The 57538-nt window shown below is 47.2% G+C and carries 55 protein-coding genes and 3 tRNA genes (2 of these 58 only partly in view); 50 read left to right on the forward strand and 8 right to left on the reverse strand.

The window, feature by feature from the left end; translation table 11 throughout:
* Positions 1–1013, forward strand: partial view of a carbamoyl phosphate synthase small subunit gene (locus ACYVD3_RS06245; protein ID WP_460641651.1) — the 3' portion only. 61 nt of this gene lie to the left of the window's left edge; the window shows 1013 of its 1074 coding nt (coding positions 62–1074); the start codon falls outside the window, past its left edge; it ends in the stop codon at positions 1011–1013.
* On the forward strand, positions 1013–4216 hold the full coding sequence (gene carB / locus ACYVD3_RS06250; RefSeq protein ID WP_460641652.1) for a carbamoyl-phosphate synthase large subunit: 3204 nt from the start codon (positions 1013–1015) through the stop codon (positions 4214–4216). Before ACYVD3_RS06245 ends, carB begins: the two co-directional genes overlap by 1 nt.
* Before the next feature lie 44 nt (positions 4217–4260).
* Here the strand turns inward: carB and ACYVD3_RS06255 are convergent, their stop codons facing one another.
* The 3 genes from ACYVD3_RS06255 to ACYVD3_RS06265 are packed head-to-tail and all read right to left on the reverse strand — an operon-like array spanning position 4261 to position 5374.
* On the reverse strand, positions 4261–4881 hold the full coding sequence (locus ACYVD3_RS06255) for a manganese catalase family protein (RefSeq protein ID WP_460641653.1): 621 nt from the start codon (positions 4879–4881) through the stop codon (positions 4261–4263).
* Complete coding sequence (locus ACYVD3_RS06260; RefSeq protein WP_460641654.1) at positions 4881–5177, reverse strand: spore coat protein CotJB; 297 nt, start codon at positions 5175–5177, stop codon at positions 4881–4883. Before ACYVD3_RS06260 ends, ACYVD3_RS06255 begins: the two co-directional genes overlap by 1 nt.
* On the reverse strand, positions 5177–5374 hold the full coding sequence (locus ACYVD3_RS06265) for a spore coat associated protein CotJA (protein ID WP_460641655.1): 198 nt from the start codon (positions 5372–5374) through the stop codon (positions 5177–5179). Before ACYVD3_RS06265 ends, ACYVD3_RS06260 begins: the two co-directional genes overlap by 1 nt.
* A gap of 193 nt (positions 5375–5567) precedes the next feature.
* On the opposite strand from ACYVD3_RS06265, the gene ACYVD3_RS06270 reads away from it, so the two are divergent.
* On the forward strand, positions 5568–6491 hold the full coding sequence (locus tag ACYVD3_RS06270) for an NYN domain-containing protein (RefSeq protein WP_460641656.1): 924 nt from the start codon (positions 5568–5570) through the stop codon (positions 6489–6491).
* Positions 6492–6584: 93 nt separating this feature from the next.
* Here the strand turns inward: ACYVD3_RS06270 and ACYVD3_RS06275 are convergent, their stop codons facing one another.
* Positions 6585–7583 carry a YeiH family protein gene (locus ACYVD3_RS06275; protein WP_460641657.1) on the reverse strand — a complete coding sequence of 333 codons (999 nt, stop codon included), beginning with the start codon at positions 7581–7583 and terminating at the stop codon, positions 6585–6587.
* Positions 7584–7713: 130 nt separating this feature from the next.
* Between ACYVD3_RS06275 and ACYVD3_RS06280 the strand changes: the two genes are divergently transcribed.
* The 8 genes from ACYVD3_RS06280 to ACYVD3_RS06315 all read left to right on the forward strand — a co-directional run bounded on the left by ACYVD3_RS06280 (position 7714) and on the right by ACYVD3_RS06315 (position 14330).
* Positions 7714–8595 carry a LysR substrate-binding domain-containing protein gene (locus ACYVD3_RS06280; RefSeq protein ID WP_460641658.1) on the forward strand — a complete coding sequence of 294 codons (882 nt, stop codon included), beginning with the start codon at positions 7714–7716 and terminating at the stop codon, positions 8593–8595.
* Between the two features lie 203 nt (positions 8596–8798).
* Positions 8799–8871, forward strand: a tRNA-Val gene (locus ACYVD3_RS06285).
* A 37-nt stretch (positions 8872–8908) separates the two neighbouring features.
* A tRNA-Met gene (locus ACYVD3_RS06290) sits at positions 8909–8982 on the forward strand.
* A gap of 415 nt (positions 8983–9397) precedes the next feature.
* Positions 9398–10357: a uroporphyrinogen decarboxylase family protein gene (locus ACYVD3_RS06295; RefSeq protein ID WP_460641659.1), complete on the forward strand. Its 960-nt coding sequence runs from the start codon at positions 9398–9400 to the stop codon at positions 10355–10357.
* Positions 10358–10371: 14 nt separating this feature from the next.
* A complete protein-coding gene (locus ACYVD3_RS06300; RefSeq protein ID WP_460641660.1) occupies positions 10372–11790 on the forward strand; it encodes an ABC transporter substrate-binding protein in 1419 nt (472 codons plus the stop codon).
* A 160-nt stretch (positions 11791–11950) separates the two neighbouring features.
* Entirely contained in the window at positions 11951–12820 is an 870-nt protein-coding gene (locus ACYVD3_RS06305; protein WP_460641661.1) for a carbohydrate ABC transporter permease, read from the forward strand.
* 11 nt (positions 12821–12831) lie between these two features.
* On the forward strand, positions 12832–13671 hold the full coding sequence (locus tag ACYVD3_RS06310) for a carbohydrate ABC transporter permease (RefSeq protein WP_460641662.1): 840 nt from the start codon (positions 12832–12834) through the stop codon (positions 13669–13671).
* Between the two features lie 23 nt (positions 13672–13694).
* Complete coding sequence (locus tag ACYVD3_RS06315) at positions 13695–14330, forward strand: GntR family transcriptional regulator (RefSeq protein ID WP_460641663.1); 636 nt, start codon at positions 13695–13697, stop codon at positions 14328–14330.
* Here ACYVD3_RS06315 and ACYVD3_RS06320 read toward each other — a convergent pair.
* Positions 14325–14459, reverse strand: coding sequence for a hypothetical protein (locus ACYVD3_RS06320; RefSeq protein WP_460641664.1), 135 nt, complete (start codon positions 14457–14459; stop codon positions 14325–14327). The genes ACYVD3_RS06315 and ACYVD3_RS06320 overlap by 6 nt on opposite strands.
* A gap of 50 nt (positions 14460–14509) precedes the next feature.
* On the opposite strand from ACYVD3_RS06320, the gene ACYVD3_RS06325 reads away from it, so the two are divergent.
* The 23 genes from ACYVD3_RS06325 to ACYVD3_RS06435 all read left to right on the forward strand — a co-directional run bounded on the left by ACYVD3_RS06325 (position 14510) and on the right by ACYVD3_RS06435 (position 36173).
* Positions 14510–15436, forward strand: coding sequence for a diacylglycerol/lipid kinase family protein (locus tag ACYVD3_RS06325; protein ID WP_460641665.1), 927 nt, complete (start codon positions 14510–14512; stop codon positions 15434–15436).
* A 158-nt stretch (positions 15437–15594) separates the two neighbouring features.
* Positions 15595–16137, forward strand: coding sequence for a 2-C-methyl-D-erythritol 2,4-cyclodiphosphate synthase (gene ispF, locus ACYVD3_RS06330; protein WP_460641666.1), 543 nt, complete (start codon positions 15595–15597; stop codon positions 16135–16137).
* Between the two features lie 49 nt (positions 16138–16186).
* Entirely contained in the window at positions 16187–17590 is a 1404-nt protein-coding gene (gene cysS, locus ACYVD3_RS06335; RefSeq protein ID WP_460641667.1) for a cysteine--tRNA ligase, read from the forward strand.
* Positions 17575–18033, forward strand: a complete 459-nt coding sequence (locus ACYVD3_RS06340) for a Mini-ribonuclease 3 (protein ID WP_460641668.1) — start codon at positions 17575–17577, stop codon at positions 18031–18033. Before cysS ends, ACYVD3_RS06340 begins: the two co-directional genes overlap by 16 nt.
* Positions 18030–18770, forward strand: a complete 741-nt coding sequence (gene rlmB / locus ACYVD3_RS06345) for a 23S rRNA (guanosine(2251)-2'-O)-methyltransferase RlmB (protein ID WP_460641669.1) — start codon at positions 18030–18032, stop codon at positions 18768–18770. Before ACYVD3_RS06340 ends, rlmB begins: the two co-directional genes overlap by 4 nt.
* Before the next feature lie 16 nt (positions 18771–18786).
* Entirely contained in the window at positions 18787–19770 is a 984-nt protein-coding gene (locus ACYVD3_RS06350; protein WP_460641670.1) for a transglutaminase-like domain-containing protein, read from the forward strand.
* Positions 19771–19801: 31 nt separating this feature from the next.
* Entirely contained in the window at positions 19802–20854 is a 1053-nt protein-coding gene (locus ACYVD3_RS06355; RefSeq protein WP_460641671.1) for a type II secretion system F family protein, read from the forward strand.
* Between the two features lie 12 nt (positions 20855–20866).
* Positions 20867–21190, forward strand: a complete 324-nt coding sequence (locus ACYVD3_RS06360; protein WP_460641672.1) for a hypothetical protein — start codon at positions 20867–20869, stop codon at positions 21188–21190.
* Positions 21191–21205: 15 nt separating this feature from the next.
* Positions 21206–21697, forward strand: a complete 492-nt coding sequence (locus tag ACYVD3_RS06365) for a DUF4860 domain-containing protein (RefSeq protein WP_460641673.1) — start codon at positions 21206–21208, stop codon at positions 21695–21697.
* Positions 21690–22100, forward strand: coding sequence for a hypothetical protein (locus ACYVD3_RS06370; RefSeq protein ID WP_460641674.1), 411 nt, complete (start codon positions 21690–21692; stop codon positions 22098–22100). Before ACYVD3_RS06365 ends, ACYVD3_RS06370 begins: the two co-directional genes overlap by 8 nt.
* Positions 22101–22113: 13 nt before the next feature.
* The gene (locus ACYVD3_RS06375) at positions 22114–22608 is read left to right on the forward strand and encodes a short-chain dehydrogenase (protein WP_460641675.1); all 495 of its coding nucleotides are present in this window, start codon (positions 22114–22116) and stop codon (positions 22606–22608) included.
* Positions 22605–23672: a type IV pilus twitching motility protein PilT gene (locus tag ACYVD3_RS06380; protein ID WP_460641676.1), complete on the forward strand. Its 1068-nt coding sequence runs from the start codon at positions 22605–22607 to the stop codon at positions 23670–23672. The genes ACYVD3_RS06375 and ACYVD3_RS06380 overlap by 4 nt, the downstream gene beginning before the upstream one ends.
* Positions 23673–23736: 64 nt before the next feature.
* The gene (locus ACYVD3_RS06385) at positions 23737–24684 is read left to right on the forward strand and encodes an L-lactate dehydrogenase (protein ID WP_460641677.1); all 948 of its coding nucleotides are present in this window, start codon (positions 23737–23739) and stop codon (positions 24682–24684) included.
* 200 nt (positions 24685–24884) lie between these two features.
* Positions 24885–24957: transfer RNA gene (locus tag ACYVD3_RS06390), tRNA-Thr, on the forward strand.
* A 166-nt stretch (positions 24958–25123) separates the two neighbouring features.
* Complete coding sequence (locus ACYVD3_RS06395; protein WP_460641678.1) at positions 25124–27676, forward strand: transglycosylase domain-containing protein; 2553 nt, start codon at positions 25124–25126, stop codon at positions 27674–27676.
* 350 nt (positions 27677–28026) lie between these two features.
* Positions 28027–29376 (forward strand): magnesium transporter, encoded by a 1350-nt coding sequence (mgtE, locus tag ACYVD3_RS06400; protein ID WP_460641679.1) that lies wholly within the window; start codon positions 28027–28029, stop codon positions 29374–29376.
* 127 nt (positions 29377–29503) lie between these two features.
* Positions 29504–30964, forward strand: a complete 1461-nt coding sequence (gene gltX / locus ACYVD3_RS06405) for a glutamate--tRNA ligase (RefSeq protein ID WP_460641680.1) — start codon at positions 29504–29506, stop codon at positions 30962–30964.
* 291 nt (positions 30965–31255) lie between these two features.
* Positions 31256–33100, forward strand: coding sequence for an ATP-dependent helicase (locus ACYVD3_RS06410; protein WP_460641681.1), 1845 nt, complete (start codon positions 31256–31258; stop codon positions 33098–33100).
* 218 nt (positions 33101–33318) lie between these two features.
* On the forward strand, positions 33319–33843 hold the full coding sequence (locus ACYVD3_RS06415; protein ID WP_460641682.1) for a cob(I)yrinic acid a,c-diamide adenosyltransferase: 525 nt from the start codon (positions 33319–33321) through the stop codon (positions 33841–33843).
* A 101-nt stretch (positions 33844–33944) separates the two neighbouring features.
* Positions 33945–34289, forward strand: a complete 345-nt coding sequence (locus ACYVD3_RS06420; RefSeq protein WP_460641683.1) for a DUF1292 domain-containing protein — start codon at positions 33945–33947, stop codon at positions 34287–34289.
* Positions 34290–34634: 345 nt separating this feature from the next.
* Positions 34635–35021 (forward strand): helix-turn-helix domain-containing protein, encoded by a 387-nt coding sequence (locus ACYVD3_RS06425; protein WP_460641684.1) that lies wholly within the window; start codon positions 34635–34637, stop codon positions 35019–35021.
* Entirely contained in the window at positions 35005–35619 is a 615-nt protein-coding gene (gene yedF / locus ACYVD3_RS06430; RefSeq protein ID WP_460641685.1) for a sulfurtransferase-like selenium metabolism protein YedF, read from the forward strand. The genes ACYVD3_RS06425 and yedF overlap by 17 nt, the downstream gene beginning before the upstream one ends.
* A gap of 149 nt (positions 35620–35768) precedes the next feature.
* Entirely contained in the window at positions 35769–36173 is a 405-nt protein-coding gene (locus ACYVD3_RS06435; protein WP_460641686.1) for a DUF6465 family protein, read from the forward strand.
* 120 nt (positions 36174–36293) lie between these two features.
* Here ACYVD3_RS06435 and ACYVD3_RS06440 read toward each other — a convergent pair whose 3' ends face one another.
* Positions 36294–36857: a hypothetical protein gene (locus ACYVD3_RS06440; RefSeq protein WP_460641687.1), complete on the reverse strand. Its 564-nt coding sequence runs from the start codon at positions 36855–36857 to the stop codon at positions 36294–36296.
* Between the two features lie 106 nt (positions 36858–36963).
* On the opposite strand from ACYVD3_RS06440, the gene ACYVD3_RS06445 reads away from it, so the two are divergent.
* Positions 36964–38364 (forward strand): RsmB/NOP family class I SAM-dependent RNA methyltransferase, encoded by a 1401-nt coding sequence (locus ACYVD3_RS06445; protein WP_460641688.1) that lies wholly within the window; start codon positions 36964–36966, stop codon positions 38362–38364.
* Here ACYVD3_RS06445 and ACYVD3_RS06450 read toward each other — a convergent pair.
* Complete coding sequence (locus ACYVD3_RS06450) at positions 38327–39250, reverse strand: RluA family pseudouridine synthase (RefSeq protein WP_460641689.1); 924 nt, start codon at positions 39248–39250, stop codon at positions 38327–38329. The two genes, ACYVD3_RS06445 and ACYVD3_RS06450, sit on opposite strands and share 38 nt — an antisense overlap.
* An 88-nt stretch (positions 39251–39338) precedes the next feature.
* Here ACYVD3_RS06450 and ACYVD3_RS06455 point away from each other — a divergent pair, with 88 nt between their 5' ends.
* Positions 39339–39608 (forward strand): U-box domain-containing protein 56, encoded by a 270-nt coding sequence (locus ACYVD3_RS06455; protein WP_460641690.1) that lies wholly within the window; start codon positions 39339–39341, stop codon positions 39606–39608.
* A gap of 38 nt (positions 39609–39646) precedes the next feature.
* Complete coding sequence (locus ACYVD3_RS06460; RefSeq protein WP_460641691.1) at positions 39647–40525, forward strand: YitT family protein; 879 nt, start codon at positions 39647–39649, stop codon at positions 40523–40525.
* A 30-nt stretch (positions 40526–40555) separates the two neighbouring features.
* Here ACYVD3_RS06460 and ACYVD3_RS06465 read toward each other — a convergent pair whose 3' ends face one another.
* Entirely contained in the window at positions 40556–41800 is a 1245-nt protein-coding gene (locus ACYVD3_RS06465) for a DNA polymerase Y family protein (RefSeq protein ID WP_460641692.1), read from the reverse strand.
* A gap of 203 nt (positions 41801–42003) precedes the next feature.
* Between ACYVD3_RS06465 and ACYVD3_RS06470 the strand changes: the two genes are divergently transcribed.
* The 13 genes from ACYVD3_RS06470 to ACYVD3_RS06530 all read left to right on the forward strand — a co-directional run.
* Complete coding sequence (locus ACYVD3_RS06470; protein ID WP_460641693.1) at positions 42004–43323, forward strand: D-alanyl-D-alanine carboxypeptidase family protein; 1320 nt, start codon at positions 42004–42006, stop codon at positions 43321–43323.
* Positions 43324–43544: 221 nt separating this feature from the next.
* Complete coding sequence (locus ACYVD3_RS06475) at positions 43545–44390, forward strand: YitT family protein (protein WP_460641694.1); 846 nt, start codon at positions 43545–43547, stop codon at positions 44388–44390.
* A gap of 135 nt (positions 44391–44525) precedes the next feature.
* Complete coding sequence (locus ACYVD3_RS06480) at positions 44526–45116, forward strand: hypothetical protein (RefSeq protein ID WP_460641695.1); 591 nt, start codon at positions 44526–44528, stop codon at positions 45114–45116.
* A 267-nt stretch (positions 45117–45383) separates the two neighbouring features.
* On the forward strand, positions 45384–46838 hold the full coding sequence (locus tag ACYVD3_RS06485; protein ID WP_460641696.1) for an acyl-CoA carboxylase subunit beta: 1455 nt from the start codon (positions 45384–45386) through the stop codon (positions 46836–46838).
* 17 nt (positions 46839–46855) lie between these two features.
* Positions 46856–47641: an OadG family transporter subunit gene (locus ACYVD3_RS06490; RefSeq protein WP_460641697.1), complete on the forward strand. Its 786-nt coding sequence runs from the start codon at positions 46856–46858 to the stop codon at positions 47639–47641.
* 21 nt (positions 47642–47662) lie between these two features.
* Positions 47663–48067, forward strand: coding sequence for a biotin/lipoyl-containing protein (locus ACYVD3_RS06495; RefSeq protein WP_460641698.1), 405 nt, complete (start codon positions 47663–47665; stop codon positions 48065–48067).
* Between the two features lie 56 nt (positions 48068–48123).
* Positions 48124–49272: a sodium ion-translocating decarboxylase subunit beta gene (locus ACYVD3_RS06500; RefSeq protein ID WP_460641699.1), complete on the forward strand. Its 1149-nt coding sequence runs from the start codon at positions 48124–48126 to the stop codon at positions 49270–49272.
* A 142-nt stretch (positions 49273–49414) separates the two neighbouring features.
* Positions 49415–50827 carry an oxaloacetate decarboxylase subunit alpha gene (locus tag ACYVD3_RS06505; RefSeq protein WP_460641700.1) on the forward strand — a complete coding sequence of 471 codons (1413 nt, stop codon included), beginning with the start codon at positions 49415–49417 and terminating at the stop codon, positions 50825–50827.
* A gap of 221 nt (positions 50828–51048) precedes the next feature.
* Positions 51049–53385, forward strand: a complete 2337-nt coding sequence (locus ACYVD3_RS06510; RefSeq protein WP_460641701.1) for a dockerin type I domain-containing protein — start codon at positions 51049–51051, stop codon at positions 53383–53385.
* 120 nt (positions 53386–53505) lie between these two features.
* Positions 53506–55398 carry a cadherin-like beta sandwich domain-containing protein gene (locus ACYVD3_RS06515; RefSeq protein WP_460641702.1) on the forward strand — a complete coding sequence of 631 codons (1893 nt, stop codon included), beginning with the start codon at positions 53506–53508 and terminating at the stop codon, positions 55396–55398.
* Between the two features lie 370 nt (positions 55399–55768).
* Positions 55769–56155: a GntR family transcriptional regulator gene (locus ACYVD3_RS06520; protein ID WP_460641703.1), complete on the forward strand. Its 387-nt coding sequence runs from the start codon at positions 55769–55771 to the stop codon at positions 56153–56155.
* Between the two features lie 22 nt (positions 56156–56177).
* The gene (locus ACYVD3_RS06525) at positions 56178–56783 is read left to right on the forward strand and encodes a UvrB/UvrC motif-containing protein (RefSeq protein ID WP_460641704.1); all 606 of its coding nucleotides are present in this window, start codon (positions 56178–56180) and stop codon (positions 56781–56783) included.
* A protein-coding gene (locus tag ACYVD3_RS06530) for an ATP--guanido phosphotransferase (protein ID WP_460641705.1) crosses the window boundary here: on the forward strand, positions 56776–57538 show its 5' portion. The gene runs 269 nt beyond the window's last position; 763 of the gene's 1032 nt are visible here — the first part of the coding sequence; it begins with the start codon at positions 56776–56778; the stop codon falls past the right edge of the window. The genes ACYVD3_RS06525 and ACYVD3_RS06530 overlap by 8 nt, the downstream gene beginning before the upstream one ends.

The following is a 57538-nucleotide window of genomic DNA, read 5'->3' on the forward strand; positions in this document are numbered from 1 at the left end:
CCCGGGAAGTGATCAGTGAGATCGTATTTAATACTTCCATGACGGGTTATCTGGAAGTCCTCACCGACCCCTCTTATGCAGGGCAGGCGGTTGTGATGACTTATCCCCTAATTGGGAATTACGGTATTTGTCATGAAGATATGGAATCATTAAAACCATGGCCGGATGGCTACATTGTCAGAGAATTATCTAGAATTCCCAGCAACTTTAGAAGCGGGGATACCCTTCAGCATTTCTTAAAAGAACACAACATTCCAGGTATCAGTGGTATCGATACAAGAGCCCTAACAAAAATTCTAAGAGAAAAAGGTACAATGAACGGCATGATCACAACCAATGAAGGTTATGACCTTGACGATGTCATTTTACGTATGAAAACATATTCTGTGACCGGAGTGGTTAAGAAGACCACCTGCAAAGAGAAATATGTCCTTCCAGGCAGCGGGAAAAAGGTGGCCCTTCTGGATCTTGGGGCAAAGAAGAATATTGCCCGTTCCTTACAGGAGAGAGGCTGTGAAGTGACCGTTTACCCTGCTTTGACAAAAGCGGAAGAGATCCTTTCTTCCTGCCCGGACGGAATCATGCTTTCCAACGGGCCGGGGGATCCAAAGGAATGCGTGGAGGTCATTGGAGAGATAAAGAAATTATATGAATCCAATGTTCCGATTTTTGCCATCTGTCTGGGGCATCAGCTTATGGCCCTTGCCGCCGGCGCAGATACCCACAAACTGAAATACGGACACAGGGGCGGCAACCATCCGGTGAAGGATTTAGAAACCGGACGGGTGTATATCTCCTCCCAGAACCATGGCTACGTGGTGGATGTGGATACCATGGATCCGTCGGTAGCGGTTCCTGCCTTTGTCAACGTAAATGACGGAACCAACGAAGGGTTAAAATATACGGGAAAAAACATATTTACCGTGCAGTACCATCCGGAGGCTTGTCCCGGACCTCAGGATTCCGGCTACTTATTTGACCGGTTTATAAAAATGATGGAGGTGGGAAAATAATGCCGAAGAATCATGATATTAAAAAAGTGCTCGTTCTTGGCTCCGGCCCTATCGTCATCGGCCAGGCAGCAGAATTTGATTACGCCGGAACACAGGCCTGCCGTTCCTTAAAAGAAGAAGGAATAGAGGTAGTCCTGTTAAATTCCAATCCTGCGACCATCATGACGGATAAAGATATTGCGGATAAGGTTTACATCGAACCCCTGACCGTAGAAGTGGTAGAACAGTTGATCTTAAAGGAAAGACCGGACAGCGTTCTTCCCACCCTTGGAGGACAGGCAGGACTAAACCTTGCCATGGAGCTGGATGATAAGGGATTTTTAAAAGAACACAAGGTGCGCCTCATTGGAACCACGGCCCTTACCATTAAGAAGGCAGAAGATAGGGAGCTGTTTAAAGAGACCATGGAAAAAATCGGCGAACCGGTGGCTCCCTCTGATATTGTGGAGCATGTGGAGGAGGGCCTGAAAGCTGCTGAAATAATCGGATATCCGGTGGTCCTCCGTCCCGCCTATACTCTGGGAGGTTCCGGAGGAGGAATTGCCGAAAATCCGGGACAGTGCCGTGAGATCCTGGAAAATGGGCTTCGTTTGTCCCGTGTGGGACAGGTCCTGGTGGAACGCTGCATTGCAGGCTGGAAGGAGATCGAATACGAGGTCATGCGTGACGGCGCAGGCAATGTGATCACCGTATGTAATATGGAAAACATCGATCCGGTAGGCGTGCATACGGGAGACAGCATTGTGGTGGCCCCTTCCCAGACCCTGGGTGATAAGGAATACCAGATGCTCCGCACCTCTGCTTTAAGGATCATCAGCGAGCTGGGGATCACCGGAGGCTGCAACGTGCAGTATGCCCTTCACCCGGAAAGCTTTGAATACTGTGTGATCGAGGTAAATCCCCGGGTCAGCCGTTCCTCGGCCCTGGCTTCCAAGGCCACCGGCTATCCCATTGCAAAGGTTGCGGCCAAGATCGCCCTGGGCTACACCCTGGATGAAATAAAAAATGCGGTGACAAAGAAAACCTATGCCAGCTTTGAACCCATGCTGGATTACTGTGTGGTCAAGATGCCCCGCCTTCCCTTTGACAAGTTCTTAAGCGCAAAGAGGAACTTAGGAACCCAGATGAAGGCCACGGGCGAGGTCATGAGCATATGCACCAACTTTGAAGGCGGCCTTATGAAGGCCATCCGTTCCCTGGAACAGCATGTGGACAGCCTCATGTCCTATGATTTTACAGGGCTTACGGATGAGGAGCTGTCCGAAACCCTTCATCTTGTGGACGACAGAAGGATCTGGGTCATTGCCGAGGCCTTAAGAAGAGGCTTTTCCTATGAAACGATCCATGATATTACAAAAATTGATGTGTGGTTCATTGATAAGCTGGCAATTCTTGTGGAAATGGAAGACGCTCTTAAGAAAGAGCCGCTGACCCAGGATCTGCTGAAGGAGGCAAAAAGGCTTGAATTCCCGGATACGGTCATTTCCAGGCTCACAGGAATCCCAGGGGAGGAAATCCTCCGGATGAGAAAGGAAAATGGAATCGTGGCAGCGTTTAAAATGGTGGATACCTGTGCCGCCGAATTCGCCGCTGAAACCCCTTACTATTACTCCTGCTTTGGAAGTGAAAACGAAGCGGTAAAAACCCAGGGGAGAAAAAAGGTGCTGGTTCTTGGCTCCGGCCCCATCCGCATCGGACAGGGAATCGAATTTGACTTCTGTTCGGTTCACAGCACATGGACCTTCCGCAGGGAAGGCTATGAAACCATCATTGTCAATAACAACCCGGAGACAGTGAGCACGGACTTTGACATTGCAGATAAACTGTATTTTGAGCCTCTTACCCCGGAGGATGTGGAAAGCATCGTTGACATTGAAAAGCCTGACGGGGCGGTGGTCCAGTTCGGCGGCCAGACGGCCATTAAGCTGACGGAAGCCCTGATGAAAATGGGAATCCCCATTCTGGGTACGGCTGCAGAGGACGTGGACGCGGCAGAGGACCGGGAGCTGTTTGATAAGATTTTGGAGGAATGCAGGATCCCAAGACCTGCGGGTCAGACGGTATTTACGGCGGAGGAAGCCAAAAAGGTGGCAGGAGAGCTGGGATATCCGGTACTGGTAAGGCCCTCCTATGTATTGGGCGGCCAGGGCATGCAGATCGCCATTTCCGACCAGGACATTGATGAATTTATAGGAATCATCAACCAGATCGCACAGGAACACCCCATTTTGGTGGATAAATATATCCCGGGAAAGGAAATCGAGGTGGATGCGGTTTGTGACGGAGAAGATATCCTGATTCCAGGTATTATGGAGCATATGGAAAGGGCCGGCGTGCATTCCGGCGACAGCATTTCCATATATCCGGCTCAAAGCATCAGCGAAACAATAAAAGAAAAGCTTGTGGAGTATACAAAAAGACTTTCCAGAGCCCTTCATGTGAAGGGAATGATCAACATTCAATTCATTGTAAGTGGAGAAGAAGTATATGTTATTGAGGTAAATCCCCGGTCTTCCCGTACGGTGCCTTATATCAGCAAGGTGACCGGTGTTCCCATCGTTCCCCTGGCGACCCGGGTCATCTGCGGACACTCCATCAGGGAGCTGGGATATGAGCCTGGACTTTTGCCTGAGGCGGATTATATCGCCGTGAAAATGCCGGTATTTTCCTTTGAAAAGATCCGGGGCGCCGATGTAAGCCTTGGGCCGGAGATGAAATCCACAGGAGAGTGCTTAGGTATAGCAAAGACCTTTAACGAGGCTCTGTATAAGGCGTTTGCAGGAGCCGGAATCAAGCTTCCAAGGCATAAGAACATGATCATAACCGTAAAGGATTCTGATAAAGAGGAGGTCATTGACATTGCCGAAAGGTTCCAGGCCCAGGGGTATAAGATATTTTCCACATCAGGAACGGCCAGGGTCCTTAAGGATCATGGGATAAAGGCTTTCATGGTGCGCAAGCTGGAACAGGAATCCCCCAACCTTCTGGATCTGATCCTTGGCCATGAAATCGACCTGGTCATTGATACGCCAACCCAGGGGGCGGACAGAAGCAGGGACGGCTTTGTAATCCGGAGAAATGCCATAGAGACCGGTGTAACGGTTCTGACTTCCTTAGATACGGCTGCCGCTTTGGTCACAAGTATGGAAAACAGGGCAAAAGAACTGACTCTGATCGATATTGCCTGCATCAAAAGTAAATAAAAAGAAAAGGCTGGAACCAGGGAATCTGTTCCAGCCTTTCCAGCCTATTTCGTGGTAGTCTTAATAAATTGCTTGTCAAACTCCGGGTTATAATAATAAAAGTTTTTAGGATTTAAATTTGATTTGATTTTTTCAATCGCTTCACCAAACCGCTGGAAGTGGACCACTTCTCTTTCCCGGAGGAATTTAAGCGGCTCTCTCACATCAGGATTGGGTATGATGCGGATTAAGTTGTCATAGGTGGTTCTTGCTTTCTGCTCTGCAGCCAGATCCTCGATCAAATCGGTAATGGCATCGCCCTTTGACTGGAATTCGCAGGCGTTAAAAGGAACTCCGGCTGCCGCAGTAGGCCAAAGGGCCGTTGTATGGTCAATATAGTAGGCATCAAATCCTGCTGTTTTCGCCTGCTCCACAGTCAAATTTTTTGTGAGCTGGTAAATAATGGCGCAGATCATTTCCAGATGTCCAAGCTCTTCCGTCCCAATATCTGTTAAAAGACCTCCAACTTCCTTGCATGGCATGGAATACCTTTGGGAAAGATAACGCATGGAAGCTGCCAGCTCTCCATCGGGCCCGCCAAACTGGCTGATGATTAAGGAAGCTGTTTTCGGACAGGTTTCCTTAATGTCTACCGGGAACTGCAATCTCTTTTCATAATTCCACATTATACGTTACCTCCTTCCCAAGGAAGCGGGCCGTCTGTCCAGGTAAAATGCTTTTGTCCCGCATATTTCGTTTGGGTTTCTGTTTTGTTGTTAGTATCAGGGCAGACACAGTTTATGGTGAGTGGTTCAAAGTTTTCCGCATAGGTTTTTAAAAGCTGCTTTCTTTGTTCCATGGCCTGCTTAAAGGCTGTTAATGCGTTTTCATCCAATGGGTGGGTATCCAGATACAGGGTCAAATCATTAACAGTAAAGCTTATTTCCGTGATCTGTTTTAAAAGTTTTTTTTGATCCGCCATTATTGACCACCTCCCGTTACATAGAAAGGAAGATTAAGACTTGGGAAAATGGTTCCATGTTTTAAGGCTGTCTGTGGATCATAAGGCTGTTCCCAGGGTTGCATGGGAACAGTGGCAATGGCCAGTTGGACCGTTGCAGAAGGTGTAGCAGGACTGACTTTTGATGTGTCACATCCACATGAAGTACATGAATTCATAATAACACTCCTTTCAATCATTCATTGAGCTTTCTTCTTTAGTATGGTTGGAATTGACTAAAAAACGTTGCAAAAATTCTCCCATTTTAACCACTGAAATGATATTGTAATAAATGAAAAAATGCAATATAATGGAAAAGCAGGATTGAATTGGCAGAATAATGAAAATAAATGAAGACAGGAGAACAGAGTGTTGAGCGACAAGAAATTTGCAGTATTGATTGATTCGGATAATATCTCCGCAAAGTATATTACATGCATTCTGGATGAGATGACCCGCTACGGCGTCATTACTTACAAAAGGATTTACGGAGATTGGACAAGCTCCCAGATGGGAAAATGGAAAATGGAGCTTCTTGAAAATTCAATCACTCCGATCCAGCAATTTTCCAATACCGTGGGAAAGAATGCGACGGATTCCGCCCTGATCATTGATGCCATGGATTTGCTGTATACGGACAATGTGGATGGATTCTGCATCGTATCCAGCGACAGCGATTTTACCCGCCTGGCCAGCAGGCTTCGGGAGTCGGGTAAGGAAGTCATTGGAATGGGAGAGGACAAAACGCCCAAATCCTTCCGTGCGGCTTGTACGGTGTTTACCAATCTGGAGGTTCTCCTTGACCAGGATGAGGAGGGCACAGGTGGAGGCGCCATAGGAAAAGAGGTGATCGAACAGGATATTACTTCAATCATTCTGGAAAATGACGATAAGAATAAGGCAACAGGGCTTGGAGAGATCGGCAACCGCCTTGTGAAAAAATACTCTGATTTTGATGTGAGAAACTACGGCTACAGCTCCCTGTCCAAATTTTTGGAGGAAATGGGCAGCTTTGAGCTTAAAAAGTCCAATAATGTGGTGACGGTTCGAATGAAGGATAACCGCACCAGAAAGCAGGAACTGGATGATTATGCAGTATGGCTGGTAACGGGCGGCGGAAAGAACGGCATGGAGCTGGCGGCCCTGGGAAATGGCATGCACCGGAAATTTACAGATTTCAAGGTAAAGGATTACGGGTATTCCACCTTCTCAAAATTTGTCCACAGCATCGGACAATTGGAGGTCAGGGAAAATAAAAATAATAATAAGACAGTGTATCTGAAAAAAGAAGAATAAATGACGGTTGGCCAGGAAAACGAGATCAGTGTTTCCTGGCCATCTTATACCTCAGGCAATGATCCGGATGCAGGAAAGCTGCGGGGATTTGCTTTACCAGATTCCCAGAACTATTTGGAGAACCAGGCTTACCACAGAAATCCCAAACCAGCAGCAAAAACCTAATAAAAGGGGTTTTTTCCCTGTCCGGATCAGTTTGACTAAATCGGTATTGGTTCCAATGGCTCCCATGGCCATGACAATAAAAAGCTTGCTTAAATCTTTTAATGAACCGGTAATGCCTGCCGGTATGGGAAAGACTGTAGTGATGATAGAAGCCACCAGGAAAAAGAGTACAAAGGAAGGAAAAACCTTTTGAATGGAAATGGATCGTTCCGAAGCGTTCTTTTCTTTTCCGGTACGGTAACAGGCTAAAAATAAGGTAATGGGGATGATGGCCAGGGTTCTGGTCAGTTTTACTATGGTGGCTGCTTCCAGGGTGTTGCTGCCGTAGATCCCATCCCAGGCGGAAGCCGCAGCCGTTACGGAAGAGGTATCGTTAATGGCAGTTCCTGCAAACAACCCAAAACCTTCATTGGAAAGACCCAAAGCTGTGCCCAAAGCAGGAAAAAGCAAAGCGGCTATAATGTTGAAAAAAAAGATGACGGAAATGGACTGGGCGATCTCACTGTCATCGGCGTCAATTACGGGAGCCGTTGCGGCAATTGCAGAGCCTCCACAAATGGACGAGCCCACACCAATTAAAATAGCGGTTTTGTCCGGAAGCCTTAATTTTCGGGAAAGAAGGTATGCGGTCACCAGGGAAGTGGTAATGGTCGCCAGGATTATGGGAAGGGCTTCCCTGCCCTTTTGAAGAACTGTTGCCAGGTTCATGGAGAAGCCCAGGAGAATCACTGCATACTGCAGGATCTTTTTTGAAGCAAAAGCCACTCCCGGACGGAAAAATTCCTTCCCTTTTATAAGGGGCGCCATTGCCATGCCTATGAGAATGGCAAACACAGGGCCCCCGATGACCGGGAAGGCTTTTCCTAAAAACCATGAGGGAGCGGATATAAATAGGCAGAGAAGAACGCCTGGGGCGTATTTTTTCATGAGTAAATTCCTCCTTTTTGATCTGGCTTTATTATATTGGAAAATAACAATAAAATAAAATTATTTATATTTATTAAATCATAATATTATGTTATGGTTAGTGGAGAAATCATAGAGGAGAAAATAATTCATGCTGGATTATAGAGTCGATACATTTCTTACGGTATGCCGTCATATGAACTTTACAAAGGCTGCCGGTGAGCTTCATATTACCCAGCCTGCAGTATCCCACCACATTCATTATCTGGAAGAAAAGTACGGGGTCAGACTGTTTGAATACAACGGAAAAAAGGTGAGCCTGACGGAGGCGGGAAAAGCTCTTTTATCTGCCGCCATAACCATGAAGGCGGACGAGCTGCACTTAAAGAAGATCATGGAGCAGCAGTCAGGGAAAGGCAGGAGGCTGGTATTTGGAGCTACCATGACCATCGGGGAGTACGTGATGCCGGAGGCGCTGGTGCGGTTCCTTGATGTTTATCCTGGGACAGAGGTTTATATGGTGGTTGGAGATACCAGGGAGCTTCTTGCAAAGCTCAATGGCGGGGAGATCGAATTCGCCCTGGTGGAGGGCTTTTTCCAGAAAAAGGAATACGATTTCCTGGTCTTTGCTTCGGAACCCTTTGCAGCGGTCTGCGGGCCTGACTACAGGTTTCAAAAGCCTGTGAGAAAGCTGGAGGACCTTCTTTTGGAACGGCTTTTTATCCGGGAGCCTGGCTCAGGAACCAGATATGTTTTTGAACGCTATCTGGAGGGGAAGAATTTATTGCTTCACGATTTTCCTCATTTAATGGAAATCAGCAACATCGGTGCCATGAAACAAATGGTGGCAAAAGGACAGGGGATCACCTTTCTTTATGAAGCAGCGGTAAAAGAGGAATTAAACAGGGGAATATTAAAAAGGATCCAATTGGAGGATTTTCATCTGACCCATGATTTTACGTTTATTTGGAGGAAGGGAAGTATTTTTGAATCCTATTACCAGGAGCTGTTTGACATCCTTCATGGGGAGTGAAGGATGGTGGAAAACGTCCTTAAATCCGGTCTCATTGGCATGGAGAAATGGCGGAATCCCTGGTGGAATCAGGGGCAAAAGGGGGGCGGGAAAAAATGAAAAAAATTGACAAAAAAGTGTTGACAATTAATACAATTCATATTATACTAATGTAGCAGTCGGGAGCAAGAGGAAATAAAGAGTTTCTGACCGAGACAAGCACTGGGATCTTAGCTCAGCTGGGAGAGCATCTGCCTTACAAGCAGAGGGTCACAGGTTCGAGCCCTGTAGGTCCCATTGATAAGCGAATATGCTTATCCATTCAATTAAATATGGCGGAATAGCTCAGTTGGCTAGAGCACACGGTTCATACCCGTGGTGTCGAGAGTTCAAATCTCCCTTCCGCTACTTTTTAAGACATCTGTTGTTTAACAGATGTCTTTTTTTGCGTTACAGGACGTGTCCGGCAACGCTGGATTCAGACCGTAACGTAAAAAGAAAGAACCCTAAACTCCTCATAAATGAAAGCAGGTGAGTTGAGCGTGCTGAACTTTGTTCCAGGCTGAGTGTGTGAAATCAGAGATATTGCATGGAGGTCAAAGGAGAATTCATGGAACTGTCTCAACAGAGCCATTGTAATGAGGCGTAACATTGTAAAAAAGTGTATCTTTCCATAGTCAGTAAGCGGCATGGAAAGGCAAAGTATACAAAATAAAAAATAAATATCAGAAAAAGTATAAAAAATGACGGAATTCGTATTGACAAGTGGTAATAACAGTGATAATATCAGTGGTATAAACAGAGGAATAAAGGAGACATGATTATGACAAAAAGAGAGCGGGTATTGGCAGCGATTCAAGGAAGAGAAGTGGATTATATACCCACCGGATTTTCGTTACATTTTCCGGAAGGTGAGACGAAAGGGGAGAAAGGAGTGCAGTCCCATCTTGAATTTTTCCGTCAGACAGATACGGATATCATCAAGATCATGAATGAGAACCTGGTTCCGGATGTAGGGGAAATCAGAACTCCTGAGGACTGGAATAAAATACCCAGTTATTCCTTAAATGATTCTTTCATGAAAAGCCAGATTGAAATGGCAAAGAAAATCATGGACAAGGCAGATCCTGATGCATTCGCCCTGGGTACCCTTCACGGCATTTGTGCATCAGCCATTCATCCCATTGAAGCACGTTATGGTTATGAGAACGTAAGAGAATTGTTCTGTACCCATATCAGGGAGAATAAGCAGCCGGTTCTGGAAGCATTTAAGAGGATTGCAGATGGAATGTGCCAGTTGGCGGCAAAGTATAAGGAACTGGGTCTGGATGGAATTTATTACGCAGCATTAGGCGGAGAAAGGCATTACTTTACGGATGAAGAATTTTCAGAAGTGATAGAGCCCTTTGACAAGGAGATATTGAAGGCTTCCAAAGAAGCAGGATGTATTAACTTCCTTCATATGTGCAAAAATAATTTAAATATGAAGAGGTACGAATCCTATAACGGCCTGGCTGATGTGGTAAACTGGGGGATTTATGAGACAGATTTCAGCCTTGAAGAGGGAAAACAGCTTTTCCAGGGCATAACCGTTATGGGCGGACTTGCCAACAGAAGCGGTGTCATGGTAGAGGGGACTATTGATGAGCTGAAAGCAGAAGCAAAGAAGGTAATTCGTAATTATGGAAAAACATCATTCATCCTTGGCGCTGATTGTACACTTCCCACTGAGATTCCTTATGAAAGGATCCGTGCAATCGCAGAAGCGGCAAGAGAGATGTAAGAGGAGGATTAAAAATGAAAAGAACAGTAGCAAGTATTTTGGCAGCAGCAATGACCGCAGGCATGATTGCAGGCTGCGGGGGGAACAACGCCGGTACAGACAGTACAACGGCATCCGCAGGTAACACCACTCAGACAGCAGATAAGGAGGGAAGTGCGGCTGAGGATAAAACCGTATATCCGGCAGGTACCATCACCATCTACGGCACAGGCCAGCCCCAGTATCTTCAGGAGTACTATGATGCCTGGCTGGCTGACCACAAAGAGATTGCTCCGGATGTGAAGATTGAGATTGTGCAGACAGAGGGGCATGCACAGAGCCGTGAGAAAATCACCATGACAGCACTGGCAGGCGCAGATGACGATCTTCCTGATGCTACATATTTAGACCCGGTAAATATCATGGATCTTTCTCAGGCAGGGATATTAAAGGAAGAGACAGAGTTCCTGAAGCCCTACATGGATAAGATGGTGGAAGGTGCCGCCAATGATGCTACCTTAAACGGCAAGATCTACGGACTTCCGGAATCGGTGCGGCCCAATGTGTTATTCTATAACAAGGACATTTTTGAAAAATACGGTGTAGATCCGGCTATGATGGAAACCTTTGAGGGTTATGTGGAAGCAGGACGCCTGTTAAAGGAAAAAAGCAACGGTGAGGTGTATTTGTCCTATATCAGCCCCAGCAGCAAGACCTGGAGGTACTGGGGAAGAAGAGGTCTTATGCCTCAGGCCAATGCAAGAATCTGGGACGAAGACGGCGGTATTGTAATAGGAGAGGATGAAGGGGCAAAGCTGGCTTTGGGAACTTTGGACACCTTATATTCAGAAGGGCTGCTATTAAAATCTGAAATCATGGAACCTGCATTATACGATGCTATCAACGGACAGAAAGTGGCTACCTTCTATATCGGTGCTTTCTGGGATGAGTTCATGAGAAAGAACTGCCAGGCGACTGCAGGACAGTGGCAGGTCATGTCTTCCCCAGTGTTTGAAAACGTGGGAAAGGCAGGGGCTCCCGTATCCTCCTATTTCTGTATCGTAAACAAGGGCGATAACGTATATGCAGGACTTCTGGAACAGATGTGGAAGGATTTCACCTTTGATACCCAGTCCAGGAATACATGGGTAAAATCCATGGAATCCCAGAATGCTCCATATGCCAACCCCATTTCCCTGGAAATGCTTCAGGATAATTTCTGGAAAGAGCCTTCCAGTTTCTATGGCGGTATGTCTTTCCGTGAGATGGAAGGCAAGTGTCTGGAGAACGGTGCAGTCAATCTGGTTGTTACCCCTCAGGATGCAGAGGCGGATGGAATTATTTCAGCAGAGCTTGAGAATTACGTGGCAGGCAACCAGACCATGGATCAGGCCATTGCCAATATGGATAAGAATCTGAAGGCTAAAATCGGCAAGGCAGAAATCGTCAAGTAGCAAGAGACTTTATAAGGGGAAGGATCTGCCTTTCCATTGTATTTACGCGAGCAAGGAGCCGGATGAATATGCTTGCACATTCATTCGGCGAATGCCGCGTCAACTAAGAAAAACTCCCAAAGTGCGTGTTTCTTAGTTGTAAAATGTGAGGAGAAATCATATGCTTAAGACATTGAATAAATATAAAGCTCCCTATCTGTTCATACTGCCGTTTTTTCTGTTGTTTCTTATATTTCAACTGATCCCTGCCGTCTGGACCTTTTACATCAGCCTTACCAACTGGAAGGGAATCGGAACACCGGAGTTTTGCGGGTTGGGCAACTATAAGAAGCTGCTGATTGATAACATGTTCTGGGCTGCTTTAAGGAATACCGTTGAATACTGGATTACAGGCCTTATATTCATACTGGTGCTGTCTGTGCTCATTGCCAGTCTGTTAAATTCCGATCTGCTAAAAGGAAGAGCGTTTTTCAGGACAGTTACATTTCTGCCCAACATTTGTGCGGCCATTGCCATGGGGTTGATTTTCAGGATGCTTTTTGATGAGAATGTAGGCCTGTTTAATGAGCTTTTGGTTTCTGTTGGGTTGGAAAAGGTCCCCTGGCTCACCAGTACCCGGTATTCCAGGATTCCGGTTATTATGCTGAACGTATGGAGAAATACTCCCTGGTTTACCATGATTGTATTTTCCGGCCTGTTAAACATATCCAGGGATTACTACGAAGCGGCTACGGTGGATGGCGCCAATAAGTGGAAACAGTTTTTTTATATTACCATGCCCTCCCTGGGCAACATTCTGTTTTTCTGCTCCATTACCCTTACGGTGGACAGTTGGAAGCTTTTTAATGAATCCTACATTTTGCCTGGACCGGGTACGTCCAACACATCCTTGTTCCAGTATATGTATGAATCAGGATTTAATATTTTCAATATGGGTTATGCGTCCGCAATCGGCGTAATTCTGATTGGGATACTGGCTGCTTTGTCAATGGTACAGATGATAGTGAAAAAAAGACAGGGAGAATTATAGGAGGAGAGAATATGGGATATAAGAGTAAGAAAAATCTGGCATCCTTTGTTGTTCATGGAGCATTGACTGTAATCTCCTTCATCTGCATTCTTCCCATTTTGTGGATGTGCCTGATTTCCATTAAGCCAACTTCAGAAAGTATCAGCGGGTTCCAGTCCATTTGGGTTGCTGATCCCACTTTGAGTAATTTTTACAAGCTGTTTTCCATGATACCTGTGGCTGCCAATTTCTTTAACAGTGTATTTACGACTGTTATGGGAACTGTGACTTCCCTGTTTTTCTGCTCCCTGGCAGGATTTGCATTTGCAAAATATAAGTTTCCGGGAAGAAATTTCCTGTTTTATTTTGTTATTGCAACCATGCTTGTGCCGCCGGAGGTAGGGGCAGTTCCCCTGTTTATCATCATGAAGAAACTGAATCTGATCAACAGCCTGTGGTCTCTGGTGATTCCGCGTATTGCTACGGCTGTAGGTATTTTCTATATGCATCAGTATATAAGCGATGTGCCTGACGAACTGATTGAGGCGGCTAAAATCGATGGTTGCAAGGATTTTGGGATTTTTCGGCGGATTATTCTGCCGGTTATTAAACCGGCCCTGGCTTCCTGGGCGGCCGTAACCTTGATTGCCAGATGGAATGACTTCTTCTGGCCTCTGCTGTACTTGAGAAAACAGGCAAAATATACTTTGATGGTAACAATCTCCCTGCTTCCTGTCAGCGAGGGTCTTTCAACACCCTGGCCTGTAATTCTTTCAGGGACAACACTTGTAATTATTCCAATAATTGTGTTATATTTAATATTGCAAACATTTCAGAAGGCTGGAATGATGGCGGGGGCTGTAAAAGGCTAATAACGAAGAGAAAAAGGGGAAACATGATGCAGGGCCAATCGATTAAAAACCAGGTATACGAGGGTATCATGAAAGATATCCTGGATGGTGTCTACCAGGCAAATGATATTATTAATGAAAGAACAATCATAGAAAAATACGGGGTCAGCAAGACTCCGGTGAGAGAGGCCCTGGTACAACTGTGCAGCGAAGAGGTGCTTAATAATATTCCAAGATTCGGCTACCAGCTTACTGCAATACTTCCCAGTCAGATTATGGAGATTATTGAATACAGAAAAGTGATTGAATTGGGCGCTTTGGAGTTGTGTTTTTTCCGCCTTACAAAAGAACAAATAAATGAATTAAAGCACCAAAACGAAGAGGCGGTACGGATTACCGATACCAAAGACTCAAAGATACACTGGGAAGCAAATAATCTTTTTCACAGAACATTGTGCAGCTATTGTGGGAACAGCTATATACAGAAATCACTGGCAGACGCCATGAATACTTGTACCAGGATATCCAACCAGTATTTTACAAAGCTATGGAATGAAAGCAAGGTTACCGATGGCAGCAACCATGTCCATCTGGTAGAGGCCATTGAGTCCGGTGATTTGGAACGGGCAAAGGCAATTTTAATTGATGATGTGGAATCGTTTAAGAAGGAGATATTATAAAAAACCGTTTGAATACAGGAATGTAGGAAGGGCGCCGCTGTCTGGACTGGGTATATCGGCCAGGGCAGAGCCGCTCTTTTTTTGTTCCGGCATAAGTGTAAATGGTTTTTCCATAATTTTTATATTCATTTCTCCTGTTTTATGTTATACTAACAAATAGCAAAAAGTGGAGGGATTCCATGTACTATTTTATTGTAAACCCGAACTCACGGTGCGGACGGGGAAGAAACATTTGGAAAAAAGTGGAAAGAATGTTAAAATCCAGTCATACGGAGTATCAGGCCTTTCTTACGGAAAAACCGGGAGATGCCAGGAGATTTGCCAGAGAGTTGACGGAAGGCTGCAGGGAATCAAACGTTATCATCGGGGTAGGCGGAGACGGAACCGTAAATGAGATCCTCGATGGTCTTTCCTTTTGCGGCTCTGTTACTTTGGGGTATATTCCTGCCGGATCCGGCAATGATCTGGCAAGAAGTTTAAGGCTTCCAAAGAATCCGGTCCGGTGCCTAAAGAAAATACTGCATCCGAAATACTATAAGCTTATGGATTACGGAGTTTTGTCTTATGGTGACGGGGAAATATCCCACCGCCGTTTTATGGTCAGCGCGGGGATCGGAATGGACGCGGCTGTTTGCCATAACATTCTTTATTCAAAGGCAAAGGGGATATTTCATAAGCTTTGCTTTGGGAAGCTTACCTATCTTTTGGCAGGAATTAAGCAGCTTGTCCTTGCAAAACCTTCAAAGGGATATATTCTCCTTAACGGAGTTCAGAAAGTGGAGTTTAACCACGCTTATTTTATATCCGTCCACATCCATCCTTATGAGGGTGGCGGATTTAAATTTGCTCCCAATGCAAATTTTGAGGATGGGCAGTTGTCTGTCTGCGTTATGAACAACAGGAAAAAAAGAAAACTGATCCCTGTGCTCCTTCGTTCCCTTATGGGAAGGAAGTCTTTAAATAGTGGCATCAGGTATTATTCCTGCGAGGAAGTTATGATCCATATGGACCGTCCAATGGCAGTCCACGTAGATGGAGAAAGCTGTTTTTGCCAAAACGACGTGCAGCTTCGGTGCATCGGTAAAAAGCTGCGCATGATTGTATAGAAATGATATGTTATATAGAAGAAACACCCTGCGGGGATACCACTACGCCCGGTAAAGCGGGGCGGGCCCTGCCCCGAAAGGCATGGTAGGAAAGAAGAAACACCCTACGGGTATACAACTATGCCCAAAAAGCATGGGCAGGAAAGAAAGGAAGAATTATGAGGATTGGACAGGGATATGATGTGCATAAATTGGCGGAAGGAAGGGATCTGATTCTGGGAGGTGTGAAGATTCCTTATGAAAAGGGACTTTTGGGCCATTCTGACGCAGATGTGCTGGTCCATGCAGTCATGGATGCCCTTTTAGGTGCGGCAGCTTTGGGAGACATCGGAGAGCATTTCCCGGATACGGATCCCAGGTATCAAGGAGTATCAAGCATTGAACTTTTAAAGCAGGTAGGTGGACTTTTGGAGGAGCAGGGATATGTGATTGAAAACATTGATGCCACTGTCATTGCGCAAAAGCCTAAGCTTCTGACCTATCGGCCAGAGATGGTGAAAAATATTGGAGATGCTTTAAAGCTTCCCCATGGAAAGGTCAATGTAAAGGCAACTACAGAGGAAGGGCTTGGCTTTACCGGAAAGGGAGAGGGGATATCCTCTCAGGCCATTGTCCTGCTGACCTCCATGGAGGATTACTGTTATGATGACAAAATCATGGCGGAGGGCTGCGGAGGCTGTTGCGGAGGCTGCGGGAAATAAAACAGAATTGAGGAAACACCCTGCGCAATAAAGAGGAAAGGAAGATACTATGAAAATTTATAATACATTATCCAGACAGAAGGAAGAATTCGTTTCTTTAGAACCTGGAAAGGTCAAGATGTACGTCTGCGGACCAACGGTTTACAATCTCATACACATTGGTAACGCAAGACCCATCATCGTGTTTGATACGGTACGAAGATATTTTGAATATAAGGGATATGAGGTAAACTTTGTATCAAACTTTACCGATATAGATGATAAGATCATAAAAAAGGCCATTGAAGAGGGGGTAGATGCAAACACCATTTCCAATCGTTATATTGAGGAATGCAAAAAGGATATGGAAAGTCTGAATGTAAAGCCAGCCACCAAGAACCCCCTGGCAACAGAGGAAATCTGCGGTATGCTGGATATGATTGAAAAACTCATTGCCTCCGGCCATGCTTATGAGGCGGAGGATGGAACGGTTTATTTCCGTACGAAAACTTTTGAGGAATATGGAAAACTGTCTCATAAGAATCTGGAAGATTTACAGTCCGGTTTCCGTGAAATCAAGGTGACCGGGGGAGACGGAAAAGAGGATCCATCGGATTTCGTCCTTTGGAAGCCGAAAAAAGAAGGGGAGCCTTACTGGGAATCCCCATGGTGTGAAGGGCGGCCAGGCTGGCATATTGAGTGCTCCGTAATGTCCAAGAAATATCTTGGGGATCAGATCGATATTCATGCAGGCGGAGAGGACTTAATCTTCCCCCATCATGAGAACGAGATCGCTCAGAGTGAGGCAGCCAATGGGAAAGAATTTGCAAAATACTGGATGCACAATGGATTCCTGAATATTGATAATAAAAAGATGTCCAAGTCTCTGGGGAATTTTTTCACTGTCCGGGACATCAGTGAAAAATATGATTTACAGGTGCTGCGCTTCTTTATGCTGAGTGCACACTACAGAAGCCCTATTAATTTCGGTTCCGATTTAATGGAATCATCTAAAAACGGGTTGGATAGAATTTTGACCGCGGTAGACAAATTAAAAGGCCTGGAGGCTTCTGCAAAAACAGAAACCCTTCTTGAAGGTGAAGATAATAAGGCGGTACAGGACTTGGTTTCCAAATATGAGACTGCCATGGATGACGATTTTAACACGGCAGATGCCATATCCGCTATATTTGAACTGGTAAAATTAAGCAATTCTACCACAAACGAAGACAGCTCCAGGGAATATGTGACCTATTTAAAGGAAACCATTGAAAGGCTGTGTGAAGTTCTTGGAATCATTACGGAAAAGGAAGAAGAGATCCTGGATGACGAGATTGAAGCCATGATCGCTGACAGGCAGCAGGCCAGAAAAGATAAGAATTTTGCCCTTGCCGATAAGATCCGCGGAAAGCTTTTAGAAAAGGGGATCGTTCTGGAGGACACCAGGGAAGGTGTAAAATGGAAGAGAGTATAACATCACTGTCAGGATTTTCTGACTTTTTCAAGGAAACGCTGAAGTTAAAGGAAGTGGATATAAAAACCTATTCCCCGCTGGCACTTGCCTATATCGGGGATGGGGTTTATGAATTGATCGTGCGGACAAAGGTGATGAACCATGGAAGCACCCAGGTGCATAATATGCATAAGAAGAGTGCAAAGCTGGTGAACGCAGGAGCCCAGGCAGGGATCATCCGCCGGCTTCTTGAAGATGAAGATCTGACTCCGGAAGAGGTAGCAGTATACAAGCGTGGCCGTAATGCAAAAGCCGTGACAACTGCGAAACATGCCACCGTTGTGGATTACAGGACTGCAACCGGATTTGAAGCCTTATGCGGCTATCTGTATTTAAACGGAAATTTAGACCGGCTGGTCACCCTGATAGGCAAGGGACTTGAACGAATAGGAGAACTGGAATGATAGAGGAATTTACCATAGAGGGAAGGAATGCAGTGTTGGAAGCATTCCGTTCCGGAAAGACAATTGATAAGCTTTATGTACAAAAGGGAGTTCAGGATGGCCCTATCCAGTCCATTATCCGGGAAGCAAAAAAGAAGGATACCATCATTAATTTCGTGGAAAGAGAGCGCCTGGACCAGATGTCCGAGGACGGTCATCATCAGGGCGTTATTGTCCATGCGGCAGCCTACGAATACGCAGAGGTGGAAGATTTATTAAAGGCGGCAGAGGAAAAGGGGGAGCCTCCCTTTCTCTTTCTGCTGGATGGGATCGAGGACCCTCACAATTTAGGGGCCATCATCCGTACTGCCAATTTAGCGGGAGCCCACGGGGTCATTATTCCAAAGCGGCGGGCCGTAGGCCTTACGGCTACGGTTGCCAAGACCTCTGCAGGGGCGCTTAACTATACGCCGGTAGCAAAGGTTACCAACTTAACGGCTACCATGGAAGAATTAAAGAAAAAAGGTATGTGGTTTGTCTGCGCCGATATGGGCGGAGAAGTGATGTACCGTCTTGATTTAAAGGGACCGATTGGTCTTGTGATCGGCAGCGAAGGAAGCGGTGTGGGAAAACTGATCAGGGAAAACTGTGACATGGTGGCTTCCATACCCATGAAGGGAAACATTGATTCCCTCAATGCTTCTGTGGCAGCAGGTGTGCTGGCTTATGAGATCGTAAGACAACGATTGGGACAATAGATGAGGAGTGATGATTATGAAGAAAAATGGTACGGCTATGGCGGTTCTTTGCGCGGGGATACTGTTTTCTTTCAGCGGATTTGTATCAGGCACTAATATTGCTTCGGCGGACAGTACCAATGAGAGCATTGAGTGGAAGACCGTGGTGAGCATTGAGGATGAAGCGGTTCCTCTTTATTCAAAGCCTTCCGGAAACAATGTGAGGACTCCTCAGGCACCGGGAACAGTCACCTTTGGAAATGATACTGCGCTTATAGATGTGTCCAATACCAGCCATGGCTATGTAATGGTCCAGTACAGCGGAAAATCTTCCAAGATCAAGGTGCAGGTGATTAAAAGCGGAGGAGAAACATATTCCTATGATTTAAATGCCAGATCTGCCTACGAGGTATTCCCTCTGACAGAAGGAAACGGAAAATACACGGTACGGGTTTTAGAGCAGGTACAGGGAACCCAGTACGCCATAAAATCCAGCGGCGATGTTAATGTGACCCTTGCAGACCAGTTTGACCCGTTCCTTTACCCCAACCAGTATGTGAATTTTTCCGCCGGAAGCGCGGTGGTGAAAAAGGGAGAGGAACTTGCGGTTTCTGCAACAGATGACGTAGGCGTTGTGACCAATGTTTATAATTATGTGATAACGAATTTTACCTACGATACGGCGCTGGCAAACTCCGTCCAGTCCGGTTATCTGCCCAATGTGGATCAGGTGCTGGCCCAGAAAAAGGGCATCTGTTTTGACTATGCGGCTGTTATGACCGCCATGCTGCGGTCCCAGAATATCCCCACAAAGCTTGTGGTAGGCTATACAGGCAGTCTTTACCATGCCTGGGTCAATGTTTATATTGACGGCCAGGGCTGGGTGGACAATATCATCTATTTTGACGGATATGACTGGAAGCTTATGGATCCCACATTTGCATCTTCAGGAGGCAGTGATCCGGCCGTACAGCAATACATTACAAACAGTTCCAATTATAAAGCGAAATACTCATACTAAAGAACTTCATTTGAAAAAGGAGATACAACAGATGAAAACGAAAGCGAAAAAGACGTATTCCTCTAGGGAACTTTCCGCTTTCTGCCTTCAAATATCAATTCTACTCCATGCGGCAATCCCTCTTGACGAGGGATTGTCTGTTATGTCGGAGGATGCGGTATGGGAGGAAGAGAAAAAACTACTTATGCAGATGGCGGAAGAGTCAGAGCTGGGCATTCCTTTCTCAAAAGTGCTGGAACATACCGGAGTTTATCCGCCCTATGTGATCCGGATGGCAAGGCTGGGAGAGGAGACGGGGACTCTGGATCAGATCATGGAATCTCTGGCCGGTTATTATGAAAAAGAGCATATCCTTATGAAAAATATAAGGAATGCCCTCACCTATCCTGTCATCATGATCTTCATGCTCCTGGTGGTCCTTCTGGTTTTATTCACCAAGGTTATGCCTGTATTTGAAAATGTATATCAACAACTGGGGGCAGAGATGTCGCCGGTTTCTCTTGCTGCAACAAGACTTGGAGGCGCATTCTGCGGGGCAGCCCTGGCTCTTGGGATCCTTCTGGCCCTGACAACTGCCCTGGTGTGGCTCCTTGGCAGGAAGGGAAAAAAACTCCTGATTGCACAACGGCTGATTCAGTGGATGAAAAAAAGGAGCCGTATGGCTCTTGCCGTAGCCAACCGGCGATTTACCGCGGTTTTGGCACTGACCCTTCACAGCGGGCTTGACTTAGAAAAGGGAATGGAACTGGCAGGACTACTGGTGGAAAACCAGGCAGTGGAAGAAAAGATCAGGAAATGTGCCCAGGCGCTTGAGGCAGGAACGGATTATTATACTGCCATGAAGAACACAGGGCTGTTTAAAGGCTTTTATGCACAGATGATAAAGGTGGGAACAAGAAGCGGGCGACTGGACCGGGTTATGGAGGAAATATCCAGAAGCTATGAGGAAGAGGCGGATAATGCCATGGAACACATGGTCAGCAGGTTCGAGCCTACAGTGGTGGCAGTGCTGGCCGTTGCAGTGGGGCTGGTGCTTCTGTCTGTCATGCTTCCTCTTGTCAGTGTTTTATCGGCAATTGGATAGGAGGAGGTCTTGATGAAGAAGTGGAAACAATCTCCCAGGGGAGTCCTTGGCCATCTGATTTCCTTGGCAGCCTTTGTATGTGCGGTAGGAATCTTTGTGTCAGGAGCGCTTATTTTTTCTAAAAAAGCCGATGCAAGGGGAGCAGAAACCCTTCGGGTTGCCATACGCAGGGCCTCGGTGCAGTGTTATGCCATTGAGGGAAGATATCCACCTAACGTGGAGTATCTGGAAGAAAATTATGGAATACAGATTGACAAGAACCGGTATGATGTATTTTACAGCGGCTTTGCTTCGAACTTTATGCCGGATATTACGGTCAATCCCCATGAAGAATAACCGGGAGGTGGGTATTTGAGCGGAAAAGAAAACCAGAGAGGCCAGATGGCCAATGCACTCTTTACCATACTGCTGTTTCTTGTATTTGTGCTCTGCGCTCTTTTTTCGGTGCTTATCGGGGGCAAAGTTTATGAGAATATCAATGCCAGGGCAGAGGATACCTATGAGAAGGATGTTGCCTTAAGCTACATAGCCAACAAGGTGAGGCAGGGGGATGAAGCCGGCAGGGTTTCTCTGACAGAGATGGATGGGATCCCTGTTCTTAAGCTGGAGCAGAAAATAGAGGATTCGGTTTATGTGACCAATATTTACTACCAGGATGGCAGTCTGTGGGAATTATTTACAGATGCAGAAAGTGGTCTGGGAGTTGGAGACGGAAACGAAATTCTGGAATGCAGCCCTGTCTCCATGGAAATGGATGGCAGGCTCCTTCACATAAAAACGGAAGAGGAAGGCAGAGGCGGTCTTTGGCTTTCAATAAGAAGCGGAGGATCGGACAATGAATAGAAAACACCCTTCAGGAGTTTTTATGATGGAGATGATCGCCGTTGTTTTTTTCTTCATCCTTTGTGCAGCCATTTGCATAAAAACATTTGTAAAAGCGGATTTTATGAGCCGGGGGGCGGCGGATTTAAATCAGGGCGTGCTGATTGCCCAAAGCGTGGCAGAGGTCTGGAAAGGGGATGGCACAGAGGGGCTGGAAAAAAGGTTTCAGGCTCAAGGGCCGGAAAATGGCTCTGACTCCTATGCCATGGGTTTTGACCGGGCCGGAAATCCCTGTGAAAAAGAGAAAGCTGTCTTTGATGTAAAGGCAGAGATCACCGGAACAGACCAGGCGGATGTGATTGTAAGCAGAAACGGGAAAAAGGTCTATTCCCTTACGGTGAAGAGACATGAGACGCAATATTGACGGAGGTGGAACCATGGCAAAACAGGAAAAGGCCTACAAGGCCAATATAGGCACCCCTTCCCTTATTCTTATATTTATTGTCATGTGCCTGATTACCTTTGGGATGCTGTCCCTCAGCGCAGCCAAAAGCGAGTGGAATCTGGCGGAACGCAATGCTTCTGCCGTGACGGAGTATTACCGGGCGGATGGAGAGGGAGAAGCTTTTTATCAGATGGTTTTAGAAAAGGCGGCCCAGGTCAGGGAAAAGAGTCTGGATCCCCAGGAGCGTAAACAGTTTTTGACCCGGGAGCTTGGGGAAGCTTATCATCCCGAGGAGGGAACCGTGACGGTACAAATTCCCATGGAACGGTCCCAGGCCCTTTCTGTTGAGCTGGTCTTGCAGCCTGAGGAAAGAGAAGATATCCTGATATCCAGATGGAAGGTAATTATGACAGAAGATTATGAAATTGATGATTCCATGCCGGTGTGGACAGGCGGGGAGACGAAAGTGCAGGAGACTGGAAAATGAAGGTAATTGACTTGTTAAGTGCTGCTGTGGCACAGAAAGCATCGGATATTTTTCTGGTGCCTGGCATGCCGTTTTCGTATAAAATAGGAAGCAGGATCGTGTATCAGAATGAGGAAAAGCTGTTTCCCGTTCAGATGGAGGCACTGATCACGGAATTGTATGAGCTGGCAGGAAACAGAACCATGGATAAGGTGCGGGAGCATGGGGATGATGATTTTTCCTTTGCGCTTCCCGGTGTTTCCAGGTTTCGTTCCAGTGTGTTCCGCCAGAGAGGTTCCCTCGCGGCGGTGATCCGGGTGGTGACCTTTGAACTGCCTGATTACAGGGCGCTTCATATTCCTGAGACTGTTATGGACATTGCCAGACTGACAAAAGGATTTGTTCTTGTCACAGGGCCGGCGGGAAGCGGCAAGACCACTACTCTGGCCTGTATCATCGACAAGATCAACAATACCCGAAACTCCCACGTGATCACCCTGGAAGATCCTCTTGAGTACCTTCACCGCCATAAGCAAAGTGTGGTAACCCAGAGAGAGATTACCACGGATACGGACAGCTATGTGACCGGCCTCCGGGGTGCCCTGCGACAGGCGCCGGATGTGATTCTTGTAGGAGAAATGAGGGATTATGAGACCATACGGATCGCTATGACGGCCGCTGAAACCGGCCATCTGGTGATATCCTCCCTTCATACGGTAGGGGCTGCCAATACCATTGACCGCATCATTGACAGTTTTCCTCCTAATCAGCAGCAGCAGATCCGGATGCAGCTTTCCATGGTGGTTCAGGCGGTGATTTCCCAGCAGCTCATCCCTGCTGTGGATGGCAGCGTTTATCCCGCGTTTGAAATCATGTTTTTTAACAATGCCATCAGAAATATGATCCGTGAGTCCAAAACCCACCAGATCGATTCCGTGATCTCCACCGGCCAGGGAGAAGGCATGGTCTCCATGGATGCAAGTCTTTTGAATTTATATAAAGAGGGTAAGATCACCAAAGAAAGCGCTATTATATACAGCGGCAACAGCGAATTGATGACAAAAAAAGTCGACCGGGGGCTGTAGGACGTATAGTTTGTATTTCAGGCAGATACACTATCCATAACAACGAGAGGAGAGTGGCTGGATTATGAGAACAGATAAAAGAAAGATCGCATTAGTGGGCACAGGCATGGTGGGAATGAGTTATGCCTATTGTCTTTTGAATCAGGGAGTCTGCAATGAACTGGTTTTGATTGACATCAACCGGAAAAGGGCGGAAGGCGAGGCAATGGACCTAAACCATGGGCTGGCTTTTTCCACCTCCCATATGAAGATTTATGCCGGTGAATACCGGGACTGCTCAGATGCGGACATTGTTGTGATCTGCGCAGGGGTAGCCCAGAAATCCGGGGAGACAAGGCTTGACTTGTTAAAGCGCAACGCTTCCGTGTTTCAGTCCATAGTGCTGCCGGTAACGGAATCTGGCTTTAACGGGATTTTCCTGGTGGCCACCAATCCCGTGGACATTATGACGAGAATTACCTATTCCCTGTCAGGCTTTAATCCAAAACGCGTTCTTGGAAGCGGCACGGCTCTGGATACTGCACGCCTCCGGTACCTGTTAGGCGAATCCTTGCGGGTGGATCCGAGAAATGTTCATGCCTATGTCATGGGAGAGCACGGGGACAGTGAATTTGTGCCCTGGAGTCAGGCCATGATTGCCACAAAACCAATTTTGTCCCTTTGCAAAGAAGAGGAGGGCATGGTATGCAGGGAAGAGCTGAAGCGGGTCGAAGATGAAGTCCGTGGAGCGGCTTACCGGATCATTGAGGCCAAGCAGGCCACTTATTACGGGATCGGCATGGCCCTTACCAGGATTACCAGGGCAATACTCGGAGATGAAAACAGCGTTTTTACGGTGTCAGCCATGCTGCGGGGAGAGTACGGGCAGTCGGAGGTATATGCCGGAGTTCCATGCATCATCAATAAAAACGGAATCCAGAGAGTCCTTTCCCTGTCACTTACGGAAGAAGAGGGGAAACAGTTTCATAAATCCTGCGATACCCTGCGGGAAAGCTTTGAAGGAATTTTATAAAAATAGTGGAAGAGAATAGGAAACGGAAGAAAGGTTTCCTATTCTCCTTTAAGTTTATAAGCGTAAAATGAGTGTGGTTGGAGAGCAAAAGTCTGAAGTTTTTGTTATTTTGTGCATTTTAGAAAAAATTTAAAAAGACGTTGACAAACAGATTTTACCATGCTATGATATACGAGGTTCAGGCGATGAACCAAAAAGATGCTGATGTGGCACAGGTGGTAGCGCACCTCATTGGTAGTGAGGAGGTCACGGGTCCGAGTCCCGTCATCAGCTCTGAAAACAAACGGGAAGTCTTAATAAAGAGGCTTCCCGTTTTTGTCATATGTAAAGATTGAGAGAAAGATATCTTTCAGTCTTGAGGTTGTGAGTCAACCGGATATGCAAACATATCCCTTTGGTTCATTGGTACACAAAAACGATGAAAAGGAGTCAAATTGATATGGGGAAACCTAAAAAGAAACGCAAAAACCCATGGTCCATATTCTTTCGGCCGATTAAGGCCATTCTTTTCGTATTTCTGGGAATTATGGTTTTGGGGTGCCTGGCCGGCGGCGTCGTATTTTTAAAATATCAGAATGAGATCATGGCCTGTAAGGAAAAGGCAGATTCCATTATGAACAAGACGGTCAAGACTGATTTCTCCCAGCCAACGGATACGAGAATCTATGATTCTGCCGGAAATCTCATAGGAACCATTAACTCCGGCCACTATGAATACGTCCCGATTTCAGGGATCAGCAGGAACTTACAGAATGCCTATATTGCCCAGGAGGACAGAAGATTTTATAAACATCATGGGATCGATTACATAGGCCTGCTGCGTGCAGGCGTGGTATTTGTAAAAAACAAGGGGACAATCACCCAGGGCGGCAGCACCATCACCCAGCAGGTCATTAAGAACACCTATCTGACCCAGGAAAAGACCTTCCAGAGAAAGCTGACGGAATTTTTCGCAGCGCCCCGTATGGAGGAGAAATATTCCAAGTCCGACATCCTGGAATTTTACTGCAACACCAATTTCTTTGCCAACCGGTGCTACGGGGTATCTGAGGCCAGCCGCTATTATTTTGATAAGGAAGCAAAGGACTTGTCCGTCTGGGAGGCGGCCACCCTGGCAGGAATCAGCAATAATCCGTCAAAATATGACCCGGTTGCCCATCCGGAAACCTCAAAAAAGAAGAGGGACCAGGTCATTGACAATATGGCTCTTTGCAAGTTTATTTCTGAAGAGGAAAAGGATTATGCCAAAGCCCAGCCTTTAACGGTGGCTAAGATTTATGAGCCGGGGACAACGGAAAATTACCTGACAAGCTATGCCATACACTGTGCCGCCCAGGAATTGATGAAAAATGACGGATTTGTTTTCCAGTATGTGTTTAACAATCAGGCTTCTTATGACTCCTATAAGGAACAGTACCAGGAGCTTTATCAGGCAAAGAGCGATATGATCCGGAACGGAGGATTTGAAATACGCACCAGCCTGGAAACTTCTATTCAGAATGCTCTCCAGGGAACCATTGACGAACGGCTGAAAGGCTTTAAGGATCTGCAGGAAAATGGAAAATTCGCCTTGCAGGGAGCGGCTGTGTGCATTGACAACCAGACCGGATATGTGGTGGCCATTGTAGGCGGCCGTGGTACTGATGACGAGTACAACCGGGGATTTTTAAGCAGACGGCAGCCTGGGTCCACCATAAAGCCGCTGATCGACTATGCGCCAGCCTTTGAAACCGGTTTTTATTATCCCTCCAGGCTGGTGAATGACCACCTGTTTGACAAAGGGCCTAAAAACAGCGGGGGCAGCTATTACGGCAATGTTTCCGTAAGAGAGGCATTGAACCGGAGTCTGAACACGGTGGCCTGGCAGGTACTGGAGGACATCGGCGCCAATACGGGCATCGGGTATCTGGGAAAGATGCACTTTGCAGGCTTAAGCTATCTGGATAACGGAAACAGCAGCATGAGCATCGGAGGTTTTACGGAAGGCGCCAGAGTGGTGGATATGGCAAAGGGATATTCTGTTCTGGCAAACAAAGGGATGTACAGCAACAAAACCTGTATTGTCAGCTTACAAAGCCAGTATGACGGGGAAATATACAATGGAAACCAGGCGGATGAGAGGATATTTACGGAAGATACCGCTTATATGATCACCGATGTATTAAAGGGCACCCTGGAAAAGTCTTACGGAACGGGCTATGGCCTGGGGCTTGGTATTCCGGCTGCAGGTAAGACCGGAACCACCAACAGCAATAAGGATACCTGGTTCTGCGGTTATACAAAGCATTATACCACTGCTATCTGGGTGGGATATGATACTCCCAAGGCCATGCCGGGAGTTTACGGGAAAACCTATTCGGGAAAGATCTGGCATGACTTCATGGCAGAGATAAACAGCGGGCTTCCGGTCCAGGACTGGGATATGCCGGCAACGGTTTCCCTTTGGAATGTGGATTCCAGAGGAGAAAAAACCGATGCTTCAACAGGAAATAAGGACTTATTTTCCTCTGTGGCAGAGTCTGCAGCCAGATCCAATGGAAACAAATGGAAGGAAGAGGAAGATCGCAAAAAGCTGGAATCCCAGGTACAGAAAAACTTAGAGGCTTCCCAGCAAGCCAGGCAGGCAGTGGAACAGGCGGCAGCCTCCCTCCAGTCCCTGATCGGGGAATTAACTGGATTAAGCCACCGGGACAGTTCTACGGAAGAAAAGATAAGTACCGCCTATGGACTTTTAGACCAGTTGGCTGGCACAGAATTTTATGATGGGTTAAAGAGCCAGCTTGATAATGCGGCAAATCATGCTGAGTCCCTGCCAAAACAGGAGGATTCTATAGGGAAGCCCCAGGAAATCGGTCCGGGGGTCACAAAGCCCAGAGAGACCACTGCCCCTGTTTTTCCGGGAGATATAGACCCTGATGAGGGAAATGCATCCGGCATTGGTCCGGCTGGTCCTGATTCCGGCGGGGTAGTAGTAGGGCCGGGGATGGAATGAAAGAGAAAAGCACAATAAGGGTTGCTTTTTACGACGGCAACTGTTATCCTTAATTAAGAAAATCATTAGGAAAGGAAGTGAACCAGAGTGGAAGGTCGAAGTCAAAAGATGGAAGCAGATCATTATCATAGGCGTATGGCAGTGAAAGCAAAATCCGGTACTTGGAGTCTGCTTTGGTTTCGCTGCCGTTAAAAGAGAAGGTTCTCTGCGTTTATGATAGCCATGGATTACAGACAGGTTCTGTAATTATGGCTATTTTGCGTTGCCGGAAGTTTTGGCAGTGCAATGATTAATTCTGCTTCCATATTCGCCACTACGAAAAAGACAGGTTCATATGGAGGAAGAGTGAAATGCAGGAAAATTACAATATGGAGGAGCTGATGGAACTGGCTGACAGCCGTCAGTTCCGAAAGCTGAAGGATGTGCTGATGGAATTCAATGAAGTGGATATAGCTGCTTTCATTGAAGCGTTGGACTGGGAAAAAACAGTGGTGGTGTTCCGGATGCTTCCCAAAGAAATGGCCAGCGATGTGTTTGCATGCCTGGAGGTGGAGAAGCAGAAGCATATTATAAACAGTATCACAGATCATGAACTGGGAACAATTGTAGAAGACTTATTTGTGGATGATGCGGTGGACATGCTGGAGGAGCTGCCGGCCAGCGTGGTAAAAAGAGTGCTGCAGAATGCGGCCCCTGATACCAGAAAGCTGATCAACCAGTTTTTAAACTATCCGGAAAACAGTGCCGGAAGCATTATGACAGCGGAATATGTGGGGCTTAAGAAAACCATGACCGTTACCCAGGCCTTTGACTATATCAGAAAGCACGGAGTGGATAAGGAAACTATTTACACCTGCTATGTGATGGATGCCACAAGACGTCTGGAGGGAGTGGTCACGGTCAAGGACCTGTTGATGAACCCTTATGAGGTAGCCATCGGCGATATCATGGATATCCATGTGATAAAGGCCGTCACAACGGAGGACCAGGAGGATGTGGCCGACAGCTTCCGGAAATACGGCCTTCTAAGTCTTCCGGTGGTGGATCACGAAGACCGTCTGGTAGGGATCGTCACCGTTGACGACGTTGTGGATGTCATGGAACAGGAAGCAACAGAGGACTTTGAGAAAATGGCCGCCATGCTTCCCAGTGAAAAGCCCTATCTGAAAACCAGCGTATTACAACTGGCAAAAAACAGGATCATGTGGCTTCTTGTCCTGATGATCAGCAGCATGGTGACCGGTGGAATCCTGGCCAGATATGAGGCGGCCTTTGCCGTGATTCCTCTGCTTGTTACCTTTATCCCCATGCTTACGGATACAGGGGGCAATGCAGGCAGCCAGAGCAGCACCATGATCATCAGAGGAATGGCCGTGGGGGAGATCGGAACAAAGGATATTTTCCGTGTGGTCTTTAAAGAATTAAAGGTAGCCATCCTTGTGGGCCTGATCCTGGGGATTGTGAATTATATCCGTCTGCTCATTCTTTATCCAGGGCAGGAAATGCTTTGCCTGACCGTGATGCTCAGCCTTTTGGTCACAGTCATCCTGGCAAAGACCATCGGAGGAGTTCTTCCCATTGCAGCCAAGGTGTTCCATATGGACCCGGCGATCATGGCTGCTCCTCTCATTACCACCATCGTGGATGCGGTCAGCCTGATCATATATTTCCAGTTGGCATGCAGGCTCCTGAAATTATAATTGGTCCGGAAATTTCCGTGAAATCATTGTTTTTTCCAGTGGTTCGTTATATAATGTACTACACGGCTTGGGCAGGATTCCCTTTAACAGGCCCATCACGAGAAAGAAAATATAGGAGTGTGTTCACATGAGTAAAATTAGAACAAGATACGCACCGAGTCCTACAGGCCGTATGCACGTAGGGAACTTAAGAACCGCATTATATGCTTACCTGATTGCAAAGCATGAAGGCGGAGATTTCCTTCTGCGCATTGAGGATACGGATCAGGAGCGTTTTGTGGAAGGTGCTGTCGAGATTATTTATAGAACCTTAAAAGAAACAGGGCTTAACCATGACGAAGGTCCGGACAAGGATGGGGGTGTGGGCCCCTATGTACAGAGTGAGCGCCAGACCTCCGGCATTTATCTGGAATATGCGAAAAAGCTTGTGGAAAAGGGGGAGGCTTATTACTGCTTCTGCACCCAGGAAAGGCTGGATTCCCTTAAAAAGACCGTGGAAGGGCAGGAGATCATGACTTATGACAAGCACTGCCTCCATCTTTCCAAAGAAGAGGTGGAAACCAGTCTGGCGGCAGGCATGCCTTATGTCATACGCCAGAACAATCCCACGGAAGGAACCACCGTCTTCCATGATGAGATATACGGCGACATTTCCGTGGACAACTCAGAGCTTGATGATATGGTTCTGATCAAGTCCGACGGTTTCCCCACTTATAATTTTGCAAACGTGGTGGATGATCATCTCATGGGAATCACTCATGTAGTGAGAGGCAACGAATACTTATCCTCCTCTCCCAAGTACAACCGCCTTTATAACGCCTTTGGCTGGGAGGTCCCGGTATATGTCCACTGTCCTCTGATCACCAATGAAGAGCATAAGAAGCTGAGCAAGAGAAGCGGCCATTCCTCCTATGAGGACCTGATCATGCAGGGCTTTATTTCCGAGGCTGTTGTAAACTATGTGTCTCTTTTAGGCTGGTCCCCTGTGGGCAATCAGGAGATTTTCTCCCTGGCTGAACTCATAAAGGAGTTTGATTACCGCAATATCAGCAAATCCCCGGCTGTTTTCGACATGACAAAGCTGCGTTGGATGAACAGCGAATATATGAAAGCCATGGACTTTGACCGGTTCTACGAGCTGGCTGAGCCTTATGTAAAGGGCGTGGTCAAAAAGGATCTGGACTTAAAGAAAATCGCAGCCATGATCAAGACAAGGATCGAGGTTTTCCTGGATATTGCAGATCATATTGACTTTTTTGAGTCTTTGCCGGAATACGATACTGCCATGTACACCAATAAGAAAATGAAGACAAGCAGCGAGACCGCCCTTGACCTGCTGCAGGAAATAGTTCCCATCCTGGAAGCCCAGGAGGAATACAGCAATGATGCACTGTATGAAACACTTTCAAAATTTGTTTCCGAAAAAGGGTATAAAACCGGCTTTGTTATGTGGCCTATCCGCACCGCGGTTTCAGGAAAACAGATGACTCCGGCAGGCGCTACCGAGATCATGGAGGTCCTTGGTAAGGAAGAATCCCTGATGAGAATAAGAAAGGGAATCCAACTTTTAAGCAATGGGGCTCAATAGGTTATAATATAGAAGCAGAGGCTCCGGCTGTGACCGGACCCCTGCTTTTCTTTTGGTCCGGTCTGGTTTTTGCAGAAACGGCAGACCGGGGCTATAATACCGTGGTTAAAGAAGCAGGGTATGCAAGCATAGCCCCTTGATTCATCAGGAGGCAAAAGGCTGAAAAGGAGTGCTTTTCAACCTTGATTCATTAGGAGGCAAAAGGTTGAAAGAAAAGCGTCTTTCAACCTTGAGTTTGTGAATTAATTGGATATGCAAGCATATCCCCTTGATTCATTTAGGAGGCAAATTATGAAAGAACAGGTCACATATGAGGGGGCGCAAAAGGAAGCGATCCTTCATCACAAAGGTCCCATGCTGGTTCTTGCCGGGCCGGGATCAGGAAAGACCTTTACCATCACTCACCGGATATGCCATTTGATCGAAGCATACGGCGTGGATCCGTCAAATATTTTGGTCATTACATTTACAAAGGCAGCGGCCAGGGAGATGAAGGAGCGTTTTGAGAACCTTGTAGACGGCAGGCCGTCCGGGGTCAGCTTTGGAACTTTTCATGCCATATTTTTCAGGATTCTTAAGTTTGCCTACCGGTACGATGCCAGCAGCATTGTGAGGGAGGAACAGAAGATCCAGTACATAAAGGAAGCCATGGATAAGTGCCGGGTGGAAGTGGAAGATGAGGTGGAATTTGTGACTTCCATCCTGTCGGAAATCAGCTCCGTAAAGGGAGATATGATGAATTTGGATCATTATTATTCCAAAAACTGCTCAGAGGAAATATTTAAGGAGCTTTACCTTGCCTATGAGGACCGCCTTCGCAGGGCTAATCTCATTGATTTTGACGACATGATGGTAATGTGCCATGAATTGTTCGTCCAGAGAAAGGACATCCTGGAAGCATGGCAGAAAAAGTATCAATATATCCTGGTGGATGAGTTTCAGGATATTAACCGGGTGCAGTACGAGATCGTCCGGATGCTGGCTGCGCCGGAAAACAATCTGTTCATCGTAGGAGATGACGACCAGTCCATTTACCGTTTCCGGGGAGCAAAGCCGGAAATCATGCTGGGCTTTGAAAAGGATTATAAAGGAGCCAAAAAGGTCCTTTTAAATATTAATTTCCGGAGCACAAAAGAGATTGTGGAAACCGCCGGAAAGCTGATTGCCCATAATGAAACCCGTTTTTCCAAAAGGATCATCACGAAAAAGGGACATGGAAAACCAGTGGTTACAAGAGTCTGGCAGGATCCCCAGGAGGAGACTCTGGAAATTGTCCGGGAAATCATGGCTTATGCAAAAGCAGGGTTTGAGTGGCAGGACATGGCAGTCCTTTACCGGACGAATTTAGGCCCCAGGCTGCTGATCGAAAAACTCATGGAATATAATATTCCTTTTTCCATGAAGGACTCTGTGCCCAATCTATACGACCACTGGATCGCAAAAAATATTATCGCTTATATTCATGTGGCGTCCGGCGATCTGTCCAGGGCCAATGTGCTCCAGATTATCAACCGTCCCAACCGCTATATCAGCCGGGATGCAGTTGAAACCAATCCTGTAAACTGGGAATCAATAAAATCCTTTTACCAGGATAAGGGCTGGATGGTGGAGCGGATCGAACAGTTGGAATATGACTTAAAAATGATCAAAAATATGGCTCCTGTAGCGGCTGTAAACTATATGAGGAAGGCCGTGGGATATGACGACTACATCAGGGAATACGCCCAGTACCGGAGAATGAAGCCGGAGGAGCTTTTGGAGGTGTTAGACCAGCTTCAGGAAAGTGCAGCCGGTTATTCCACTCAAGAGGAATGGTTCCGCCATATGAAGGAATATGGGGAGGAGTTAAAGGCCCAGGCCCAGTCAGGAGAAAGAAGGGCCAGGGGAGTTGCCCTTATGACCATGCACAGCGCCAAAGGTCTGGAATACCGGATCGTTTACATTTTAGACGCCAATGAAGGCGTGACGCCTCATCACAAGGCAGTGCTTCCTGCGGATATGGAGGAGGAGAGGCGCATGTTTTATGTGGCAATGACAAGGCCAAAGGAAAGACTTCATGTCAATTACGTGAAGGAGAGATACAGCAAAAAACAGGAGGTTTCCCGTTTTGTCCTGGAATATCTGGGACGGGAATGACCAGGAACACCCTGCGGGTATCCCTTTACATCCCATAAAACGGGGTGGGCTCTGTCCAGAAAAATGGACAGAAGTAAGGAACACCCTACGGGTATCCCTTTACACCCGATAAAACGGGGTGGGCTCTGTCCAGAAAAATGGACAGAAGTAAGGAACACCCTACGGGTATCCCTTTATGTCCAGAAAAATGGACAGAAGTAAGGAAAGGAGAAGGAGACATGAAATCCTGTATACACATATACTGCGGAGATGGAAAGGGAAAGACCACGGCTTCCATAGGACTGGCCGTACGCGCCTGCGGGTGCGGGAAAAATGTGCTTATCACCCGTTTCTTAAAGACCGATCATTCCGGTGAGGTAAGTGCATTAGCCGGACTTTCGGGTATTACGGTCATGCCCTGTGAGCAAAGCTTTGGTTTTTTTTCCAGGATGTCCCCTGAGCAGAAAAAGGAGGCCGGAATCTATTATTCCCGGCTATTGGAAACGACCTTAAACAAGGCGGTAACAGAGAATTTCGATCTGCTTGTTTTAGATGAGATCATGGCTGTGTGCAATTTCAGTCTTGTGGAGGAAAAAAGGGTTCTGGAGTTTCTTTCTTCACGGCCGGAAGGGCTTGAAGTGGTTCTTACAGGGAGAGAGCCGTCGGAAAAGCTTGTAGAAATGGCGGATTATGTGTCGGAAATCAGAAAGATAAAGCATCCCTTTGACAGGGGGATTCCGGCAAGGCGTGGAATTGAATATTAAAGACAAAATCCCTTGATTTTTGACGCATAGTTTGATAGAGTGGAAACAGGTGCGAATAGAAAGCAACCTACAACTAGATTAAGAAAAAGAGAGGTATCGGGATGGCACAGGATCCTAATTTAGAGCGGGATAATATGGAACCCCAGGAGGAAATGACTGTTACACTGACCCTTGATAACGGATCAGAGCTGGAATGCGTAGTACTTACCATTTTCACAGCAGGCGAAAGAGATTATATTGCACTGCTTCCTATGAATGGCCCTGAGGCAGAAGAGGGAGAGGTTTATCTGTACCGTTATTTTGAGAAAGAGGACGGACAGCCGAATCTTGAAAATATTGAAGATGACGAAGAATATGAAATCGTAGCGGATGCCTTTGATGAATTACTGGACGAAGCAGAATACGACGAGTTAGTAGGCGAAGACGAGGAACCAGAAACCCCGTAGCAAGCGACAGGGTATTTGACCCTTGCAGTATTCATAAGGTGCAGAAATAAACCGAGAAAAAGCCGGGGCAGGTCCTTTAATTAAGGACTGGTCCCGGTTTTGAGATTTGCGCGAGCAATGAGCCGAACGAATATGCCTGCATATTCATTCGGCGAATGCCGTGTCAACTAAGAAAAACTTGTGAAGCGTGTTTTTCTTAAGTTTGACGGAACGCACAATTACCAAACCTTACGGAACATAGGATAGTACTAAAAATAGAAGCATATACAACAAGAATTACAATCTATTAAAGCTGCGTTCTATATACTACTATAATCGTATCTATGGGAAGTGAGGGATATCTGTATGGACAACGAGGCAGTACTTAAGAAAATCGAGGAAATCAACAGAAGCAAAGAGTGGTCTATGTACAGGTTATCAAAAGAAAGCGGGATCGCTCAATCCACATTGTCCAGTTTGTTTGGCAGGAGGGCGAATATCAGCCTTCCGAAACTTGGCAGGATCTGTCAGGCCTTTGGCCTTAAAATGTCGGATTTCTTTTCCTTATTGGAGGAAGAGACGGGGGACAGGGAGATTTGCCAGAATGATTACGAAATCATTGAGATGGTCCAGAAGGCGGCAGCGCTGTCAAAGAATAACCGGCGTCTGCTCCGGTCCATGATCCTTGTGATGGAAGAACTGGAAAGAGAAAATAGAGGAAAAGGAGAACGAAAAAATGGAAAAGATTGTTGACGCAAGAGGTCTCACATGTCCGCAGCCGGTTATTAAGGCAAAAGAGGCATTAAAGGATATGGGAGAGGGAACATTAAAGGTCCTTGTGGACAATGAAATCGCAGTTCAGAACGTGATGAAGCTGGGAAATTACGAAGGACTTACCCCTGTTTCTGAGAAAAAGGGAGAAAAGGAATTTGAGATCCTGTTCCACGTAAGCGGAAAAATTGGTCATGTGGAAGAAACGGCTCTGGAGGAAGAATGCCTTCCCGATACCAGAAAGAAAGGCCTTGTGGCCGTACTTTCCTCGGATCAGATGGGAGGAGGCAATGAAGAACTTGGACGGATTCTGATGAAGGGCTTTGTTTATGCCCTGACCCAGTTGGAAGAACTTCCTGAGACAGTTCTTCTCTACAATGGGGGAGCCAGATTGTCCGTGGAAGGCTCCCAGTCCCTGGAGGATTTAAAGAGTTTAGAGGCACAGGGAGTGGAGATCCTTACCTGCGGAACCTGTCTGAATTACTATGAATTAACAGACCAGTTAAGGGCTGGCACGGTAACCAATATGTATGAAATTGCAGAAAAAATGGCAGGTGCCCGTCTGGTCATGAGGCCTTAAAAACACCCGGTTTTCCCGTCTGGGGATGGTTTTTATTGACAAAACAGAGGTTTCGTTCTATAATTCACTCAGCTAATTTTGAACATCACAGGCAGGCTTCATGTGTACGCGTAGGTGGTAACCGTTTTCATTGTTTGAGGAGGAGAATTATGGAAAACAATAAAAATGCAGGAAAAAAACCAGCAAGAGCCCCAGAAGAGATGATACCTGGAAAAGCAACAGGTAAAAAGGCAGCGGACCCAGCCCAGGCAGGCGAGGTGAAAGTACAGGAAGAGAAAAAGAGTGCTGTCCCTAAGAAAGCACCTGTGAAAAAAAGCACTGCGCCGAAGAAAACAACTGCAAAGAAAACAGAGCCGGAAGTATCGTTCTTTATTGAATATTCCGGCAGACAGATTGCCGCAGCAGAAGTGGTGGAAGCAGTCAAAAAGGATTACCTGTCAAAGCAGGAAGGTTCTGCAGTGAAAACCATTGAAGTATACGTAAAACCGGAAGAAAATACCGCTTATTATGCTGTGAACGGGGAAGGCTCCGACCAGTACAAGATCATGTTGTAGGATTTCGGTGCTGCCGCTCAGGCATGGTTTTTCTATCTGAGGCCCGGCCCCAAAAAAGGTTAGTGCCCGTAAGAAGTCTTCTTTCTTCCGGGTACTTTCCTTTTTTGGTCATGGGCTTTTTTATCTCCACAGGATTTTTGGAGCACGGACCCTGTAGTAAAGCTTTTGAAGCATAATGGTGCAGGAAATGGTGAAGAATATTTCCAGCACCGTGCTTACGATTCCTGTCAGGAAAAAGAGGAAGGCGGACACGGCCGTTATCACTAACAGGCAGTGCACATAGGGCCGGTAAACTTCCTGGCTCATACAGTAAAGCTTCCAGATGACCATGTACAGGCAGACCAGAAGAGAAATAGAAGCCAAAAAGGATAAAACCACATGAAGGACCGCATGGAAAGGCTGGGAATCCGGCAGGTAAGGCGTGAGGACTGCCAGAGCCAGAAACAAAAGGGCAGCGGTGCTGACTGCAGTTTCCTTTTTGTTTCTTGGAAGGCCGCCTATGATCCGTTTTAAAACGCAGTAAAAATACGTTCCTACAATAACTCCCCATAGGAAGAACAGATTCTTCCTGGAAGTCAGATTCCCTAATACGGAAAAATTCAATGTGAACCAGTCAGTTCCCCAGGCAAATAAAATGGTGTATATGGGAATAATGAAGTAAGCAGTAATAGTTATTAAGGACATAAGGCACCTCCGGTGATTCGTCTCTTCCTATTTTGGCATTTACTTCGGAAAATAATAATAAATAAGTATTATTTTTATATAAAAATTAAAATTCAGAGGAAAAACAATGATTCAATTACCGGATGGGTTCTTAGAAAAAATGAAAGGGCTTTTAGGAGCAGAATATGATTCTTTTATAGAAAGCTATGACAAGGAACGGGTTCAGGGGCTGAGGGTAAATCTTTTAAAGATTTCCCAGGAGAGATTTAAAGAGATCTGCCCCTTTCCATTGAAGAAGATTCCATGGGCAGAAGAGGGGTATTACTATCCGGCCAATGAGCGGCCGGGAAAGCATCCATATCATGAGGCAGGTCTTTATTATATCCAGGAGCCAAGTGCCATGGCTGTTGTGGAGCTTCTTGATCCTCAGAAAGGAGAGCGGATCCTTGACCTATGTGCCGCGCCGGGAGGGAAGACCACCCATATTGCAGGCCGGCTTAAGGGAAATGGATTTCTCTTAAGCAATGAGATCCATCCGGCCAGAGCCAGGATCCTTTCCCAGAACGTAGAGCGCCTGGGAATCGGGAACGGGGTGGTGTCCAACGAGGATTCCAAAAGCCTGTCCCTGCGTTTTCCTGATTTTTTTGACCGCATTGTGGTAGATGCGCCCTGTTCCGGGGAGGGGATGTTCCGAAAGGATGAGACGGCCCGTCAGGAATGGACGCCAGGACACGTAACGGCCTGTGCAGCCCGTCAGGAGGAGATCCTTTCCAATGCTGCGGAAATGTTAAAGCCGGGGGGAACCATGGTTTATTCCACCTGTACCTTTTCCCCGGAGGAAAATGAACAGGTCATTGAAGGATTTCTTTTTACTCATCCCGATTTCTCCATTAAGGATGCCAGAAAACGGCCAGGGCTTTCACCCGGCCGGCCGGAATGGAGCAGGACCGGTTTGACAGACTTAAAAAAGACCTTCCGCATCTGGCCTGACCAATCAGAGGGAGAAGGCCATTACCTGGCGGTATTGAAAAAAGAAGGGGAGGGAATATCTGAGAAAAAGCGGACTGTGCCGGAGTATACCAGGGACAAATCCGTGTTAAAGGAATTGGAAGGGTTTTTAACGGATTTTCTGGTAAACCCTGCCACCCTGCTTTTACGGAAAGAATATATTCTTTTTGGGGACCAGCTATATCTGATCCCCCCGGAAATGATCGATTTTAAGGGCATGAAAATCATCCGTCCGGGACTTCATATCGGAACCGTGAAGAAAAACCGGTTTGAGCCTTCCCATGCCTTCGCCCTTTCCCTTAAGAAGGAAGATGTGAAACGCTGGATCGACCTGCCGGCTGACGGAGAGGAGATCATCAGGTATTTGAAGGGAGAAACCATGACCGGAAATGCCTCCCTTTTCTGCGACAATAAAAAAGGATGGGTGCTGGTCAATGCCGGCGGATATTCCGTGGGGTTTTCCAAGCTGGCCGGGGGGATCCTTAAAAATCATTATCCCAAAGGCCTTCGATGGATGTGACCCCAAGGAACTGCATGTCCTCAGGAAGGGGCGCCTCAAAGGAAAGGGGCTCCTTTTTGATTGGATGAAGAAAATCCAGCCGGAAGGAGTGAAGGGCCTGCCGCCTGATGTAGCAGTAGTCCGGATGATAAAGAAAATCTCCCGGCAAGGGATGGCCAATGGATTTTAAATGGACCCGGATCTGATGGGTGCGGCCGGTTTCCAGGCAAAGGCCTGCAAGGGAATGTCCTGTCACAGAGTCATAATAAAGCCGTTTATAATGAGTCCGCGCCTCTTCTCCCTTAATCCGGTCCACACACCGTTCAATGGTGGAGCCATCTGCCCGGGCAATGGGAACGTCAATGGTCCCTTCTAAGGGAAGCGTTCCCCGGACAATAGCCAGATAACGGCGGCGGATCTCTCGTTTTTGCACCATATCCGAAAGGATGCAGGCGCTCAAAGGATTTTTTGCCAGTACCAGAAGTCCGGTGGTGTCCCGATCCAGGCGGTTGATGGCCCGGTAGATAAAGGGTTCCCCCTTTTCTTTAAAATAATATGCCAAGCCGTTGGCCAGGGTATGGTCAAAGTTGCCCTGGGAAGGATGGATAGGAACGCCTGCGTCCTTATTGACCACCAGGATATGCTCATCCTCGTACTGGATCTTGACCGGCATGGAAGTGGGAACGATGTTTTCAGAGCTTTCATCCTCACAGATAAGGACTGATAAAAGGTCACCCGGCCTAAGGATCCGGGTGGTGTATACAAGCTCTCCTCCAACCGTTATTCCCTTTGACCTGTTTCGAAGCTGCCGGATCAGGCTTTGGGAATATCCCAGGTTTAAGAGATACTGTTTCACAGTCATCTCTTCATGGGTTTGGGTTATGGTATAAGTCATAGTCATTTTCATAAACCGATTCTACCATGGGGGGTATTGATTGACAAGGAGAATCTATGGGTTATAATTAGCTGGTAGAAAATGAAAAAGGGGGTTAATCATGTTTGATCAGGATACTTATGAAGCACTGGAAATGGAATTTGAGAGAAACCACATCATGGAAGATGTGGAGGAGGTTTTGCTGGATTTAGCGGAAGCCCTTGCAGACAAGGGAATGATGGATAAAGAACTGGTTTTAACGGAATCCTATGGAAAGATACAGATTCAGGTGTCAGGGATCTGCTCCGAAGAAGAAGGAGAAGTAAATGTTCTCATCAAACGGGTGCGGATCGGTAAAAAAGAATTTGAAATTGACGATTATCTTCTATAAGGAGAGGGCAGGGCGGAAGAAAGGGAGGCAGCACACGTATGATGACAATCAGACAGGAATATTCGCCGAAGGAGCTGGGGATGGATCTCCTGTGCGATCTGGCGGGAGCATTTTTATTTAATATTGGAATTTATAATTTTGCAGTAAACGCGGAGTTTGCACCTGTAGGAGTCTCGGGTATTGCACTGATCCTGCGCTATCTGTTCGGCCTGCCCATGGGAATTACCAGCATGGTCTTAAACATTCCCATTGTGCTGGTCAGTTACAGGCTTTTAGGAAGGCGCTTTTTGCTCCGTTCCATGAAGAGCATGGTCATCTTTGCTCTTGTGCTGGATTATGTGGTCCCTTATCTGCCGGTTTACCAGGGAAATCCCCTGTATGCTTCTGCCTGCACCGGGATTTTCTCCGGGCTGGGGCTGACCGTTGTTTATTTAAGAAACTGTTCCACAGGAGGCACGGACTTCCTGGTCATGGCCATCCGAAAGCTGCTTCCTCACCTGACCATCGGACAAATATCCCTTGTGGTAGATGCCATTGTGATTATCGCCGGAGGCTTTGTATTCCGCAACTTGGATGCGGTCATCCTGGGCTTACTCTCATCCATAGTGACCACCATGGTGATCGACAAGATCATGTACGGCCTGGGAGCCGGAAAGCTGGTCTTTGTGGTAACCTCCCACGAGGCGGAGGTGGCCCAGAGGATTGAGGAAAATACCGGCAGGGGCTGTACTTTCCTTAAGGGCCAGGGCTCTTATTCCCTGGATGAGAAGAATGTGGTCATGTGTGCCTGCAACAACAGACAGTTGGTGCCCATCCGCCGGGCCATTCATGAGATAGACAAGGAAGCATTCATCATCATCACGGATTCCAATGAGGTTTACGGAGAAGGATTTAAAGCCATCGGGGGACAGCTTTAGGATAAGAAAAACACGCTTTGCGTGTTTTTCTTAGTTGATGCCGGATTTTCCCCTGCCGGAAGTATGGTCCACAATGGTGTCCTTTTTTAAAAAGCTGGCTCTTTTCACGCTGTCAGTGCCGAATTTGCTGCGGATGTGATCCACAGCTTTTTCCATTTCCTTCATCTTTTTCGTCTGCTCCGATTCAAAAAGATTAAGCTGGCAAAAGCCTTCCTCTGAAATTTTGGTGGCCCGTACGCCGATTAAGCGCAAGGGAGTACGGTCCCAAAGCTCCTTAAGCAGCTTGCAGGCATTTTCATAAATGACTGTGGTGGAGTCCGTAGGATTGTTTAAGGTCATCTGATGGGACTTGGTATGGAAATTCCAGTCCTTGATCTCCACGCAGACGCAATCGCACAGGACGTGGTCTGCCCGGAGGCGGGCGCCCACGGTCTCGCTTAAGGATAAAAGGACCTGGCATGCCACGTCAAAGTCGTCAATATCGTGGGAAAGGGTGGTGCTGTTTCCGTAACCTTTATTTAAAGGCTCCCGCTCTGCCACAGGGGAGGCGTCAATGCCGCAGGCATAGTCATGGATCAGAAGGGCGTATTTTTCTCCCAGAAGAGGCTTTAAATGGCTTACGCTGCAGGCGGCCAGTTCTCCTATGGTGTGTATACCGATGCTTTCCAGCTTTTTCTGTGCGGAATGGCCTACAAAAAACAGTTCCCGGATGGGAAGGGGCCACATTTTAGAAGAGATTTCATGGGCAAATAAGGTGTGGCAGAGATTGGGCTTTTTAAAATCCGAGGCCATCTTTGCCAGAAGCTTGTTGGGAGCCACACCGATGTTCACCGTAAAGCCCAGTTCCTGCAATATCCTTTCCCGTATGCGGTTTGCCACCTCTAACGGGGGGCCGAAGAGATGAATGGTGGAGGACATGTCCAGAAAGGCTTCGTCAATGCTGAATTTTTCAATGTCAGGCGTGTAATCAGATAAAATCTCCATGAGCCGGCCGGATTTCTTAAGATACACGTCAAACCGGGCGGGTACAACGGTCAGGGACGGACATTTGCGCAGGGCCTGGGTGATAGGCTCTCCGGTGGAGATTCCATATGCTTTGGCAGATGTTGATTTTGCCAGAACGATCCCATGCCTTAAGGAGGCGTCGCCGCCGACTGCCGATGGAATGGTACGCAGATCCAGGGCGCCTGGGTCTTCCTCCAGCCGCCTGACAGATTCCCAGCTTAAATATGCGGAATTTACGTCTATATGAAATATTAAGGGTTCCGGAGCCATATCCGATCCTCCTTTGGTGTAATAAACTTCATGAAGGCAATCCCGGATGCAGTCTGGATTTACAAAATCAGCCCTTGGACGAGCCAACAGGCCAGTGGGACTTCCTTCCTGTTTATTATACCGAAAATACGTTCGGAAAGTAAAGGGAATAATTAAAAAAACTGCGGAATAGGATAAACTAAATTCATGGGGGAGGCTTTTTCATGAGGCATGCCATAGGAATACTGCTGACAGTGGTGTTTGTCCTGCTTATGGGGACAGGAACTGCTGGGATCAGGCTGGCAGGAAAAGAGGCCGTCAATGAGAACACAACAGTGACAGAGGAGAAAGAAGAAAAGAGCGCATCGGTTCAGACAAAGGATGAATTAAATCTTTATGCCCAGTCAGCAGTTTTGATGGATGCCTCTACCGGCCGCATCTTATATGGGAAAAATGAGGACCTGGCCCGTCCCATGGCCAGTACCACAAAAATCATGACCTGCATCCTTGCCCTGGAATATGGGAATCTTTCTGACACAGTAATCGCCAGCCAGAAAGCGGCTTCCCAGCCCAAGGTTCATTTAGGGGTCCGCAAGGGAGAAACGTTCCTGCTAAAGGATCTGCTTTACAGCCTGATGCTGGAATCCCACAATGATGCTGCCATGATGATCGCGGAGCACATAGGAGGGAGCCAGGAGGGGTTTGCCAGGCTGATGAACCAGAAAGCCAGGGATTTAGGCTGCACCGATACATATTTTATTACACCCAATGGCCTTGATGCCAAGGAAGAAAAGGATGGACAGGTGAAGGAACACTCCACAACGGCGGCGGACTTAGCCAGGATCATGAATTACTGCATCGGGCAGTCGCCAAAGAAAAAGGAATTTCTTGAGATCACTGGAACGAAAAGCTATTCCTTTGCCGACCTGGAAGGAAAACGATCCTTTTCCTGCAATAACCATAATACCCTTCTGGCTATGATGAACGGAGCCTTTTCAGGAAAAACAGGGTTTACGGGAGGAGCCGGATATTCCTATGTGGGAGCTGTCCAGGATGACGGAAGGGTCTATACCATTGCGCTTTTAGGCTGCGGCTGGCCGCCTCACAAGGCCTATAAATGGTCGGATGCAAGAAAGCTGTTCCAATATGGAATGGAGCGCTTCCATTACAGGAACGTATATAAGGACATCAGCTTTCCTGAGATTCCGGTAAAAGAAGGGATTCCTTCCTCCGGCCGCCTGGATGAACCGGTCACAGTATCCTGTGACATAGGAGGGGAAGAAGAGAAGAGCTTAACCCTTTTACTGGCAGAGGAGGAGGAGATCACGGTACAGACGGAGATCCCAAAGGAATTAAATGCTCCGGTGCGTAAGGGGCAGGCGGTGGGGACTGTTACTTACCGCTTAAACGGAGAGGTGATTAAAAGCTATCCGGTGTGCCTGACCCAGGGAGCAGACCGCCTGACAACATCCTGGTGCTTAAAAAACATTGTTTATAAATACCTTTCCATGCCGGGAGTTATGGGAATCCTCCCTGCTCTTTAAGATAAGCCAGCAGGAATCATGGAGAAGGGAGGAGAAATCTTGCCCTTTTCCATGGTTCCTGTTTTTTGTTGTCAGGAAATCCGGTCATGGTTTCAGATACGATTCCATTCCTCCTTATGACCCCGTGGAGAAAGGGAAAAGGGCAGAAATAAATTGTATAAAATATGGACACATGGTATAGTAAAAGTGTTTGCTATTCGAGGAAAGGAAGTCACAAAAGTATGAATATGAAAAAGATTGCCATGGTACTTGCGGGCAATACCATTTATGCCCTTGCCGTATCCCTGTTCATTCTGCCGGGGGGACTGATCACAGGCGGAACGACTGGGCTTGCCCTTGTGGCCCATCACCAGTTTGGGATCCCTGTTGCTGTTTTTGTAGGGGGTTTTAATATTTTAATGTTTGGGACAGGAGCCATGTTTTTGGGAAAGCAGTTTGCTTTTTCCACCATGATAAGTACCTTTTATTATCCCTTCATCTTGGGGGTATTTGAAAATCTCTTCGGCCAGGCGGCAATGACCGGAGACCGGATGCTTGCCACAGTTTTTTCCGGGCTTTTGATCGGCGTGGGAATTGGCATGGTGATAAGGGCCGGTGCATCCACCGGAGGAATGGATATTCCTCCTCTGATCCTCAACAAAAAATGGAATTTATCCGTATCAATGACCATGTCGGCCTTTGACTGCCTGATCCTGCTGTCACAGATGATATTTTCCAATAAGGAACAGATCCTTTACGGAATCCTGCTGGTGCTTATATATTCCATAGTTCTTGATAAGGTGCTTTTGATCGGACGCAACCAGATGCAGGTGAAAATCATAAGCGAAAAGTATGAGGAGATCAACCAGGCAATCCAGTCCCGGATGGACAGAGGAACCACCCTGCTTGCCAGCGAAGGGGGATATTTAAGAACAGCTTCCTTTACTGTTCTTACGGTAATATCAGGAAGACAGCTTTCCAGGCTCAACGAGCTGGTCATGGGGATAGACCCCAATGCATTCATGATCATCAACCAGGTCAATGAGGTGCGGGGAAGGGGATTTACCCTCCACAAAGAATATAAATAACTGGTAAAGAACAGACGAGAATCTTACGGAAAAATGACTAAGGTTTACGGTTTTTGAAACTCTATTGACTTATAATCCTGACAGGTGCTATACTGTGCCCGAACTAGAAAATGGACGCAGGGAGGAACCAGGAAAATGCTGAAAAAGAAAATCGGTTTGTTTTGTTTTGCCGCTGTTTTTGCCGTGGCGCTGACAGCCGGCTGCGGCAGGAAGGAAGCCGGGGATTTAGGCGGCTCACTTTCGGAAGCGGTAAAATCTGAGACTGCGGCCGTCAGGATGGAGAAATCCGGAATAGAAGAAAAAGCTTCTGATGAGGTTTCTGGCGAGGTTGTGACGGAAGAGGATATGGACCAGTCAGGGCCGGGAACAGAGGCCAGAGAAGAAGAGGAAAGCACCGGGCCGGGAAAAAAGGTGGAAGCCTTTGCTGAAAAGATCCAGGAAGCGGTAGGAGACCGGGATCTTCAGGCACTTGGAGATCTGCTGTTTTATCCCTGTGTTTTTACAATAGGGGATGAGGAACCCATCACCTTCAAAAGCCGGGAAGACTTACTTAAGCAGAACCAGGATATGGTGTTTGGTGATGATTTGATGATAGCAGTGGCCAATGTGGATACCGTTTCTTTAAAAATGACGGAACAAGGTGTGGTCATGGGAGAAGGAACCTCGAAAATTACTTTTCAGGAAAGATCAGACGGAAGCCTTGGGATAACGGAGATCAGGGAATAGGCAGGCACAAAGCTTATTGATAAAAAAAACCAAGGTGAATTGCTCTAAAACATGGGATTGTGATAAAATGCTAACATAAAAAAAGGGCAGGAAATGATGGATTGTAAGAAATTCATAATTTTCTGTCCTTTTTTATGTGGAAAGTACTTGAAATTTGCCTAAATTAGTTATACAATTATAATTGGCAGAAATTGGTGTTATTCTATAGGTTTTTGTTAAAAACTTAACAAAGAACTATAAAAAAATTACAAAATGGAGGATTGCAAAATGAGTAATTCAACAGAAACATCGGCAAGCGGCCGGATTCATGCCTTGCTTGATGAGAATAGTTTTGTTGAAGTTTGCGGCTATGTTACCGCAAGGAGCACAGACTTCAACATGACGGCAAAGGAAACTCCTGCTGACGGTGTTGTTACTGGCTATGGTACCATTGAAGGATGCCTTGTTTATGTGTATAGCCAGGATGCATCGGTTCTGGGCGGCTCCGTAGGTGAGATGCACGCGAGGAAGATCACAAAGCTCTACGCCATGGCGATGAAGACTGGTGCACCAGTCATCGGCCTGGTTGATTGTGCAGGCCTAAGGCTTCAGGAAGCAACCGACTCCCTTAACGGATTTGGCGAGATTTATATGAGTCAGACCCTGGCATCCGGAGTAATTCCTCAGATAACAGCAATATTTGGAACCTGTGGCGGCGGAATGGCTGTTTCCGCAGCAATGGCGGACTTCACCTTTATGGAAACAAAGGGAGGCAAGTTATTTGTCAATTCCCCCAATGCCATTGAGGGAAATCATACAGGAAAATGCAATACTGCTTCTGCGGATTACCAAAGCAGGGAAACCGGCCTGGTGGATTTCACGGGAGAAGAGAATGACATTTTAAATAAAATCAGGACTCTTATTTCCATTCTTCCTTCCAATAGTGAGGATGACATGTCTTATGATGAGAGCAATGATGATTTAAACCGTGTTTGTTCCCATCTGGCAAATTATGTGGGGGATACGGCAATCGCATTGGCTCAGATTTCCGATAATCAGTTCTTTATGGAGACCAGGAAGGAATATGCGGCTTCCATGGTAACCGGCTTTATCCGTTTAAATGGCATGACAGTGGGCTGTGTTGCAAACAGAACGGAATCTTATAATGAAAGCGGCCTTAAAACAGCGGAATACGATGCCTTATTAAGCGGGCAGGGCTGTGAAAAAGCTGCAAGATTCATTAATTTCTGTGATGCATTCAGCATTCCTGTGCTTACCTTTGTAAATGTAAAAGGATATGAGGCGTCCAATTGCTCCGAGAAAAGGATCGCAAGGGCTGCCGCAGGGCTTACCTATGCCTTTGCCAACGCCACAGTTCCCAAAGTAACGGTCATTCTTGGGCAGGCTTTTGGAACAGCGTATCTGACCATGAACAGCAAGTCCATTGGAGCTGATGTGGTTTATGCCTGGCCGTCTGCTTCCATCGGCATGATGGAATCGTCTGAAGCGGTAAAGATTATGTATGCCGACGAGATTGCAAAGGCAGAGGATGGAAAAGCCCTTATTAACGAAAAGGCGGAAAGCTACAGGACTCTTCAGTCCAGCGCCCTTTCTGCGGCAAAGAGAGGATATGTTGATGATATCATTGATGCCGGTGAAACAAGAGCCCGTGTCATTGCGGCATTTGAGATGCTGTTCACAAAGAGAGAGGATCGTCCGGCGAAAAAACATGGCACGATTTAGAATGAGGTGACAGGTATATGAAACTGAATATGAAACGAGTAGCATTGGGACTAATTATGGCAGTCTGCCTCTTTTCATTATCTGCATGCAGCAAAGCCGATACCCCATTAAAGGAAATTGATGCCGGAATCCAGACGCAGATGGAACAGATTCCCGGTTCTTTCCTGGAACTGTATGCCGGCCTTGAGGACAGCCAGGTGGCTGAATTTAAGAAGAACATGCTGTCCCAGGATCAGTATGCTGCCTTGGCAGAGGGAGTCGATTCATGGGAGAATATAAAGGGTGAGCTTGGGGCGCTGGTATCCATCGGCGATACGGTGAAGGTAGAGGCCATTGATCATGGATACAGTGCCACAGTTGATGCAGCATTTGAAAAGAGAAACCTGGAATTTTCCGTTACAACGGATTCAAAGCTCACGAAGATCACCGGTGTGGCATTTGTTCCGGAATATACGCTAGGCGAACGGATGGAAAAGGCCGTGTTCAATACCCTGATGGGAATGGGGACCGTGTTCCTTGTACTGATTTTTATCAGCCTGCTCATCGGCTGCTTCCGGTATATCGGGAAATTTGAAGAGAAGATGAAGGGCAAGGCTCAGGAGCCTGCTGTCCAGTCAATTCCTGGGTCTTTGGCCCCTGTTGCAGAAGAGAAAGTTGCAGAAGAGGCAGAAGAACTTGTGGATAACTTAGAGCTGGTAGCAGTGATCACCGCGGCCATTGCAGCATCTACAAATAGTTCGCCAAATGGCCTTGTAGTCCGTTCCATCAAACGTGCGCCGGCCAGTAAATGGAAAAAAGCTTAATCAATCAGGAGGAAGATCATCATGAAGAATTATACAATTACCGTTAACGGAAATGTTTATGAAGTAACCGTAGAAGAAGGCCCCTCCACAGGCGTACCGGCAGCGGCTAAAAAAGCAGCGCCTCCAGTACCTGCGGCAGCACCAGCTCCAGCAGCAGCCCCCCCAACTCCTGCAGCGGCTCCCGTAAAGGCAGCCAGCACAGGCGCAGAAGGCTCTGTAAAGGTGGTGGCTCCTATGCCGGGCAAGATCCTTGGCGTTAAGGCCAGCGCAGGCCAGGCTGTTAAGCGGGGAGATGTGCTGGTTGTGCTTGAGGCCATGAAAATGGAGAACGAAATCGTGGCACCTTCCGATGGAACAGTTGCCAGTATTAATGTAGCGGTGGGCGATTCAGTAGAAGCAGGAGCAACCTTGTCTACATTAAACTAGTACGGAAGGATCCGCTGAAATACTAATTCGGGCGGATTCCATATGGAGGGATTAACATGGGTTATATTAGTAATACATTTAACAATCTTCTTCAGCAGACCGCGTTTTTTAACCTGACCGCAGGAAATATGGTCATGATCCTTGTAGCCTTTATATTTTTATACCTGGCTATCAGGAAAGGCTTTGAGCCCCTGCTTTTGGTGCCGATTTCCTTTGGTATGCTGTTGGTCAATATCTATCCGGATATTATGAAGGAGCCAGGACCGGATGGTTCTGGAGGCGGACTGCTGATGTACTTCTTTAAACTGGATGAATGGGGCATCCTGCCTCCCCTGATCTTCATGGGCGTAGGAGCCATGACGGATTTTGGCCCTTTGATTGCCAATCCCAAAAGTTTCCTTTTGGGAGCGGCAGCCCAGTTCGGGATCTATAGCGCTTATTTTCTTGCCATTTTCATGGGCTTTAGCGATAAAGCGGCGGCTGCCATCTCCATCATCGGAGGGGCCGATGGGCCGACTTCCATATTCCTTGCAGGAAAGCTGGGAATGACTGCCCTGATGGGCCCCATTGCAGTTGCGGCTTATTCCTATATGGCGCTGGTGCCAATTATCCAGCCGCCGATCATGAAGCTCCTGACAACGGAAAAAGAAAGAAAGATCAAGATGGAGCAGCTTCGCCCCGTATCAAGGCTTGAGAGGATATTATTTCCTATCATTGTAACAACGGTGGTATGCCTGATTCTGCCTACAACGGCCCCCCTGGTGGGCATGCTGATGTTAGGAAACTTATTTAGGGAATCCGGCGTAGTGAAGCAGTTGACGGAGACTGCCGGAAACGCCATGATGTATATTGTGGTAATTCTCCTGGGAACTTCCGTAGGCGCCACTACAAGTGCGGAAGCATTCCTGAATATGAACACCATTAAGATCGTGATTCTGGGCCTGGTAGCATTTTCCATAGGAACAGCGGCAGGCGTGCTCTTTGGCAAGCTGATGTGCAAGGTTACCGGAGGCAAGGTGAATCCACTCATTGGATCTGCAGGCGTATCTGCTGTCCCCATGTCGGCCCGGGTATCCCAGAAGGTGGGCGCTGAGGCAGATCCAACCAATTTCCTGCTGATGCATGCCATGGGACCGAATGTGGCAGGCGTTATCGGTACTGCGGTTGCAGCCGGCACATTTATGGCAATATTTGGAGTTAGATAATTTGGCGTCACACCCATAGGTCTTTCGGGAATATGTTCTATTGCCAAATGATCAATGGCATGGCTGAACTATAACGATACATGGAAAGGCTTTAAGCCTTTCCGTCAATCAGATGAATGAACAATAACCAGGAGGTAAGACAATGGCAGAAATAGAAAAAAAGCCGGTTAAGATTGTGGAGACAGTTCTCCGTGACGCTCATCAGTCTTTGCTTGCTACAAGAATGACTACCGAACAGATGCTTCCCATTGTGGAGAAGATGGATCAGGTTGGTTATCATGCGGTGGAATGCTGGGGCGGCGCAACCTTTGACTCATGCCTTCGCTTTCTGAAGGAAGATCCCTGGATAAGGCTTAGAAAGCTGAGAGATGGTTTTAAGAATACTAAGCTGCAGATGCTGTTCCGGGGACAGAATATACTGGGCTATAACCATTATGCAGATGATGTGGTAGAGTATTTTGTCCAGAAATCTCTGGCAAACGGCATTGATATCATCCGCATCTTTGACTGCTTTAACGATCTTCGCAACTTACAGACCGCAGTGACTGCCTGCAACAGGGAAAAGGGTCACGCACAGGTGGCTTTATGCTACACCCTTGGAGAGGCATATACCCTGGATTACTGGAAGGACATTGCCAAAAGGATCGAGGATATGGGAGCGGATTCCATCGGCATCAAGGATATGGCGGGGCTTTTGACGCCTTATAAGGCCGACGAACTGGTGCGCGCCTTAAAAGAATCCACAAAACTTCCCATTGACATGCATACTCACTATACTTCCGGTGTTGCGTCCATGACCTATTTAAAGGGAGTGGAAGCCGGCTGTGATATTATTGATACTGCAATGTCACCCCTTGCACTGGGAACCAGCCAGCCTGCAACGGAGGTTATGGTGGAAACTTTCCGGGGAACGCCTTATGACACGGGCTTTGACCAGAACCTTCTGGCAGAGATCTGCGCATACTTCCAGCCTGTCCGGGAAGAAGCTTTAAAGAGCGGACGCTTAAATCCCAAGGTATTGGGCGTGGACATCAAGACCCTTCAGTACCAGGTACCCGGCGGAATGCTCTCCAATCTGGTCAGCCAGCTAAAGGAAGCAGGCCAGGAAGACAGATATATGGAGGTCCTTCAGGAGATCCCCAAAGTAAGAAAAGAGTTCGGAGAACCGCCGCTTGTTACCCCATCCTCCCAGATCGTTGGTACTCAGGCAGTGATGAATGTCATAAGCGGAGAACGCTATAAAATCGTGACAAAAGAGACTAAGAAGATATTTTTAGGCGAATTCGGACAGACGGTAAAGCCCTTTGACCCTGATGTGCAGAAAAAGATCATCGGCGATGAGACTCCAATCACCTGCCGTCCGGCGGATTTAATTGCTCCCCAGCTAGAGCGGTTTGAAAAGGAATGCGCCCAGTGGAAACAGCAGGATGAGGATGTATTATCCTACGCCCTGTTCCCAAGCGTTGCAAAAGAGTTCTTTGAGTACCGCGCTGCCCAGCAGACCGGCGTGGACCCTTCCATGGCAGATAAGGAAAACAAGGCTTATCCTGTATAGTTTTCATTGAAAGACCTCCCAAGTTTGGGAGGTCTTTTTTCAATTCTTTTCCTGAATGTCCCTTTCCTAACTTTAAAGATTTTCTTACAAATATTTCCATTTGTCTGAACTTTAGCTGATTTGGTTGACACATGGTATCATTTGTCATTATAATAAATAAATGTATAATTTACATGTAATTGGAAATTTAAAAATACAAGAGGACATATTGGGAGAGACACATGAAAAAGTATAAAAAAGCTCGTAAGATGGCCATTATTCTGGCCAGTGTCCTGGTGATGGACTCTTATACGGGAGTTATTTCGCCATACATAAATACATACGCCTATACGGAAAAGGCGGCAACTGTAAATGCGACCACACTGAATGTGAGAAGCGGCCCTGGCACGACCTATTCTGTTGTTACGAAGCTGACGAATGGGGCATCGGTAACTGTGATTGATGAAAAAAATGCTTCGGATGGAGCGCTTTGGTATCAGATCCGTGTGTCAGGTTCCGGCGGACAGGCGGTTACGGGATATGTTTCCAAAAGCTTTCTCCGGTTTCCTGTGTCCTATACCAATGATGCAGATTTTGAGTCGCGGCTCACGGCAGAAGGGTTTCCGGAAAGCTATAAGGTGAGGCTGCGGGCGCTCCATGCCCAGTATCCTAAGTGGGTATTCCGTGCCCAGCATACGAATCTGGACTGGAACACAGCCGTTAAGGAAGAAAGCCAGGCTGGAAAGACCCTGGTCCACACCAACAGCCTGTCATCCTGGAAGTCCACCGTAGACGGCGCTTACAACTGGGATACCAGCACCTGGATCGGATATGACGGAAGCACCTGGGTCACTGCTTCTTCAGATATTGTGAAATATTATATGGATCCCAGAAATTTCCTTGATGAAACCAATGTGTTCCAGTTCATGACCCATACATATGACGGCGGCAAGCATACGGCAGAAGGGTTAAAGACCATGGTAAAGGGGACCTTTCTATCCGGCGAATCTTCCGGCGGAAGCAGCACTGCACCGGGAAATACGGACAGCTCATCCGGCGGCGGCAGTGTCACAGGACCAGGGGCCGCCGTTGGGCCGGGGGCGTCTGTCAGCCCATCCACCGGGGCGGAGACGGAATCCGGTTCAGGAAAGGTCAGCCTGGAAGGACCACAGGCTTCCATAACGCCGAAAAATCTTCCCATCCTTATGGAATATGGGCCTGGAGCCAGCCTTACGGGACCATCCGCATCCAATGGATCAGGAACTGTTTCAGGCAGCAGCGCCTATGTGAACATGATCATGAATGCGGCTGCACAGTCCGGGGTGAACCCTTATGTTCTTGCGGCTATGATCATCCAGGAGCAGGGATCTTCCGGAACAGGCAAAAGTATTTCAGGAACAGAGTCTGGTTACGAAGGATACTATAATTTTTTTAATATAGAAGCATATCAGTCCGGGACCATGACTGCGGTGCAAAGAGGCTTATGGTGGGCGTCTCAATCCGGCAATTATGAAAGACCGTGGAATTCTCCTGAAAAATCAATTTTAGGCGGAGCTTTCTATTATGGTAATAACTATGTAAAAGTTGGGCAGGATACATTTTATCTGAAGAAGTTTAATGTACAGGGGTCTAATTTATATAAACACCAGTATATGACCAATGTGCAGGGAGCTGCATCAGAAGGTGCTGTTTATTCAAAAGCCTATAACAGTGATATGAAGCAGACAGAGCTTGAATTTAAGATCCCTGTTTATAACAACATGCCTGAAAACCCAAGCAGTCAGCCTACGGGCGACGGAAACCCCAACAATAAGCTGTCAGGCTTAAGCGTGGAAGGATTTGCAATGACTCCCACATTCAGCCGTGATACCTTAGAATACAACCTGATTGTGGATCCCGGAGTATCAAACATTAACGTGTATGGGACACCCCTCAGTTCCCTGGCTTCCGTCAACGGAACCGGGACGATTACGCTTTCAAGTGGCAATAATGATATAAAGGTGGCGGTTACCGCCCAAAACGGCAGCGTAAGGGAATACGTCCTCCGTGTAGTGCGCCAGAGCAACGGCCCGACTTATTCCTCAGGCGTGGGCGCGACTCCCGGCGGCAATGCCTCTTCCGGACAAGGCAGCAGCAGTTCAGGCGGCAATGCCACTTCAGGACCAGGCAGCAGCAGCGGACCAGGAGTATCCAAGCCTTCCGGCACGGACAATGCAGGGACACCGGGAGGAAGCAATGTGACCATAGCTCCCAATGGCTCCGCCAACATTTCCGTGCAGACTTCTACAGGAGTCATATCCCAGGGGCCTGGCAGCGACATCAAGGTGACGGAAGCTGCATCAGGCAGCCCACAGCAGACACAGGCTTCTTCTGCCGCCGGCCAGTCATCGGCCTATGCAAAAGGTGATATCAATGGAGACGGAAAGATAAACAGCCTGGATACCCTGAAGCTTCAGCGCTACTTACTGGGCCTGGAAACCATTCCGGAGAAGGGTATGGTGGCAGCCGACTTTAATGGAGACGGCAAAGTGAATTCACAGGACCTTCTGCTTTTGCAGAAAAAAATCCTCGGACTTTAATTTGCGCAGGCAATGAGCCCAACGAATATGCTTGCATATTCATTTGATGAATCCCGCGGCAACTAAGAAAAACCCGCAAATTGTGTTTTTCTTGGTTGCCCAACAAAAATAGGAGACAATATGAATAGGAAACTGAAAAAACTGACGGCCGGTTTAATGCTGGCCTGTGTGATCGCTATAGCAGGTCCGGCCGGGCGGCTGGTATCCTGGGCAGCAGATGCCAAGATCGCGTTTTCCGACCCATCGGTTATGGTGGGGAACGAAGTGACGGTAAGCATGAAAGTGACCAGTGAAAGCGCCCTGGGTACAGCGGAAATCATGCTGGCTTATGATCCCAATGTTTTGGAGTTTGTCAGCGGAACCAATGCAAATGGCGGTGCAGGGGCGATTAAGGTTTTGGGGACCATGGATTCAGCCGATCAAAAAGCCTTTAGCTTTACCCTGAAATTTAAGGCCCTGCAGGCAGGAAATACCCAGATCAGCGTGACCTCCCAGGAAATCTATGATGTGGACTCCCAGGCTCTTTCTTTAGGCAAGCAGGGAAGCTCGTCGGTAAAGGTCACATCACCTGCCACATATTCAAAGGATGCAACCCTGAAATCATTAAAAATTTCCCCAGGGACCTTAACTCCCGGTTTTTCCCCAACGGTTGACAGCTATTCGGCGGAGGTCGATGCAAATACAACGGATCTGGTGGTAAATGCGGTGGCAGCCAATGCGGGAGCCCATGTAAGCCTTCAGGGTGATAAGGGCTTAAAGGCCGGAGAAAACCAGGTGGTTGTGAAGGTAACCGCTGAGGATGGGCAGACAGTTAAGAATTATACCATTCAGGTGAAAAAAGCAGAGGGAGGAGAAACAACTCCTGCCACAGGAGGCAGTGTGGAAACCTCTGAAGCTGAATTCGGAACCGCAATGGTGACTATTAACGGAACCGAATACAGCATTGCTTCCTCCTTTGATGAAGCAGCCCTTCCGGAGGGCTTTGAGGCTGGGACTTATTCCTATAGGGGAACAGAAGTCATGTCCGGAAAAGGACTGGAAAAAGACCTCCTTCTGCTTTATTTAAAGGATTCAGGAGGAAACGGCGGATTCTATATTTATAACGAAGGTTCGGATTCCTGGTCCCAGTTTGTACAGGTGGAGACCATTGCAAAGGCCATTGTCATCATCCCTCTTGACGGAGATGCGGCGGTGCCGGAAGGCTTCCGTGAACGCCAGGCCGATATTGATGGCGCACGCGTTACCGGCTGGGTGGAAAACTCAGAGGCTGAGCCACAGTATTGTCTTTTCTATGCCATGAACTGGAACGGAGAAAAGCATTTCTACCGCTATGATCTTACGGAAAAGACCATTCAAAGATATTATGCTTCCGGAGTTTCCAATGATGAATATGTGAAAATGGCCAACACGTACAATGAACTGACCAAGGATTACCGCATGCAGTTCTATCTTCTCATTGCAGTGAGCGTCATGGCCCTTGGCCTGCTGGTGGTTGTGATCGTCCTTGTAAGAAAAGGAAGCAGATCCGGTCCTGACCGGCCTGGCAAGGACAGTTTGAGAAAAGGAAAGGAACAGAAAACGGCTGATGACAGGCTGTGGGCTGAGCCGGAGGAAGAAATCCCTGCAAGCAGGATCAAAAGATATACCAGGGAAGAGTTTGACAAAGAGAATTTAAAGGCCGAAGATTCCAGAGGCGAAAGCTCCAGAGGTGAAAGCTCCGGATCAGAAAGTTCCAGATCCAAAATAAGGCCGGAATACCAGGAAGAATTCATGGACGAGCCTGATGATAGGGAGGCTGGGGAACAGGAAGCCCTGGAAGAGGATGATTTTATCCTGGAGGCCAGTCTGGAAGACCTGGAACGGGATCTGGCGTTTTCCGGAGAAAGGCATCCTGTAAAGCCCAAAGGAAAGGGAGGCACAAGACCGGAAAGTAAGGAACCGAAACGCTTTAAGGAAGTGGAAGAGCCTGCAGAGGACGAGGACGACTTTGAGTTTCTGGATCTGGATGATTAAGGAATTGTAAATAACTGGATTATTAATAATCCAATGATAATAATTATATTACAGACAATTGAAATGACAGTAACGAAAGCACCTGAATGAAGGTGCTTTCGTTATAAGCTTTTGTTATAAGAGGTTGATGATTCCTTTCCATATGTAATCTTCCGGTCCTTTTTACGATGCATAGGGGATTCCGGGATTGCTGCCCCAGTACATAAAAAATTAAATATATAATTTCTGCAGTTTGACCATATAATGACCACCAGGACAGAGCGCAGTTGGCCTTTAAAAGGGGAATGATACCAATCCATATTTTATGTTGAAAAGGGCGGCAGTTTGTGCTAATATGTGTATAACAGATATAACGAAAGATGGTGAAAATATGTTCTTGCAAATAGATTTTAACAGTGATGAAGCGATCTACATCCAGCTTCGGAACCAGATAATCGTAGGAATCGCCACTGAAAGTATAAGAGAAGGAGACCCCCTGCCTTCCGTGCGCCAGATGGCCGACAACATAGGTATTAATATGCATACGGTAAATAAAGCGTACTCTGTGCTGAAACAGGAAGGGTTTGTTAAGTTGGACCGTCGCAAGGGGGCCGTTGTGTCCCTGGACGTGGATAAAATCCAGGTCCTTGACGAAATGCGTAGAGATTTAGGCGTTGTGCTTGCCAGAGGAGTCTGTAAAAATGTGTCATGTGAAGAGGTCCACCAATTGGTTGACGAAATATTCCAGTCATTTTTAAAGAGTCAGAGGGAAGAGTGATTTACTGGATTGGAGGTTCATTATGTTATGTGAAAAATGTAAGATTCGCGAAGCAAATATACAATATACAGAAGTTGTGAATGGCATAAAGAAGGAGCACCATTTTTGCGCCCAGTGTGCAAAGGAGATGGATTTTGGTGTGTATGCAGCTATTTTTGACGGGGAATTTCCCTTAGGAAAGCTGCTTTCCGGTCTTTTGGGAATTGAGGACAGGTCTCAGGGGCCGGATAAGCTCCATCAGATCACCTGTCCGACCTGCGGGACCAGCTATGATGAGTTTGTAAGAGACAGCAGGTTTGGCTGCGCCGACTGCTACAGCGTTTTCGGCCCTCTCATGGAGGACAGTTTAAAGCAGCTTCATGGAAACCTGATCCACACAGGAAAAACGCCGGTTTACCAGAAATTGGACTACATGCCGTCAGGTCTGGGAACCGGAGAAAACTCCGGCCTGGAGAACGATCCCGGTGCAGGTATACCATTTTCTCCCAATAGCATGGGCAATCATGAGGAAATCTTTCAGTGGGATGCCAGGTTAAAAGAGGCTCTGCGCTTTGAAGACTATGAAATGGCAGCCGTATGCCGCGACAAGATAAGAGAGCTGAAGAAAGGAAATGAGACAAATGCTTAGATGGTTTGAACAGAAAGATACTGGTCGGCCTGGAGTTATAAGCAGCCGGATCCGCCTGGTCAGGAACTGGCAGGATTACCGGTTTCCTTCAGCCTTAGATGAAAAGGAAAGTGGGGAATTAGTCCGCAGGCTGGAGTTTGGCCTCAAGGATTTAGGCAAGGAAGAAGGCAGGCATTATGAATTTGCCATGCTTGGGGAGATGGAAGAGCTGGACCGGACGGCCCTTAGAGAGCGGCGGGTCTTGAATTCGGCAACCGTTTCCAATAAAAAACCTGGGGGCATCCTTATCTCCGAGAATGAAGACACTGGCATCGTGTTTAACTGCGATGACCACATAAGGATCCAGCTTCTCCAGAGGGGGCTTCATTTAGAAGAGCTTTGGGAAAGGGCCAACAGGATCGATGATTACATCAACGAACGGTTTGCATATGCGTTTGATGACCGTTATGGATATCTTACCTCTTTTCCCACCAACGTGGGGACCGGCTTAAGGGCCTCGGTGGTGGTCCACCTTCCCATGCTGTCCCAGGGAAAGAAGTTCCAGGGCCTTATCAGTGATATGGGCCGCTTCGGGGCATCTGTCCGGGGTGTTTATGGGGAAAGGGATGAGAACTTTGGTTCCCTTTATGAGATATCAAACCAGAAAACTCTGGGACAGACGGAGCGGGAGATCATAGATACGGTTTCTAAGGCAGCGATTCAGCTTACCAACCAGGAGCTTCAGGTGAGGAAGCTTTCTCTCCAGAGACACCGGG

The organism is Lacrimispora brassicae (assembly GCF_054772055.1).

Excerpts from the sequence above, each read along its gene's own strand:
- ACYVD3_RS06460 (WP_460641691.1), top strand. The coding sequence starts at position 39,647 with ATGATGACAATCAGACAGGAATATTCGCCGAAGGAGCTGGGGATGGAT.
- ACYVD3_RS06305 (WP_460641661.1), top strand. The coding sequence starts at position 11,951 with ATGCTTAAGACATTGAATAAATATAAAGCTCCCTATCTGTTCATACTG.
- ACYVD3_RS06480 (WP_460641695.1), top strand. The coding sequence starts at position 44,526 with ATGCTGAAAAAGAAAATCGGTTTGTTTTGTTTTGCCGCTGTTTTTGCC.
- ACYVD3_RS06320 (WP_460641664.1), bottom strand. The coding sequence starts at position 14,459 with ATGAATATAAAAATTATGGAAAAACCATTTACACTTATGCCGGAACAA.
- ACYVD3_RS06525 (WP_460641704.1), top strand. The coding sequence starts at position 56,178 with ATGTTATGTGAAAAATGTAAGATTCGCGAAGCAAATATACAATATACA.
- mgtE (WP_460641679.1), top strand. The coding sequence starts at position 28,027 with ATGCAGGAAAATTACAATATGGAGGAGCTGATGGAACTGGCTGACAGC.
- ACYVD3_RS06315 (WP_460641663.1), top strand. The coding sequence starts at position 13,695 with ATGATGCAGGGCCAATCGATTAAAAACCAGGTATACGAGGGTATCATG.
- ACYVD3_RS06310 (WP_460641662.1), top strand. The coding sequence starts at position 12,832 with ATGGGATATAAGAGTAAGAAAAATCTGGCATCCTTTGTTGTTCATGGA.
- ACYVD3_RS06450 (WP_460641689.1), bottom strand. The coding sequence starts at position 39,250 with ATGAAAATGACTATGACTTATACCATAACCCAAACCCATGAAGAGATG.
- ACYVD3_RS06350 (WP_460641670.1), top strand. The coding sequence starts at position 18,787 with ATGAAGAAAAATGGTACGGCTATGGCGGTTCTTTGCGCGGGGATACTG.
- ACYVD3_RS06255 (WP_460641653.1), bottom strand. The coding sequence starts at position 4,881 with ATGTGGAATTATGAAAAGAGATTGCAGTTCCCGGTAGACATTAAGGAA.
- ACYVD3_RS06325 (WP_460641665.1), top strand. The coding sequence starts at position 14,510 with ATGTACTATTTTATTGTAAACCCGAACTCACGGTGCGGACGGGGAAGA.
- ACYVD3_RS06435 (WP_460641686.1), top strand. The coding sequence starts at position 35,769 with ATGGAAAACAATAAAAATGCAGGAAAAAAACCAGCAAGAGCCCCAGAA.
- ACYVD3_RS06465 (WP_460641692.1), bottom strand. The coding sequence starts at position 41,800 with ATGGCTCCGGAACCCTTAATATTTCATATAGACGTAAATTCCGCATAT.
- ACYVD3_RS06500 (WP_460641699.1), top strand. The coding sequence starts at position 48,124 with ATGGGTTATATTAGTAATACATTTAACAATCTTCTTCAGCAGACCGCG.
- ACYVD3_RS06385 (WP_460641677.1), top strand. The coding sequence starts at position 23,737 with ATGAGAACAGATAAAAGAAAGATCGCATTAGTGGGCACAGGCATGGTG.
- ACYVD3_RS06370 (WP_460641674.1), top strand. The coding sequence starts at position 21,690 with ATGAATAGAAAACACCCTTCAGGAGTTTTTATGATGGAGATGATCGCC.
- ACYVD3_RS06380 (WP_460641676.1), top strand. The coding sequence starts at position 22,605 with ATGAAGGTAATTGACTTGTTAAGTGCTGCTGTGGCACAGAAAGCATCG.
- ACYVD3_RS06295 (WP_460641659.1), top strand. The coding sequence starts at position 9,398 with ATGACAAAAAGAGAGCGGGTATTGGCAGCGATTCAAGGAAGAGAAGTG.
- ACYVD3_RS06275 (WP_460641657.1), bottom strand. The coding sequence starts at position 7,583 with ATGAAAAAATACGCCCCAGGCGTTCTTCTCTGCCTATTTATATCCGCT.
- ACYVD3_RS06265 (WP_460641655.1), bottom strand. The coding sequence starts at position 5,374 with ATGAATTCATGTACTTCATGTGGATGTGACACATCAAAAGTCAGTCCT.
- ACYVD3_RS06490 (WP_460641697.1), top strand. The coding sequence starts at position 46,856 with ATGAAACTGAATATGAAACGAGTAGCATTGGGACTAATTATGGCAGTC.
- ACYVD3_RS06505 (WP_460641700.1), top strand. The coding sequence starts at position 49,415 with ATGGCAGAAATAGAAAAAAAGCCGGTTAAGATTGTGGAGACAGTTCTC.
- ACYVD3_RS06455 (WP_460641690.1), top strand. The coding sequence starts at position 39,339 with ATGTTTGATCAGGATACTTATGAAGCACTGGAAATGGAATTTGAGAGA.
- yedF (WP_460641685.1), top strand. The coding sequence starts at position 35,005 with ATGGAAAAGATTGTTGACGCAAGAGGTCTCACATGTCCGCAGCCGGTT.
- ACYVD3_RS06520 (WP_460641703.1), top strand. The coding sequence starts at position 55,769 with ATGTTCTTGCAAATAGATTTTAACAGTGATGAAGCGATCTACATCCAG.
- ACYVD3_RS06420 (WP_460641683.1), top strand. The coding sequence starts at position 33,945 with ATGGCACAGGATCCTAATTTAGAGCGGGATAATATGGAACCCCAGGAG.
- ACYVD3_RS06360 (WP_460641672.1), top strand. The coding sequence starts at position 20,867 with ATGAAGAAGTGGAAACAATCTCCCAGGGGAGTCCTTGGCCATCTGATT.
- ACYVD3_RS06395 (WP_460641678.1), top strand. The coding sequence starts at position 25,124 with ATGGGGAAACCTAAAAAGAAACGCAAAAACCCATGGTCCATATTCTTT.
- ACYVD3_RS06280 (WP_460641658.1), top strand. The coding sequence starts at position 7,714 with ATGCTGGATTATAGAGTCGATACATTTCTTACGGTATGCCGTCATATG.
- ACYVD3_RS06510 (WP_460641701.1), top strand. The coding sequence starts at position 51,049 with ATGAAAAAGTATAAAAAAGCTCGTAAGATGGCCATTATTCTGGCCAGT.
- ACYVD3_RS06375 (WP_460641675.1), top strand. The coding sequence starts at position 22,114 with ATGGCAAAACAGGAAAAGGCCTACAAGGCCAATATAGGCACCCCTTCC.
- ispF (WP_460641666.1), top strand. The coding sequence starts at position 15,595 with ATGAGGATTGGACAGGGATATGATGTGCATAAATTGGCGGAAGGAAGG.
- ACYVD3_RS06470 (WP_460641693.1), top strand. The coding sequence starts at position 42,004 with ATGAGGCATGCCATAGGAATACTGCTGACAGTGGTGTTTGTCCTGCTT.
- ACYVD3_RS06415 (WP_460641682.1), top strand. The coding sequence starts at position 33,319 with ATGAAATCCTGTATACACATATACTGCGGAGATGGAAAGGGAAAGACC.
- gltX (WP_460641680.1), top strand. The coding sequence starts at position 29,504 with ATGAGTAAAATTAGAACAAGATACGCACCGAGTCCTACAGGCCGTATG.
- ACYVD3_RS06440 (WP_460641687.1), bottom strand. The coding sequence starts at position 36,857 with ATGTCCTTAATAACTATTACTGCTTACTTCATTATTCCCATATACACC.
- ACYVD3_RS06260 (WP_460641654.1), bottom strand. The coding sequence starts at position 5,177 with ATGGCGGATCAAAAAAAACTTTTAAAACAGATCACGGAAATAAGCTTT.
- rlmB (WP_460641669.1), top strand. The coding sequence starts at position 18,030 with ATGATAGAGGAATTTACCATAGAGGGAAGGAATGCAGTGTTGGAAGCA.
- ACYVD3_RS06425 (WP_460641684.1), top strand. The coding sequence starts at position 34,635 with ATGGACAACGAGGCAGTACTTAAGAAAATCGAGGAAATCAACAGAAGC.
- ACYVD3_RS06475 (WP_460641694.1), top strand. The coding sequence starts at position 43,545 with ATGAATATGAAAAAGATTGCCATGGTACTTGCGGGCAATACCATTTAT.
- carB (WP_460641652.1), top strand. The coding sequence starts at position 1,013 with ATGCCGAAGAATCATGATATTAAAAAAGTGCTCGTTCTTGGCTCCGGC.
- ACYVD3_RS06515 (WP_460641702.1), top strand. The coding sequence starts at position 53,506 with ATGAATAGGAAACTGAAAAAACTGACGGCCGGTTTAATGCTGGCCTGT.
- ACYVD3_RS06445 (WP_460641688.1), top strand. The coding sequence starts at position 36,964 with ATGATTCAATTACCGGATGGGTTCTTAGAAAAAATGAAAGGGCTTTTA.
- ACYVD3_RS06300 (WP_460641660.1), top strand. The coding sequence starts at position 10,372 with ATGAAAAGAACAGTAGCAAGTATTTTGGCAGCAGCAATGACCGCAGGC.
- ACYVD3_RS06355 (WP_460641671.1), top strand. The coding sequence starts at position 19,802 with ATGAAAACGAAAGCGAAAAAGACGTATTCCTCTAGGGAACTTTCCGCT.
- cysS (WP_460641667.1), top strand. The coding sequence starts at position 16,187 with ATGAAAATTTATAATACATTATCCAGACAGAAGGAAGAATTCGTTTCT.
- ACYVD3_RS06495 (WP_460641698.1), top strand. The coding sequence starts at position 47,663 with ATGAAGAATTATACAATTACCGTTAACGGAAATGTTTATGAAGTAACC.
- ACYVD3_RS06485 (WP_460641696.1), top strand. The coding sequence starts at position 45,384 with ATGAGTAATTCAACAGAAACATCGGCAAGCGGCCGGATTCATGCCTTG.
- ACYVD3_RS06340 (WP_460641668.1), top strand. The coding sequence starts at position 17,575 with ATGGAAGAGAGTATAACATCACTGTCAGGATTTTCTGACTTTTTCAAG.
- ACYVD3_RS06410 (WP_460641681.1), top strand. The coding sequence starts at position 31,256 with ATGAAAGAACAGGTCACATATGAGGGGGCGCAAAAGGAAGCGATCCTT.